Below are 57671 nucleotides of genomic sequence, written 5' to 3' on the forward strand. Positions count from 1 at the left end.
TCTCGTTCGCATGGCCCCAGCCGCGTTCGGTGTCGATGCCGCCGCCCAGCGTGTACATGCAGGTGTCCAGGTCAGGGCAGATGCGCAGGCCGTGCATCCAGACGTCGTCGCCCACGTTCACGATGGCCGTCACGTCCGCGCCGGGGACCAGTTCACGCACGCCCTGCAGGAACCGCGCGCCGCCGACTCCACCGACCAGTACCGCGATCCGCAGTCCGGTGCCGGGCGCGGTCTCCGCTTGTTCTCGAGTCACATCCGCACAGCCTATGCGTTGCGAGCGCGCAAACTTTCAACAGTCCATTTGCTGACAATTTGCTGTTTGATCTGCGGGAACCCCGCCGAAGGGGGTCCGAGATGGTAACGGAATAGCTTCGGCAGCTTGACCATCACCGCGCCCGGCGTGTCTAATCACAGGCATGTCATTCCGGGTCCGCGCGAGAGCTCAAGGCGCGGACGGCTTTTCGAACACGCGTTCGCATCATCGGAGTGGCGAACAGCTCGGGGATGGCCGCGGGACTACGCCGCGGTGTTGGGCCGTCGGTGTGATCGGTTCCGGCGGAAAAATCATTCTGCGCTAACACACAGTGAGGAGGCGGAGCGATGGCCGATGAGCTGGCCCCGTCAGGCATTCCGGGCGGTGTATCGCAATCCGAGTCCACAACTGGCGCAGCACCTGGCTTCTGCGCCGACGGATGGAACGGAAACGAGGGGGGTGAACCGATGACGATGCGGCAGGGGGGCGGCCAGTGGGCACGAGCCCAGTACCAGCCCGAGCCCCCGCGCCTGAGTCTGATCGTCACCGGGGGCAATGACGAAGTGTTCGACAGCTTTTCGCGTGGTGGTCGGATGACCGAGGCCGAGCAGTGGCAGGAACGGGCGCTGTGCGCCCAGACCGATCCGGAGGCGTTCTTCCCGGAGAAGGGCGGTTCCACCCGCGAGGCCAAGCGGATCTGCATGGGCTGCGAGGTCCGCGACGAATGCCTCGAATACGCCCTCGCCAACGACGAACGCTTCGGCATCTGGGGCGGACTGTCGGAGCGCGAGCGGCGGCGCCTCAAGCGGGGCATCATCTGACCGGTGTGCCACGCGCCTCGTAGGCACACCGAAAACCCGATGGCACCAACAGCTTTCGCCGGGTAACCGGCCGACTATTCCGGCTCGGGGTCGATCACATCGGGGTCGACCCCGAGATATGTCGCGATCTGCTGGACGAGCACCTCGCGCAGCAGGTCCACCAGATCGTCCGGATCGCCCGCCCGCAACTCGAGAGGTTTGCGGAACAGCACCACGCGGGCCCGGGTGGTGCGGCCGTAGCGATCCACTCCGGCCGGGATGAGGCGGGACAGCGGCACCGGGCCGTCGGCCACCACCTCGTCCGGCCAGGTGACCGAATCCGGGTGCAGCGGACGGATTTTCGGCACATCGTCGACGGCGATGTCGAGCTTCGTCAACTGATCGTGCCAGCGGCTCTCCAGGGGCGCGAAGGCTTCCAGCACCAGGCGGTCGAACTGCTGGCCGCGGGTGCGCCGGGCCGGCACGGTGGGCGGCAGCATGGGCCCGCGCACACCCCGCCCGCGACGGATGACCGACCGCGCGGTGGGCGGTCGCCGGCGACGTGAACGGGTCATACCACGAATCTAGCGGTATTCGGCGACGGTGTTGGATTCGCCTCCGCTTCGCTAGCGACACGATTGCGAACCGACCGGCTGTGTTTTATTTGCCCTCCGCTTCGCTCCGGGCTGTTCGCGGCCCTCGTAACCCCGATCTTCCCTCCTCCGCTCCTCCGCTTCGCTCCCCCGCTCCGTCAGTCCAGATCGGGGCGGGCCGCGAACCGGGGGTCATCCTGCTCTGACGGCGCGATCTCAGGCATCCGGAACCGCGTGAGGACCGTCGCTTTGAGCGTGTCCGTCCCCACGACGGGCGTGAGGGGGGTTACCCTGCATGACGTGATTCCCATGCGTCGTTGCTGCCGTCCAGGCTGCAAGAACCCGGCCGTCGCGACGCTGACCTATGTGTACTCCGACTCGATGGCGGTGGTCGGTCCACTGGTCACGGTCGCCGAGCCGCACTCCTGGGATCTGTGTGAGACCCACGCATCCCGGATCACCGCGCCCAAGGGCTGGGAGCTGGTCCGCCACGAAGGCGGGTTTTCCTCCTCCACCCCCGACGACGATGATCTGACCGCGCTCGCCGAGGCCGTCCGCGAAGCCGGATTACGCCGCCGCACACCGGAACCCGATCAGCGTGGCTACTCCGACTACTCCCCCGCCCCGCAGCGGCCCACCCGCACCGGGCGCACCGGCAGACGCGGGCACCTACGGGTGCTACCGGATCCGCCCAACTGAGCGACGGCAGGCGGCGTTCCCCGGACATGCGCAGGTCCTCCGAATACAGCTCCCGGACCGGAGCTACTAGTGTGTTCGACATGACCGACGCCCGTTCCGCCGAGTCCGTACATGCAGTCATCAAGGCATACGACGTCCGCGGGGTCGTCGGGGAACAAATCGACGCGAGTTTCGTCCGGGATGTGGGGGCTTCCTTCGCCCGCCTGATGCGCGGAGAAGGCGCGGCGCGGGTCGTCATCGGCCACGATATGCGCGATTCCTCACCGGAACTGAGCGAGGCCTTCGCCGAGGGCGTGCTGGCCCAGGGGCTGAATGTGGTGCACATCGGCCTGGCCTCCACCGATGAGCTGTACTTCGCCTCCGGCCATCTGGAATGCCCCGGCGCCATGTTCACCGCCTCGCACAACCCGGCCCGGTACAACGGCATCAAGCTGTGCCGCGCCAAGGCCCTGCCGGTCGGACAGGACACCGGGCTGGCGACCATCACCGAGGAGGTCATCGCGGGCGTGCCCGCCTTCGACGGGCCGCGGGGCGCCGCCACCGAGGAGGACCTGCTCGCCGCCTATGCCGCCTTCCTGCACAAGCTGGTGGACCTGAGCGGATCGCGCCCGCTGAAGATCGCCGTGGACGCCGGCAACGGCATGGGCGGGTTCACCGTGCCGGCCGTGCTGGGCACGCTGCCGCAGTTCAGCATCGAACCGCTGTACTTCGAGCTGGACGGCAACTTCCCCAATCACGAAGCCAATCCGCTGGATCCGAAGAACCTGGTCGATCTGCAGCGCTACGTCCGCGAGACCGGCTCCGATATCGGCCTGGCCTTCGACGGTGACGCGGACCGCTGCTTCGTGGTGGACGAGAAGGGCGAGCCGGTGCCGCCCTCGGCCATTACCGCCCTGGTCGCCGAGCGCGAGCTGACCAAGGAGCCGGGCGCCACCATCATCCATAATCTGATCACCTCCAAGGCGGTGCCGGAGCTGGTGACAGAACTCGGCGGCACCCCGGTGCGCACCCGCGTCGGCCACTCCTTCATCAAGCAGCAGATGGCCGCGACCGGGGCCATCTTCGGCGGCGAGCATTCCGCGCACTACTACTTCCGCGACTTCTGGGGCGCCGACTCCGGCATGCTCGCGGCCCTGCACGTGCTGGCCGCCCTGGGCGAGAAGGATCGCCCGATGTCCGAGCTCGCCTCCGCCTATGCAACATATGCCGCCTCCGGAGAGATCAACTCCACAGTGGCGGACGCGAAGGAGCGGACGATGGCCGTGGTCGAAGCCTTCGGCAAGCGCGCGAAGTCGGTCGATCGCCTCGACGGCGTGACCGTGCAACTGGCCGACGGCGCCTGGTTCAACCTGCGCGCCTCCAATACCGAGCCGCTGCTGCGGCTCAATGTCGAAGCCCGATCGCAGGAGGAAGTAGACGCACTCGTGACCGAGATCCTGAGCATCGTCCGCGCCTGACTGGAATAGTGGAATCACAGAGCTTGGATTCACCAGCGGTGGTGACCCGATGAGGGGAGGTGGCAACGCCCGATGATCGCTGGGACACCGGTACTCGACCTCGATGACGTCGCCTCGCTGGAGGCGGCCGACGCCGGGGGCACTTTGCGCTCCGCCGCCTCGGGTGGTGCGCAGGTCCGCGCCACCGCCGCGGCGCTGGCCGAGGACGCGCTGACGCGACTGGCAGACCTACGACCGCGCAGTCTGGTGCTGGTCTGCGGCAGTGGCCGGGCCGCCCGCGCGGCCGCCATGCTCATTGCCGCGCTCGGGGATTCGACGAGTATGCCCGTGGTGCCGGCCGCCGCCGTGCCGCCCTGGGTGGGGCCGCTGGACGTGGTGCTGGTGGCGGGTGACGACTCCGGGGATCCGCGCCTGGCCGAGTCCGTGGACCGGGCGCTGCGCCGGGGTGCGGAGGTGGTGGTCGCCGCACCCGACGAGGGTCCGATGCGGGCCGCGGCCGCCGGGCGCGCCACCATGCTGCCGCCGCGGGTGCGGGTGCTCGACCACAATCGGCTGCTGCGCTATCTGGCCGTGGGGATGGCGGTGGTGTCCACCGTCGACCCGAATCGCACCGGGCCGCTGGTGCCCGAATTGAACGCTCTCGCAGACCTGCTGGACGCGGAGGCGCTGCGGGACGGTCCGCAGAGCGAGGCCTTCCACAATCCGGCCAAGATGCTCGCCACCCGCATGCAGCAGCGCAAGCGGATCGTGCTGGCCGGGGATTCCCCGGCGGCGTCGGAGCTGGCGGCGCACGGGGCCGAGGTACTGCTGGCCGCGGCCGGGCAGATCGCCACGGCCGCCACCCTCGCGGAAACCGTTGCGGCGCACGCCCGCATGGTGGAGGCGGCGGGCGTCGCGGCGCCCGACTTCGATCCGCTGTTCCACGATGAGCAACTGGACGGTCCCGCGCCGGTGCAGCAGGTGCGGGTGTTCGTGCTGAGCACCGAGGCCGATCAGGTGGCGGCGCGGCGGCGGCTGGCGCTGTTCGGCGGCGACGCCGGGCTGGTGGACGCCGATCTGGTGAGTGTGGATGCGGCGGCGGCCGATTCGCCGACCGCGCCGACCGCCCTGGAGGCGGAGGGGCAGGCCGCGCCCGCCCGCCGCGGCGGCGCCCTGGAACAGCTGGCGGTGCTCGCGCTGCGGCTGGAAATGGCGGCCGCCTACTTACGACTACTCGGATCCCGCCCGGCCACCGGTCGGGGAGGTTACGACGGGGGGCACTACTAAAGTGCACGAACTCGTTGGTGCGCTGCGTTCCTATGCCTGGGGTTCGCGCACCGCGCTCGCTCAGCTGTGCGGGCGACCGGTCCCGTCCGCCCATCCCGAGGCCGAACTCTGGTTCGGGGCGCATCCGGCCGATCCCGCCCAGGTGCGGATCAATGGCCACAGCCGCTCGCTGCTGGAGGTCGTCAGCGCCGACCCGCAGCACGAGCTGGGCACGGTCGCGGGCGAATTCGGCGGCCGGCTACCGTTCCTGCTGAAGATCCTGGCCGCCGAGGAACCGCTGTCGCTGCAGGCCCATCCCAGCATCGAGCAGGCGCGGGCCGGGTTCGCCCGGGAGAATCACGCCGGGGTAGCCATCGACTCCCCCATGCGCAACTACCGCGACGAGAACCACAAGCCCGAACTCGTCGTCGCGCTGGACCGCTTCGAGGCCCTCGCCGGTTTCCGCGACCCGCACCGCACGGTGCGGCTGCTGCGCGGGCTCGACGTCCCCGAGCTGAACCAGTACGCGGAACTGCTGGCCGCCCAGCCCGATTCGGCCGGGCTGCGCACGCTGTTCACGACCTGGATCGCGCTCCCGCAGGCCAATATCAAGGCGCTGCTGCCCAAGGTGCTCGACGGCTGCGTCCGCTACCTCTCCGATCGCGAGACCGGATCCGAGAGCGCGCCCAGGGAATTCACCGCCGAGATCAAGACCGCCCTGGAACTCGCCGAGGCCTATCCCGGCGATGCCGGGGTGCTGGCGGCCCTGCTGCTCAACCGCATCACCCTCGAGCCCGGTGAGGGCCTGTTCCTGGATGCCGGCAACCTGCACGCCTACCTGCGCGGCGTCGGCGTGGAGATCATGGCCAACTCCGACAATGTGCTGCGCGGCGGCCTCACGCCCAAGCATGTGGACGTCCCGGAACTGCTGCGGGTCCTGGACTTCGAGCCCCTCGACGTCCCGACCATCGAACCCGAACCCGATAACGGCGGGTTCCGCTACGACACCCCGGCCCCCGAATTCGCCCTGCGCCGCTACGAATTGCCGCCCGGTGCGGATCCGATCCCGGTGCTGGCGAACGGCCCCGGCATCGCTTTGTGCACCCAGGGCACCGTCCGCCTCTTCCAGGGTGACGACAAGCTCCTGGTCGAATGCGGCCACGCCGCCTGGATCTCCGCCGCCGACGGCGAGATCCGGGCGCAGGCGGTCAACGGTCCGGCTCAGCTGTTCTGCGCAGCCGTCGGCGAGGACTGAGCTCCCGCCTATTTCCAGGGGTCCGGCGGCTTGCCCCGGGTTTCCCGGGAGCGGACCAGGGCCCGCCTGCTTCCGGGGGTTCGGGGGCTTGCCCCCGGGTTTTCCTCTCTCCGGGGGTGTGGGGGCGTAGCCCCCACAGTTCCCAGGACATGGATAAGCTGTCCCGTCGAGCGCAATTTGCGAAACGGACACGGAGGAGCAGCGCATTGTCTGCGGGTGGCGGTAAGAAGGCGATCCTGGCGGCGCTCGGCGCGAACGCCGGCATCGCGACGGCGAAGTTCATCGGCGCGGCGATCACCGGATCGGCGTCGATGCTGGCCGAGGCGGTGCACTCGGTGGCCGACACCTCGAATCAGGGTCTGCTGCTGCTCGGCCAGCGCCGGGCCGAGCAAGAGGCCGATGAGCTGCACCAGTTCGGGTACGGGCGCAGCCGGTACTTCTATTCGTTCGTGGTGGCGCTGGTGCTGTTCACCCTCGGCTCGATCTACGCGGTCTACGAAGGCATCCACAAGATCCAGCATCCGGAGGATCTGACCTCCCCGATCGTCGCCGTCGTCATCCTGGTCATCGCCATCGGCCTGGAGACCTTCAGCTTCCTGACCGCGGTGAAGGAGTCGCGCCCGCTCAAGGGCGATGCGAGCTGGTGGCGCTTCATCCGCAACTCGCGCAGCCCGGAGCTGCCGGTGGTGCTGCTCGAGGACACCGGCGCCCTGGTGGGCCTGATTCTCGCGCTGTTCGGCGTCGGCCTCACCATGATCACCGGCAATGCGGTCTTCGACGGCATCGGCACCCTCTGCATCGGCGTGCTGCTCGGCATCATCGCCATTGTGCTGATCATCGAGATGCACAGCCTGCTCATCGGCGAGGGCGCGACGCCGGGCGAGGATCGCGTCATTCGCGACAAGTTGGTCGACGGCGCCCGCATCGACCGCGTCATCCACCTCAAGACCCAGTACCTGGGCCCGGAAGAACTGCTGGTGGCGGCGAAGGTGTCCATCGTGCCCGGTCTGGAGATCGCCGAGATCGCGGCCGCCATCGACGACGCCGAGGCGCGGGTGCGCGCGGCGGTTCCGGCGGCCCGGGTCATGTACCTGGAGCCGGATCTGTACCGCACCGAGCCGGTCGACGCACCGGGCAGCGGCACGTCCCGCTGACGGCAGAGTCACACCGACCGCCCGGCGTGTGCCCGCACGCCGGGCGGCTTCGCGCCACTAGCGTTGGCTGCCATGGCATCCGGTGGCGGTAGGAAGGCGATTCTGGCGGCGTTCTCCGCGGACGCCGGTATCACCGTGGCGAAGTTCATCGGCGCGGTGATCACCGGTTCCGGCTCCATGCTGGCCGAGGCCATGCATTCGCTGGCCGACACCGCCAATCAGGGTCTGCTGCTGGTCGGCCGCCGGCGCGCCGAGCAGGAACCGGATCGCCTGCACCCCTTCGGGTACGGCCGCAATCGCTACTTCTACTCGTTCGTGGTGGCGCTGGTCATCTTCACCATGGGCGGGCTGTACGCCATCGACGAGGGCATCGCCAAGATCCGGAATCCGGAACATCTGAGCTCTCCGCTCGTCGGCATTGCCATCCTGCTGGTCGCGCTGCTGCTGGAGTCCTTCAGTCTCGCCACCGCCCGCCGCGAATCCGCACCCCTCAAAGGTCGTGGCAGCTGGTGGAAATTCATTCGCACCACCCGCAATCCGGAACTGCCGGTGGTGCTCCTGGAGGACAGCGGCGCCCTCATCGGCCTGGTCTTCGCCTTCGCCGGCGTCGGCCTGACCATGCTGACCGGCAATCCGCTCTGGGACGGCATCGGCACCCTGGCCATCGGAATCCTGTTGTTCTGCATCGCCATCGTCCTCATCGTGGAAATGAAGAGCCTCCTCATCGGCGAGGGCGCCACCCCCGACGAGGACCGCCGCATTCGCGAGAACCTGGTCGACGGCACCCGCATCGATCGCGTCATCTACCTCAAGACCCAGTATCTGGCCCCCGAGGACCTGCTGGTCGCCGCCAAGGTGGCCATCACCCCGGGCCTGGACATCGCCACCGTGGCGACCGCCATCGACGAGGCGGAAGCCCGTGTCCGCCAGGCGGTCCCGACGGTCGGCGACATCTACATCGAACCGGATCTGTACCGCGCGAACGCCTGACGCGCGGTCAGTGGATGGCGCGGAGCAGGTCGAGCGGGTTGGTGCGGATGCCGAATTCGTGGCGGAGGGCGTGGCGGGCGGCGTAGAGGCCGTTCATGCCGTGGACGCCGGGGCCCGGGGAGGTGGCGGAGGAGCAGAGGTAGACGCCCGGCAACGGGGTGCGGTAGGGATTCCAGCGCGGGACGGGGCGGAATACCGTCTGGCGGAAGGTCATTGCGCCCGCCGAGATATCGCCGCCGATGTAGTTGGGGTTGTGGGCGGGCATGGTGGCTGCGGTGCGCACATGGGTGGCGAGCACGAGATCGCGGAAGCCGGGGGCGAAGCGTTCCACCTGGGCGGTGATGGCCGCGGTGAGATCGCGGGTGGAGCCGTTGGGGACGTGGGCGTAGGTGTAGAGGGTGTGCTTGCCCGCGGGCGCGCGGGTGGGGTCGACCACGCCGGGCTGGATGGCCAGCACGAAGGGGCGCTCGGCGTGTGCGCCCGCGGCCACGGCTTTTTCGGCGGCCACGGCTTCGGCGCGGGTGCCGACCAGGTGCAGGGTGCCCGCGCGATCGCAGCCCAGGGCCCGCCAGGGGACCGGGCCGGAGAGGGCGAAGTCGACCTTGCAGGCCGCGCCGCCGTAGCGGAATCCGCCGAGCTGTCCGGCATAACCCGACGGCAGGCGATCGGCGGCGATGCGCTGGAATTCGGCGGGGGCCAGATCCAGCAGAACCGTTCGGACATCGTCGAATTCGTCGATGGAGTCGACGCGGTGACCGGTGATCGTCTTGCCGCCGTGGCGGCGCAGGTCGGCGGCGAGGGCGTCGATGATGGCCTGGCTGCCGCCGCGCGGGACGGGCCAGCCGCGCACGTGCGCGAGCGTGCCGAGCAGCATGGCGACGCCCGCGCCCGGAATACCGCGGGGCGGGCGGATGGCGTGGGCGGCGACGCCGGTCAGCAGGGCGCGGGCCGTCTCCTCGCGAAAACGCAGGTTCCACAAGGGAGTCGATTGCTCGACCAGGCGCCGGGCGAAACGCACGCCGGTGGGGATGTCGAGGGGCGGGTGCCGCAGATCGGACATGCCGAGACCGACCACGCCTTCCCAGTCGCGGACCAGCGGTCCGAACAGGCCGCGCCAGGCCGCGCCGTCGCGGCCCAGGCCGTCCACGGTGTGGTCGAGGTCGCGCCAGGCCAGCCCGGCATGACCGTCGTCGAGGGGATGCGCGTAGGACACCAGGGGCGCAAGCAGTTCGACGCCGTGCAGCTCCAGGTCGAAGGCCCGGAAGAACGGTGAGGCCACGGCCATGGGATGCGCGCCCGCGCACAGGTCGTGCCGGAAGCCGGGCAGGGTGACCTCGGCGGTGCGGCAGCCGCCGCCGAGGGCGTCGGCGGCCTCGTGCACCTCGACCTCGAGCCCGGCGCGCGCCAGGATCACCGCCGCCGCAAGCCCGTTGGGTCCCGACCCGACCACGACCGCATCAGCCATGATCACAGCCTAGGCCGGATCGGCGGGCGGCCGGCCGCACCGTGACGAACCACGCGCCGGCTCAGCCGCGGCGGGTCCACTCCGCGAGCAGAATATCCAGGCGCTGGGCACGAAAGTCCGGCCGCAACCGGCCACCTCGATCCAGGGTGGCGAGGCCGTGCAGGGCGCTCCACACCACTTCGGTGAAGGTTTCCACATCGTGGGGCGGAGCGAAGGGCGCGAAGGTCTGCAGCAGTTCGAAGAAGGCGTCCTTGAGCTGCTGCGGCGCCTCGGGCCCGAATTTCAGGTCGGTGCGGAGCAAGAACATGGCGTCGTAGAGCGCCGCGCTGTCGCGGGCGAACGCCAGGTATCCCTCGGACACGGCGCGTACCGCCGCCTCGGGACTGTCCGCCGCCTCCCGGAGTTCCCTTGTGGCGGCAGCCAGTTCGGCGGCCCCCTGCAGGGCGACCGCGGACACGATGGCGTCCTTGCCGGCGAAGTGGCTGTAGAGCACGGGCTGGCTGTATTCGATCCGGTCGGCGAGACGGCGGACCGTCACCGCGTCCCAGCCCTGGGTCTCGGCCAGTTCGCGCGCGGTGTCGATGATGAGCTGGTGCCGATCGGCGCGTTCACGTTCCTTACGGGCTTGGCTGGCGTTCACGAGAAAAACTCTAGCACCGCTAGACAATCTACCCACATCCAAGTTAGCGTTGCTCCATCAGTTAGCAATGCTAGATTGAATGTGCGCGAAAGCCGCACCCCCGCAGCGGCATCCGCCGCGGCCGCCGTTCCCGCGGTGATCCCTGTCACAACGCGATGAATTCCGGCGGGGTCGGCCGTCTCCACTTCCGACACGCACGGACGAAGGAGACATCCCATGGCGACCGCCAAGCCCCACGGCCCCGCTTCCTACTTCCCCTCCATCGAGGCGAAGTACGGCCGCACCGTCGACGAGTGGTTCACCGTGCTGCGGGAGAGCGGCGTGACGGGCCACAAGGACCAGGTCAACCACCTGAAGACCGAGCACGCCATGGGTCATGGTCATGCGACGGCCCTGGTGCAGTACCACCTGAACCCGGAGAAGTGGGCTTCCTGATTCGGCCCGACCACCGCAAATCGATCGAAAGCAATCGGCCGCTCGCAGTGCGAGCGGCCGATTGCTTTGTGCGGCAGGTGTTTCTACACGTCGGTGGAGAAGCGGATGCCGCCGTCCGGGATGTTCACCCCGGGCCACACCCGTGCGCCGCGTAGTAGTTCGCAACGCGCCCCCACCTCCGCTCCGTCACCGATCACGGCATCGCGCACCAGGGCGCGCGGGCCGATCTTGGCGCCGAAGCCGATGATCGAACGCTCCACGGTCGCACCGGCTTCCACCACCGCGCCGTCGAAGAGCACCGCGCCGTCGAGGCGGGCGCCCGCGCCGACCTCGGCGCCGCGGCCGACCACGGTGCCGCCGATGAGCAGCGCGCCCGGGGCGACGCCGGCGCCATTGTGCACCAGCGATTCCCCGCGCTGGCCGGGCAGCGCGGGCGAGGGGGCGATACCGCGCACCAGATCGGCGGAGCCGCGCACGAAGTCCTCGGGGGTGCCCATATCGCGCCAGTAGGAGGTGTCGACATGGCCCTGGATGTGCGCGCCCTCGGCCAGCAGCGCCGGGAAGACCTCGCGTTCCACCGAGACCGGGCGGCCCGAGGGGATCTTCTCGATGTATTCGCGGCGGAAGACATAGCAACCGGCGTTGATCTGGTCGGTCGGCGGGTCCTGGGTCTTCTCCAGGAATGCGGTGACCCGGCCGTTGGCATCGGTGGGCACGCAGCCGAAGGCGCGCGGATCGCTCACCCGGACCAGGTGCAGGGTGACATCGGCGTTCGAGGTGTGGTGGGTGTCGAGCACCGCGCCCAGATCGGTGCCGCCGAGCACATCGCCGTTGAACACCATGACGGTGTCCGCGCGCAGCTTGGGCAGCACATTGCGGATGCCGCCGCCGGTGCCCAGCGGTTCGCTCTCGAAGACGTAGTCGATCTCGAGCCCCAGCTCGGAGCCGTCGCCGAAGTGGTCCTCGAACACCTCCGCCTTGTAGGAGGTGCCGAGCACGACATGTTTGATGCCGGCGGCGGCGATGCGCGCCAGCAGATGCTGCAGGAACGGCAGTCCGGCCGTCGGCAGCATCGGTTTGGGGGCGGACAGAGTCAGCGGACGCAGCCGGGTGCCCTGGCCCCCGACCAGGATCACCGCGTCCGTGGACCCGGCATCATTGCCGTTGCTCGCCATCTTCTCCCCTGTCAGGTGGTTTAGGTATTCGTGCGCTCGCGCTCACGCAGCGCAGATCGAACCGCAAGCTTGCAGCGGATCGCAAGTCCGGCCTTGAGCGCGACCCGCAGCGGAGCCTGCCACCAGTGCGGATGCCGGTCGGCCTGGAAACGGTAGGCGCTGGCGTGGTGCGCCGGCAGCATGGTCTCCGGGTGGCGACCCGCGGCATGGCCCTTGGCGTGCGTGACCTCCGCGGACGGCACGAACACATTGTGCCAGCCGGCCTTGCCCATGCGGTCGCCGAAGTCCACATCCTCCATATACATGAAGTAACGGGAGTCGAAGCCGTCGATCGAGTCGAAGGCGGCGCGTCGCACCAGCAGGCAGGAGCCCGACAGCCAGCCGACGGTGCGCTCGGAGATCTGCTCGTTCTCCTGGCGGTAGCGGCGGGTCCACGGATTGCCCGGCCAGACGGTGCCGAGGATGGCGTGGCCCGCGCCGTCGAGCAGGCCGGGCACCGAGCGCGCGGACGGGTAGACGCTGCCGTCCGGCTCCAGCACCATCGGGCCCAGGGCGCCGGCGCGCGGCCAGCGGCGGGCGGCGGCGAGCAGCTCGTCGAGCGAATCGGTGCCCCAGCGGATGTCCGGGTTGGAGATGACGATGAACTCGATCTCCGGGTCGATCTCGGCGACCGCCCGGTTGATGGCCCCGCCGTAGCCGATATTGCCGCCGGTGCGCAGCAGCCGCACATGCGCGTTGGCATCGGCGACCAGTTCCGGCACACCGTCGGTGGAACCGTTGTCGGCCAGGATGACCTGCGGCTTCTCGCTGGTGGCGGTGGCTAGCGTGCTGATGAAGTGTTCCAGGTGCTCACCGGGCGAGTAGGTCACCGTGACGACGGCGATAGTCGGCCGTCCAGCAGAATCCGAGGGGCTCACGGACGCCCAGCCTAGTCGGAGATGGCGTGCAGTGCGTCGTTCAGTGCCGCGTGCCAGTCCCGCAGCGGGGCGAGTCCGGCGGCGGCCCAGGACCTGCCGGAGAGCACCGAATAGGCCGGGCGCGGTGCGGGTCTGGGGAAATCCTCGGTGCCGCAAGGGCGTACGCGCGCCGGGTCGGCGCCGAGGCCGGTGAAGACCGCGCGAGCAAGATCGAACCAACTGGCTTGTCCAGCGTTGGTGGCGTGCAGGATTCGGGGTATACCGGCCTGTTCGTCCGGTTCCAGCAACCGCTCCGCAAGCTCGAGCAGACCGGCCGCGAGATCCGGTGCGTACGTAGGCGATCCGAACTGATCATTCACCACGCTGACGGTCTCGCGCTCGCGTTCCAGCCGCCGCATGGTGGCGACGAAGTCGGCGCCGCGCCCGGTGTAGACCCAGGCGGTGCGGACGATGCGCGCATCGGGCGAAAGGTCCAGTACCGCCTGCTCTCCCGCCAGTTTGGAGCGGCCGTAGACAGTGGACGGACCGGTCGGATCGGTGGGCTCGTAAGGCCGGTCGGACGTGCCCGGGAACACGTAATCGGTGGACAGGTGAATGAGCCGCGCACCGGCCTCGGCGCAGGCGGAAGCCAGCACCGCCGGTCCGGTGGCATTGCCCGCGAAGGCCGCGTCCACCTCCGATTCGGCCAGGTCAACAGCGGTATAGGCGGCACAGTTGAGAACCACGTCCCCCTGCCGCAGCACCCGGCGCACCGAATCGGCGTCGACGATATCGAGGTCGCCGCGGCCATAGCCGCGGGCGCCGGGCGCGAGCCGGAGCAGGGCGCGGCCGAGCTGTCCGCTCGCGCCCGTCACCACGAGCCGCGCGGTGAGCGGTGTCACGGAGGCGGAAGTCACGGCGGTCAGTCTGGCATGTCCGGAGGCTACCGCGCACTCCCGGTCCACCTGCGGGAATGCCGCGGGCGCGGGCCCGGCCGCGCGGGCTCCGCACGACTCACGGAGCGCCGGCTACACCGACATGAACGACCGCCCGTCTAGCCTGCCCTAGGGGGCATTCCATCGGCGCCACCTCGATCGCGGGGTGCGGTCGGCCGCATACGGGAAAGGATCAGGGGTTGCCGGACAGCACAATGGCATCCGCGCCGCTACCGTCGCGGCGACCCAGGTCGCCGCGCACACGGGCATTCCGGATGACGCCGCCGCGGGTGCTGTCGGCGCTGGCCGCGGTGCTGGTACTGGCGGCCACCGGGTTCGGCTGGCACAGCGTGGATCAGCTGGTGTCGAGCATCAACCGGATCGGCGATCTGGGTCTGGGCGGGGGCAAGGACGGCGCGGTCGACATCCTCATGGTGGGCATCGACAGCCGCACCGACGCGCACGGCAATCCGCTCACCGACGCGGAGCGGGCCATGCTGCACGCGGGCGACGAGGTGGGGCTCAATACCGACACCATCGTGCTCATCCGGGTGCCCAACAACGGCGAGTCCGCGACCGCCATCTCGATCCCCCGCGATTCGTATGTCGATATTCCGGGCCTGGGCATGGGCAAGATCAACTCCGCGTACGGCGCCACCAAGCTGAACGAGCAGCAGAAACTCCTCGACAAGGGCGTGGCGGCGGCGGAGGCCGATCAGGAGTCCACCCTGGCCGGGCGGCAGGCGCTGATCAAATCGGTCGCCAACCTCACCGGCCTGACCGTCGACCACTACGCGGAGGTCGGGCTGCTCGGTTTCGTGCTGCTCACCGATGCCGTCGGCGGGGTCGAGGTCTGCCTGAACAACGCGGTGTACGAACCGATGTCGGGCGCGGACTTCCCGGCCGGACGGCAACGGCTGGACGGCGCACAGGCTTTGAGCTTCGTGCGGCAGCGGCACGAACTGCCGCGCGGCGATCTGGACCGCATCGTGCGCCAGCAGGTGTACATGGCGCAGCTGGTGCACCAGGTGCTGAGCGCCAAGACGCTCACCAACCCGGGCCGGCTGCAGGAACTCAGTGACGCGGTGGGCCGCACCGTGGTGCTCGACGACAATTGGGATGTGCTGGCCTTCCTGCAACAGCTGCAAGACCTGTCCGGCGGGCAGGTGAAGTTCGAGACCATTCCGGTCAAGGATCTCAACGGCTGGACCGATGACGGCGAATCGGTGGTGCGGGTCGATCCGGCGGCGGTGCAGAAATACGTCGCCAAGATGGTCGGCGAGGACGCGGACTCGCACGAGGAGACCGGCGGCGTCGATCCGGCCACGGTCACCGCGGACGTCTACAACGCCAGCGGCGTGGGCGGGCTGGCCGGTCAGGCGGCACAGGCGCTGGCCGCCAAGGGTTTCCGCACCGGCACCGTGGACAACTGGATCGGCGGCCCGGTGCAGAGCAGCCGGGTGCTGGCCGCCAGCGGCGGCGATCCGAAGGCGCGCGCGGTGGCGCAGGCCCTGGGCGGGCTGCCGGTGATCGCCGAGGCCGGGCTGCCGCAGGGGGCAGTCCGGGTGGTGCTGGCGAGTGACTACTCTGGTCCGGGTTCGGCGACAGAGGGCGGGAGCACGGGAATGTTCACCAGCTCCACCATGACGCCGGTACCGCCAGCTCCACCCATCGATGCCGGGCAGAACGGACCCAAATGCGTGAACTGAACGAGACCCTCACCGAAGCGGTGCTCGACCCCATCCTGGCCCGCGATCCGGCGGGCCCGCGCATCACCTATTACGACGACGCCACCGGCGCGCGCATCGAACTGTCGGCGCTGACGCTGGCCAACTGGGCGGCCAAGACCGCCAATATGATCCGCGACGAGTTCGGGCTGTCCTCGGGCAGCCGGGTGGCGGTGCTGCTGCCCGCGCACTGGCAGACCGCGGCGGTGCTGCTGGGCTGCTGGTGGGCCGGGGCGGAGGTGGTGCTGCACGCCGATCAGGACGCCGAGCTGGCGCTGGTCACCGCGGACCGCATCGACGAGGCCGGGGATATTCCGGAGATCGCGGCGCTGTCGCTGGATCCCATGGGCATGCCGGTTCGCGATCTGCCGATCGGAATCACCGATTACGCGACCTCGGTGCGCGTGCACGGCGATCAGTTCCGGCCGGGCGGGATCGGCTGCGCCCTGGACGGTATGTCGGTATCGGAAGCCCTGGAAGCGGCCCGTAAATCGGCCGCGCGGCAGGGCTTCACCGCCGGTGATCGCGTGCTGTCCAGCAGTTCGTGGGACACCCCGGCGGAATTGATCGACGGGTTCATCGCCGTATTGGCGGCGGGCGCGTCATTGGTGCAGGTCGCCAACCCGGACGCGGCCGCCCAGGAGCGCCGCGTCGGCGCGGAGCGGGTGACCGCACAGCGTAGCTGACCGACCGCACGGCGTAGCTGAGTCCTACCGCGGTAGGAGTATTCGCTCACTCCCCGGGATGTTTTCCACCCCTACGGATTTCCGTACCGTGGAGACCATCCGACGACGAGGGAGTCAGCGATGGTCAGCCCGCGATACTGGATGCGATGGATGGCGGAGCAGGGGGCGGCACGCTATGCCATGCGACTACAGGCCCGGCGCGGCGATTTGTTCGCGCGACTGCACGCCAGCACTGTGGGATTGCACAATCCGTACCCGATCATCGAAGAGCTGCGCGGCCAGGGCCGGATGGTCCGTTCCCCATTGAGCTGGGTCAGCACCGATTACGAACTGGGCCGGGCCATGCTGCGTGACAACCGGTTCGGCGTGTTCACCTTCGAGTCGGTCGGGGTGCCGGACGCGCTGCGCCGCTTCATCCAGGGCGCGCCGCTGCCGGCCAATCCGGTGGAGCCGCCGTCCATGCTGATGGTCAATCCGCCGGATCACACCAAACTGCGCAAATCGGTATCGAAGGCATTCACCCCGCGCGCCATCGGGCGACTGCGCGATCGGGTGGAATCGGTGACCACCGAACTGCTCGACGCGCTGCCCTCGAACGGCTCCGCCGATCTGGTGACATCCTTCGCCTCCCAGGTGCCCATCGCGATCATCGCCGAGATGCTCGGCTTCCCGGCCGAGAAGCGCGCGGAGTTCCTGGAATGGGGTGATGCCATGAGCCCGCTGCTCGATCTCGGCATTTCCTGGCGGAGTTGGCGGACTGCCCTGATGTCGATGCAGACCATGGACGGCTACCTCGACAGCCATATCGCCCGCCTGCGCCGGGAGCCCGGCGACGATATCCTCAGCAGCCTCGTCACCGCGGGCGAGCTCGACGATCAGGAACTGAAGGCCACCGCCAGCCTGCTCATGGGCGCGGGGTTCGAGACGACCGTCAACCTCATCGGCAACGGTGTGGTGCAACTGCTTTCGCATCCGGACCAATTGGCGAAGTTGCGCGCGGAACCGGACCTGTGGCCGAACGCCGTGGAAGAAGTCCTGCGCTTCGACTCACCGGTGCAGACCACGGGGCGAGTCGCCTTGTGCGATATGGAATTCGGCGGGCGGCAGCTGCGCCAGGGCGCCACCGTCATCCTCTCGCTGGCGGGCGCCAACCGCGATCCCAACGCCTTCGACAATCCGAACGACTTCGATATCACGCGCTCGAACGCCAAAGACCACCTGGCGTTTTCGAGTGGAATTCACATCTGCCTCGGCGCGAGCCTGGCGCGCATGGAAGCCACCTACGCCCTGCGCTCCCTATTCGACCGCTTCCCCGACCTGACGCTGGCGGGCACACCGCGACGGCGGCCGCTGTTCACCCTGCACGGGTATTCGCATATGCCGGTGCGGCTGGGTCAGCGCGCCGCGGCCACGGTCTGAGCGGGCGATCATGACACCGCGGTATTGGCTCCGATGGGGGCTCGAACACGGGTCGGTGCGAGCGGTATTGCGCTGGCAGGCCCGTCGCGGTGATCCGTTCGCGCGGCTCATGGGCAGCGCCGACGGACTTCGCGATCCGTACCCGCAGCTGGAGGCGCTGCGCGAGCGCGGGCGGCTGGCGCCGAACCCGCTCATGTGGGTCACCACCGATTACGAGCTGAGCCGGAACATTCTGCGCGACAGTCGATTCGGGGTGTACACCATGGAGCGGTGGCCGCTGCCCGCCACCGTTATCCGGCTGGCGCGCAAGGCGGTGCTGCCCGCCAGTCCGGTGGAACCGCCGGCCATGCTGCTGCTGGATCCGCCCGAGCACACCCGGCTGCGCAAATCGGTCTCGGCCGCGTTCACCCCGCGCGCCGTCGGCCGATTGCGCGATCGCGTGGTGTCGGTGACGGCGGAACTGCTGGAAGCCCTGCCCGACAATGGATCCGCCGATCTGGTCCCGGCCTTCGCCGCGCAGGTGCCGATCGCCATCATCTCGAGCATGCTCGGCTTCCCGGAGCGGGATCGCGAGACCTTCCTGGGCTGGGGCGAACGGGTGACGCCGCTGCTGGATCTCGGTCTGTCCTGGCGGGTCTGGAAGCGGGCGGCCGGGGCCATCGCGGAGACGGACGCCTATCTGGACCGGCATATCGCCCAGCTGCGGCGGGCGCCCGGGGACGACATCCTGTCCAGCCTGGTGACCGCGGGCGATCTGGAGGACCACAAGCTGAAGGCGACCGCGACGCTGCTCATGGGCGCGGGGTTCGAGACCACGGTCAACCTCATCGGCAATGGTGTGGTGCAACTGCTCTCGCATCCCGAGCAGCTCGCACGGCTGCGGGCGGAACCGGAGCTGTGGCCGCAGGCCGTGGAGGAGATCCTGCGGTTCGATCCGCCGGTGCAGACCACCGCCCGGGTGGCGCTGTGCGATGTGGAGTTGAACGGCACGACCTTGCGCGAGGGCAGTGCGGTGGCGCTCGCGCTGGCCGGGGCCAATCGGGATCCGAAGGTCTTCGAGGAGCCGAATCGGTTCGATGTCACCCGGCCGAATGCCAGAGAGCACCTGACGTTCTCGAGTGGCGTCCACTCCTGCCTCGGCGCCAGCCTGGCCCGCATGGAGGGCGGGCACGCGCTGCGGTCGTTGTTCGAACGCTTTCCCGGACTGGAACTCTCGGGCACGCCGGAACGCCGGCCGCTGCACAACCTGCACGGCTACGCGCACCTGCCGGTGCGGCTGGGGCGGCGCGCGCCCGCCGCGGTCTAGTAGAAGCCGACGGCCTCGTCGCCCCACACCGAATTGCGGTCGTGGTCGGGATCGTCCACGACGCGATCGACGGCGTCGATGACCAGCGTGGTGCGGGTGTCCGCGGTGTAGGGCGGCCAGTGCTTGGAGCCGTCCAGCGCGGCGGGCACCCCGTACCCGGCGAAGGCCGTCCAGCGGCGCATGGTGCGGCCCGAAATATCCTGGGCGGCTTTGCGACCGCCCAGCCAGAACGTCGGATCGTAGTCGAAGGAGCCGAAATTGCCGAAGACGTACGGCAATTCGGTGGCGTGACCGGCCCCGACGCGAGCCGCCTTCAGCATGGGCGTGGCATGGTCGAAGCGGTACATCCAGGTCGGCGAGTGCCGGGAGTGCGCATTGGCGACCCAGTGCGCCGGCATGCGGAACGCGGCATCGGTGGACATCGACATGGCGCCGCGCGGGGTGCTGAGATCGCCGTAGGCGGAGGCGATTTCGGCAATGCGCTCCGGCGACATGCCCGGATGCTCGGCGGCCACGCCACGCAGCATGGCGTTCACGGCGTCCGGGGTGACCGGCATGATGGGCGAGCGGAACACCCGGAACAGCGAGGCCTCGTCCTTGTTGGTGCCGATGATCAACGGCACGCGATGCGAAAGCCCTTCCTGGAAGCGCTCACTCGGATAGGACGGCAGCACGTCGCCGTCCACCACCGGCGCGGCGGCCAGCCGGCCCGGCTCCCGGGTGGGCACCTCGTCGAGCAGGATGCCCGCACCGGTGATGAGCCGCTCGATCGGCATATCCAGCAGTTCGGCGGCGTGCTCCGGCGCCAGCTCCAGGATCTCCAGATACCGTTTGGCCACGGTCGCCGCATAGCCCGGCCCGAAAACCGTGGTGGCGGGCGGGGATTGGGCAATGGCGCGATGGAACAGCCCGGCGGCGCGCGGTGAGGTGAGCAGGGCCGTCACACAGCCCGCCCCCGAGGATTCGCCGAAGACGGTCACATTGTCCGGGTCCCCGCCGAAGGCCGCGATATTGTCGCGCACCCACTCCAGGGCGGCGAGCTGATCGTGCAGCCCCAGATTCGGCACGAACTCCGGGCCGAGCGAGGACAGATCGAGAAAGCCGAGCGCGCCGAGGCGGTAGTTCACCCCCACCACCACGACCCCGCCGGTCTCCGCCATTCGCCTGCCGTCGTAGATGGCCTGCGCCGCGGTGCCCAAGCAGAACGCGCCGCCGTGAATCCACACCATGACCGGACGCGGTTCCTCGGCGGGTTCGACCGGGGCCCACACATTCACCCAGAGACAGTCCTCCCCCATACGCAGCCCGGAATCCACCGGCACGAACCCGGCGCTCTGCGGCGCCACCTCCCCGAACTCGGCGCAATCGCGCACCCCGTCCCAGGGCTGCGGCGGCCGCGGCAGCCGGAACCGGTTCGCGCCGCCCGCATCGGCGGCATAGGGAATGCCGCGCCACACCGCCACCGAACCCTGTCTACGGCCTCTCACCTCGCCGGATCCGGTTCGCGCCACCGGATCGGTGTCCTCCTGCGTCATCGTGTCGAAGAACCGAGTGCTCACAACGACCTCCTCGTACCCCGTAAATCGAGGGTACCGAGTGCATCGGCGCCGACCGCGCCAGCGTGAGCGGCGCGTCATCTAGCCTGGGAGCGTGCCGAGTTATGCGTACCGCTGCCGTAGTTGCGGCGACACCTTCGAGAAGAGCCGGCCGATGGCGGAAGCGTCGGATCCGGCGACCTGCCCGCAGGGGCATGAGGACAGTGTGAAGCTGCTGACCACCTTCGGGGTGGTCAGCGGTGGCGGTGGGGGCGGTGCGCCGATGCCGTCCGCGCCCGCGGGCGGCGGGTGCTGCGGCGGCGGGTGCTGCGGCTGATCTCGCCCACATGGCTCGGCCGGCGCCGTACGACTCAGTCGGCCGGGTCGGAGTTGGCGGCGGGCCCGGCCGGGCCGCCGGAGGACTTGTCGGCGTGGCCGAGGGAGCGGCCGGGGGCCACGCGGTCGCGGACGCGTTGTTTGAGGACGGCGATATCGGGAAAACCGCCGTCCGCCTTGCGTTCCCAGATCTGTTCGCCGTCGACGGCAATGCGGAAGACACCGCCCTCGCCGGGGATCAGCGCCACCTCCGACAGGTCGGTGGCGAAGGTGGACAGCAACTCCTGAGCCATCCAGCTCGCGCGCAGCAGCCAGCGGCACTGTGTGCAGTATTCGATCGCGACGCGGGGCATACCGGGCACCCTACCGTGGGTGCGGGGTGGGATCAGGGGGCGAGCAGGGTGAACAGACTCAGGATATTGAGCAGCAGGGCACTGCCGTTGAGAGCGATGGCGGAGCCGGTGGTCAACAGACTCAAGACGGTCCAGGGACTCATGAAAGCTCCTTCGATCTGACGATGTCCGGGCCTTGCTCAACGGTAACCCGGGCGGGCGTTTCCGGAAGATCGAATTCGCGTTTTGCGCTGGCCTTTTCACATCGCGAGGAGGCGTTTCACATTCGGGGGCTTGTCGGTGCGGTGCGATAGAAATCAGGGCAACGAAGGAAGGGGGATCGATGACCACCGCCTGGACCGCCGATCAGATCGCCGCGATCGCACCCGACGCCGCCTCGCTCACCGCGGCTCGCAAACTGCACGGCAAGTGGACCGCCACCGGCCACCACGACACCACCCTGTGGGGCCTGTGCAAGGGCAGCGGCAGCACGCCGTACCAAACCATCATCGATACTTCCGGCCCGGCCTACAAATGCTCGTGCCCGAGCCGCAAATTCCCGTGCAAGCACGCGCTGTCCCTGCTGCAGCGCTGGTCCGAGGGCGCGGTCCCCAGCACCGGCGCGCCCGCCGATTTCGCCGCGGAATGGCTGGCCGGACGCGCCTCCCGAGAGGCGAAAAAGGCCGCGGCCGAGGCGAAACCACCACGCGCCACCGGCTCCGCCGCCACCGACCAGCGCCAGGCGCGCGTCGCCGCCGGTCTGGCCGACCTCGACACCTGGCTCACCGACCAGATCCGCACGGGCCTCGCCCAAGCCGACCGCTCGCACCACGCCTTCGAATCCATGGCCGCCCGCATGGTCGACGCGCAGGCCCCCGGCATCGCCCTCACCCTCCGCCGGTTGCCCCGCCTCAGCACCCGCTCCGACTGGCCTCGGCAACTGCTGCGCGAATACGCTCGCCTGCACCTGCTCGCCACCGCGCACCGCCGCCTGGCCGACCTCTCCCCCGCCCTGCGCTCCAGCGTCCGCACCCACATCGGCTATCCCACCCCCGCGGAATCCGTCCGCGCCGAGCCTCCCGTCCGCGACCACTGGATGGTCCTCGGCCAGCACACCTCCGCCGAGGACGGGTTGCACACCCGCCGAGTCTGGTTGCGCGGCCGCGCCACCGCCCGCTGGGCCCTGCTCATCGACCACAACTACGGCAGCCCCAGCTTCCCTCCCGACACCCCGATCCCGGGCCAGCAGATCGACGCCGACCTGCACTTCTACCCCGCCGCCGCACCCCTGCGCGCCCTCTGGGGCGCCCGGCACCACCATCCGGAGCCCTGCGTATCACTCGAATTCCATACGGCCCCACCCGATCTCGACATGTCGATCCCGCGAGACAACGGGCAGAACGAAATCGCGCCCGCAGGCGCGGCCCGCCCGGGCAGCATTGCGGCCGCGCTGTTGTCGCATGCGCGGGCGCTCGGCGCCGATCCCTTTCTGCGCGGCTGGCCGGTGCTGCTGGCGGATGTCGTGCCGGTGCGCGGTGAAAAGGGTTGGCATGTGGTGGAATCCGATGGGACGTCACTGCCGGTTGCGATCGGGGATGGTGAGCCGTGGCGGCTGTTGGGGCTGTCGGGCGGGCATCCGGTGACGTTGATCGGTGAGTGGACGGCCGACGGCATGGCGCCGATTGCGGCGTTCGCCTCCGGCTCCGTGGTGGATGTGGTTGTCGGGGACGGCAATTCGCGAGGAATGCCGAGTGGGGTTCCGATCGAGTCCGGTGCCGACGGCGTGGGGGCGGAGTTGGTTTCCACCGCTCTGGTCGGGACGGCTCGCCGTGGCGGTGAGCCCGAGGGCTCGGCCGCACCGGTCGCGGCGGCCGCGGCGCGATTGAGCGGCGAGCCGGCCGATATGCTGCTGGAATCCGTTGCGTTGCAGGACTGTTTCGTGCGCGGCGGAGTGCCGGCCGGGACGGCGGAGCGGGACAGCGTTGCGGACGAGGATGCACGGCCGCTGTTGCCGCAGGGCGCGGCCGATCGGCTGGCGGCGCTGCTGCAGGACAACTCGCCGTTCCTGGAGGAGTGGTTCGCAGCGGCCGCGCGACATGATTTCCGAGCTCCGGAGGCGATGAGCAGTCTTTTGCTCGAGCGGGCCAAAGCGCTGGCACCGCACCGGGAGCCATTGCTGCGGCTGGCGGGGGCGCGGGGGCGGTGGCTGGCCGGGCAGCATCCCGGGTGGCGGACGCTGGTGCGGGCGGCGGCCGATGACGAGTCGGTGTGGTCGCACGGGCGGGCGGCGGAGCGGCGGGCGTGGCTGGCGCAGTTGCGACAGCGGGATCCGGGGGCGGCGCGGGCGGCATTGAGCAGTTCGTGGGGGACCGAGGCCGGGCCGCAGAAGATGGAATTGCTGGCGGTGCTGGCCGAGGGGCTGTCGCTGGAGGATGAGCGGCTGCTGGAGGAGGCGCTCGACGACCGGCGGGCCGAAGTGCGGCGGCTGGCGGCGGATCTGCTGGGCAGACTGCCGGATTCGGCCTTCGCGCGGCGGATGACCGCGCGGGCCGCCGCCTGGCTGAGTTTCGGGCAGCGGCTGCGGCAGCCGCAGTTGACCACCACCGGGCCGGGGGTGCTCGATGACGCCGCCCGGCGCGATGGGATCGGGGATGCCTTCGGGTACACCGCCTATCGAGCCGATGGCGCACCGGATCTGGCCGCCGAATGGCTGCATCGGGTGGTGGCGGGGACGCCGCTGCGACACTGGGAGCGGGTGCTCGGACCGCCGCAACAGGCGGTGCGGGCGCCGATGGCCGAGAGCGTGCGCGGACCCATGTTCTCCGGGTGGGCCGATGCCGCACTCGCCCAGCGGAATTCGCAGTGGGCCGCGGCACTGTTCGGCACCTTCGGAACGCCGGAGGCGGGTGAGGTGGACAGTGAGAAGCTGCGCGAGCTGTTCGCCCTGCAACCCGAGGAGGATCAGGTGCGGCATCTGCGCCGGCTGGACTCCAGCTGGCTCGCCGAGATCGAATCCCTGCTGCGCGCGATGCCGCATCCGTGGCCGAACGCCATGGCCGAGCATGTGCTGCGACTGCTGCTGGAGCGTGCGCAGCTGTCCGCCGATCGGCCGGGCGCGCCGAGCCTGGTGCCGGGTTCGTATCGCACCCTCTTCCGCGCGGCCTCGGCCCATTTCCCGGTGACCGTGGCGGACATGGTGGCCGCAGTCGCCCGCAAATGCGGAGAACCCTACTGGGAGCAGGCCTTCGACCAGCTCGCCCACGACCTTATTCACCGCAAGACGATGCTCGAGGAGTTGACGTGACCATCACTCAGGAGCGGGACGCCCTGCTGCGCCCGCATGCCGAACAAGCCTTCGCCGATGAGCTGGCCGCGCTGGCGGCGGCCGATGACCGCCCGCGCCCGCCGTCCTGGAAGCTGTCGCCGTGGGCGGTGGTCACCTATCTGCTGGGCGGCACGCTCGCCGACGGCACCGTGATCAGCCCCAAGTATGTGGGACCGCGCCGGCTCATGGAGGTCGCGGTCGCCACCCTCGCCACCGATCGGGCGCTGCTGCTCATCGGTGTGCCGGGCACCGCCAAAACCTGGGTGTCCGAACATCTCGCGGCCGCGGTGGCCGGGAGGTCCACCCTGCTGGTGCAGGGCACGTCGGGGACCGCGGAGGAAGCCATCCGCTACGGCTGGAACTATGCCCGCCTGCTGGCCGAGGGGCCGAGCGAGGCGGCGCTGGTGCCCTCGCCGATCATGACGGCCATGCGGGCCGGGTCCATCGCCCGGCTGGAGGAGCTCACCCGCATTCCGTCGGATGTGCAGGACGCGCTCATCACGGTGTTGTCGGAGAAGACGCTGCCGGTGCCGGAGCTCGGCACGGAAGTGCAGGCGGCCAAGGGATTCAATCTCATTGCCACCGCCAATGATCGCGACCGCGGCGTGAACGAGCTCTCCTCCGCGCTGCGGCGGCGCTTCAATACCGTGGTGCTGCCGCTGCCCGCCGGTGAGGACGAAGAGGTCGCCATTGTCACCCGCCGCGTCGAACAGCTCGGCGCCGCACTGGAATTGCCCGCCGTGCCCGCGGCCGCCGAGGAGGTGCGGCGCGTGGTGCGGGTCTTCCGCGAGTTGCGCTCCGGCATGACCGAGGACGGCCGCACCAAGCTGAAGTCGCCGTCCGGGACGCTGTCCACGGCCGAGGCCATCTCGGTGATCACCAATGGTCTCGCCCTGGCGGCGCATTTCGGGGACGGTGTGCTGCGCGCCTCCGATATCGCCGGTGCGGTGCTGGGCGCGGTCATCAAGGATCCGGTGGCGGATTCGGTGGTGTGGACCGAATACCTGGAAGCCGTTGTCCGCCAGCGTTCGGAGTGGGCCGATTTCTACCGGGCCTGCCGTGAGGTGAACGGATGAACGCAGCATCGCGAAGCGATTCCATGAGGGGTGGCGGCCGGGCGACGGGTGGGCGCTCTGCGCACACGACCGCGGGGGCGGAGACCCGGATCTTCGGGATTCGCCACCACGGGCCGGGCTCGGCGCGCTCGCTGCGCCTGGCGCTGGAAAAGTTCGGTCCCGATGCGATTCTCATCGAAGGTCCGGCCGATGCGGATCCGCTCATCGATTACGTCGCCGCCGATGGGATGGAGCCGCCGGTCGCGCTGCTCGGCTATCAGCCGGATCAGCCCGCGAAGGCCGCCATGTGGCCCTTCGCCATGTTCTCGCCCGAATGGCAGGCGCTGCGCTATGCGGCGGAGAACGCTGTGCCCGCACGGTTTTTCGATCTGCCGGCGGCGGTGACCCTCGCCCTGGACAGCGAGCCCGGCGACGGCTCCGATCCGCTGGCCGAGCTGGCCGCGGCCGGCGGTTACGACGATGCCGAGCGCTGGTGGGACGCCATTGTCGAATCCGCCTCCGACGCCGATATCTTCGATGCCGTCAACGAGGCCATGACCGCGCTGCGCGAGACCGCCGACATCGATGCGCACACGCTGCGGCGTGAGGCGTACATGCGGCAGGTCATGCGGAAGACGGTGAAGGACGGCGTACAACGGCTCGCCGTGGTGTGCGGCGCCTGGCACGGCCCGGCGCTGTCGGGCGCGCTCGGGCCGGCGGCGGCGGACGCCCGGATCCTGAAGGGGCTGCCCACGGGCAAGGCCACCGTGACCTGGGTGCCGTGGACGCATTCCCGGCTGTCCAGCGCCTCCGGTTACGGGGCGGGGATCACCTCACCGGGCTGGTATCACCACCTGTTCACCGTGACCGAGCAGCCCATAGCCCGCTGGCTCACCAGGGTGGCCGGGGTGCTGCGGGCGCACGATCTGCCGGTGTCGAGTGCGCACATCATCGAATCGGTCCGGCTCGCCGACACGCTCGCCACCCTGCGCGAGCGTCCGCTGGCGGGCCTGTCCGAGGTGACCGAGGCGACGCGGGCGGTGCTGTGCGACGGTGACGAGACCATGCTGCGGCTGGTCAGCACCGAACTCGTGGTGGGCGAGGCCATGGGCGCGGTGCCCGACGGCACGCCGACCGTGCCGCTGGAAGCGGATCTGCGCGCGCAGATCAAGACGCTGCGGCTCAAACAACAGGCCCTGGAGAAGCAGCTCGACCTGGATCTGCGCACCGACGGCGGTGTGGCGAGATCCCGGCTGCTGCACCGGCTCCGGCTGCTCGGCATCGACTGGGGGCGGCTCACCGACAGCCAGGTGCGCAATACCGGCACCTTCCGGGAGACCTGGACGCTGCAATGGCGTCCGGAGCTCGCGGTCGCCGTGGTGGAGGCGGCGCGCTGGGGCACCACCCTGCAGACCGCCGCCGAGGCCAAGATCCTCGATCTGGTCTCCGCGCCCGACGCCACGGTGGGTCAGGTCGCCGGAGCGCTGGAAGCGGCCCTGCTCGCCGATCTGGGCGGCGCGACCGACGGTCTCCTCACCCGCCTGGAATCCGTTGCGGCCCTGGATCACGACGTCACCCACCTGCTGGCGGCGCTCCCCGGGGTGCTGCGCACCCTCCGCTACGGCGATGTGCGCGGCACCGACACCGCGGCGCTCACCCGGGTCGCCGACAGCCTGCTGGTCCGCGGTTGCGCGGGCCTGCCGGGTGCGGTCACCGGCCTCGACGGCGATGCGGCCGCCGCGCTCCGCGCCCTGATCGACGCCGTCCACCTGGCGCTGTCGGCCCGCAACGACGAATGGGCCACCACCACTTGGCTATCCGCCCTGCAGGGCCTGGCCGATCGTGACGATGTGCACGGCGGCCTATCCGGCCGCGCCGTCCGCCTGCTCTGCGATGCCGAACGCATCGATGCGGCCGAATCCGCCCGCCGGCTCTCGGCCGCCCTCTCGGTGGGCCGCACCGCCGCCGACAAGGCCGCCTGGATCGACGGCTTCCTCGGTGGCCGCGGCCTGCTCCTGGTCCACGACCGGAACCTGCTGTCCCTCATCGACACCTGGCTGCGCGGCCTGGCCGAAGACCAGTTCGTCACCACCCTCCCGCTGCTGCGCCGCACCTTCGGAGCCTTCGACTCCGGTGAGCGCCAGGCCATCGGCCAAGCCGTACGCCATGGCGCGCCAAGGCAATCCGGCTCGACGGCAACCAGCGATTACGACGCCATCCGCGGTGAGATCGCCCTGCGCGCGGCCGCCGAGATCCTGGGCGTGGCCTGATGCTCGCGTCCGCTCATAGCAATGCACACGACACCGCCCGTGCCGGAGCGGCGTGGATTCAGCGCGGCGAGCGCGCGGGAAATTCGGGAGGAATGGCATGACCGAGATCGACGAGGCGCAGGCGCGCCGCTGGCGACTGGTCTTGGGCGGCGCCGCCGAATCCGGACTGGGTGGACTCGGAGCCGCCGATGATGTGGCCATGGACCGCGCGCTGGGCGCCCTCTACGACTCCGACGGCCAGGGTTCGTCCGGCGGCCGCCGCTCCGGCGGCCTGGGCGGCTCCGCACCCCAGGTCGCCCGCTGGCTCGGCGATATCCGCCGCTACTTTCCCTCCACCGTGGTCGAGGTGATGCAGCGCGACGCCGTCGACCGCCTCAACCTCACCGAACTGCTCCTGGAGCCGGAACTCCTGGAAGCCGTCGAACCCGACGTCCACCTGGTCGGCACCCTGCTCAGCCTCAACCGGGTGATGCCCGAAACCACCAAGGCCACCGCCCGCACGGTCGTGGAGAAAGTGGTCCGCGAAATCGAACGCCGCCTCGCCTCCCGAACCGTGGCCGCCGTCGGCGGCGCCTTGAATCGCGCGGCAAAGGTCTCCCGCCCCAAACTGCGAGACATCGACTGGAACACCACGATCCGCAAGAACCTGGCCAACTACCTCCCCGACCACAAAACCGTCGTCCCCGAACGCCTGGTCGGCTACGGCCGCAAAGCCCAGGCCGTCCGCCGCGACGTGGTCCTCGCCATTGACCAATCCGGCTCCATGGCCGCCAGCGTCGTCTACGCCTCCGTCTTCGGCGCCGTCCTGGCCACCATGCGCTCCCTGAAAACATCCCTGATCGTCTTCGACACCGCGGTGGTCGACCTCACCGACAAACTCTCCGACCCGGTGGACGTCCTCTTCGGCACCCAACTGGGCGGCGGCACCGACATCAACCGAGCCATCGCCTACTCCCAGTCGCTGATCACCCGCCCCGCGGACACCCTCTTCGTCCTCATCTCCGACCTCTACGAAGGCGGCGTCCGAGCCGAAATGCTCCGCCGCATCCGCACCCTGAAAGAATCCGGCGTCCAAGTGGTGGTCCTCCTGGCCCTCTCCGACGAAGGCGCCCCCGCCTACGACCGCGACAACGCCGCCGCCCTCAACGCCCTCGGCGTCCCCGCCTTCGCCTGCACCCCCGACCGCTTCCCCGACCTCCTGGCCGTAGCCCTCGACAAGGGCGACATCACCGCCTGGGCCCACGCCAACGCCGGTCAGGCCACCTAGCCGATGGGCTCATCGATACCGAAACCGCAGGTCGGCGCGCGGTCACCCGCAGACCTCCGCCTCGGACCGGAAAACTGCCCCGGCCGACGCTGATACGCTGCGAGCGGATCTGTCTCGTGGAAACGGGGGCTCGGCTTTGCACCCTGGTGATGTGTTCGCCGGTTACGTCATCGAACGCGAGCTCGGTCGCGGCGGTATGGGGTCGGTGTATCTGGCTCGGCATCCACGGCTGCCGCGGAAGACCGCGTTGAAGTTGCTGAATCAGGAGATGTTCTCCGATGAGGAGATTCGGGCACGGTTCGTTCGGGAGGCCGATCTCGTCGCGCAGCTCGATCACCCGAATATCGTCACGGTGTACGACCGGGGGTCGGAGGGGGAGCAGCTGTGGATCTCCATGCAGTACATCGATGGGGTGAATGCTTCGGCGGTTAGTCCGGGAACGCTGCCGCCCATGCGGGCGGCGCAGATCATCGGGGAGACGGCGAAGGCGCTGGATTACGCGCACGGGCGGGGGGTGCTGCATCGGGATGTGAAGCCGGCGAACATTCTGCTGGCGCGGTCCTCGGCGGGGGCCAGCGGGGAGCGGGTGTATCTCACCGACTTCGGGATCGCGCGGTTGCGGGACGATACGGGGCATCTCACGCAGACGGGGACGGTGACCGCGACGCTGGCGTATGCCTCGCCCGAGCAGTTGACCGGGGCGACCATTGACGGGCGGTCGGATCAGTACGCGCTGGCGTGCACCACCTTCCAATTGCTCACGGGGGTGGTGCCGTTCGAGGGGACCAGCCCGGCGGCGGTGATCCGCGGGCATCTGCAGCAGCCGCCGCCACCGGCCACCACCAAGCGGCCGAATCTGCCGCGGGCGATCGACGGGGTGCTGTCGCGGGCGCTGTCCAAGCGGCCGCAGGATCGGTTCCGGTCGTGCACGGAATTCGCGGCGGCGGTGGAACGGGTACTGTCGGCGCCGGCCGCTCCCCCGCGCCCGCCGACGCCGGTGCGGCCGCAGCCCATCGTGCAGCAGCCGCTCGCACCGCCCCGGCCGCCGACACCCGCACGACCGCAACCGGTGGTGCCGCCCGCGCAATCCGCACCGCGCCCGGTGCCGGGGACCGGGCCGGGTTATCCCAATCCGTCACCGGTGCCGTCCTATTCGACGCCGCCGCCCGGTCCCGGACCGGTGTACAAAGCGCCGCCACCGAATTCGGGTCCGGGCTACCCGACCCCGGCGTACACGAATCGGCCGACGCCGCCGCCGGCGTACCGTCCACAGCCACAACCGCAGCAGAGTTCGGCGCCCGTCGGATTGATCATCGCCGGTGTCACCGCGGTGATCATCATCCTGATCATCGCGGGCGCGGTCATCCTGGCCCGCTGACGGCGAACCTCAAACGACGGCCGGCCGGTCACCCAGGTGGTGACCGGCCGGCCGTTTCCGTGTGTGCGGCAGTCGATTACAGATCGGCCGCCACCTGGCGATCAGAGATCGGCGATGGCCGCCAGCGGGGGCGTCCGCGCGGCGCGCACCGCCGGCCAGAGCGCGGCGAGCACGCCCACGATGCCGGAGCAGACGAGCATGAGCACGATCTGGCCCCACGGCACCGTGATCTGCTCCAGCCCCAGATCCCGTAGCGTGCGCAGGAATCCGACGCCCAGCCCCAGGCCCAGCACCACGCCGATGACCGCGCCGAAGATGGCGATGAGCATGGACTCCAGGTAGATGGTGCGCCGCACCTGCGGCCGCTGCATGCCCACCGCGCGCAGCATGCCGATCTCCCGGCGGCGTTCCACCACCGACAGCGCCAGGGTATTGACGATGCCGAGAATGGCGATCACCACCGCCAGCGCCAGCAATCCGTAGAGGATGGCGAGCATGGTGTTGATCTGCTGGCCCTGCGCGCCCTTGAAGTCCTCCCGATCCTGCACCTGCACGATCGCATAGGGCTCCATGGCCTTTTCCAGATCGGTGCGCATGGCGGACAGATCCGCACCGGACTGCGCGGTGATCAGCACCAGGAAGTTGGTGCGGAAATTGACCGGCATCACCTGGTTGTACAGCGCCATGGGCGCGACCAGCGGCCCCAGCAGCTGGGTGTCCTTGTAGACGCCGTTCACGGTGACCTGGTACTTCTTATTGTCCAGGCTGGTCACCTCGACGGTTTGGCCGACCTTCCAGTTCCGCTCGCCCGCAACGGTTTCCGACACCATGATGCCGTTGTCGCCGAGCTGATCGCTGCCCTGCAGGATGTCGTAGCTGAGCACCTGATCCAGCGGCCCCTCCGGCACGGTGCCGAACACCTGATCGTCACCGACCTTCAGCGCCACCGCGTGCAGCGGCACCACATCCCGCACGCCCTCGATGCCCTCGACCGCGGGCCCCGCCGCCAGCGGCACGCCGATGAAGCTGTTGGGCGGCCCGGCCAGGATGTAGTCGGCCTTCACGCCCTTGTCCACGAGTTCCCCGACGCTGGCCTTGGCGGATGCGCCGAGCATGCCGATGGCCGACACCAGCATGAGCCCGAGCGTGAGCGCGAAAGCCGTTGCGGCGGTGCGGCGCGGATTGCGGTGGGCATTGTTGCGCGCCATCCGCCCGACCGGCCCGAACGGCCTGGTGAGCCAGCCGAGCGCGCCGAGAATCGGCCGCGACAAGGCCGGGGAGGCGAACAGCACCGCGAAAATCAGTGCCAGCGCGCCGATTCCGACGGTGAGCGCGGCATTGCCGCCGGTATTGCGCGCCCCCAGCACCACCAGCACCACGCCCGCGACGGCCAGCACCGCACCGGCAATGGTGCGCAGCCACAGCGATTCCCCGTGCGATCCGAGTTCGGAGCGCATGGCCTCCACCGGCGGAATGGTCGCCGCCCGCCGCGCGGGAGCGTAGGCGCTGATCACGGTCACCAGCACGCCGACCAGCATGCCCACCACAATGGTGCGCGGCTGCACCGACATGGATCCGGTGGGCAGCCCGAGATCGAAGGCGTTGAGCAGCGCCGAGAGCCCGAAGGCCAGGCCGACGCCGGCCACGAGTCCCAGTGCGCTGCCGATGATTCCGATCACGGTCGCCTCGGCCACCACCGATGCGCCCACCTGCCCGCGGCTCGCGCCGACGGCCCGCAGCAGCGCCAGTTCCCGCAGCCGCTGCGCGACCAGCATGGAGAAGGTGTTGTAGATGATGAAGGTGCCGACGATCAGCGCGATGGAGCCGAAGGCGAGCAGGAAATAGTTGATGAACTTGAGCGCATCACCCACCTGCTTCTTCATGTCCTCGCGCACCTGGTCGCCGTTCTGCACCTTGAATCCCGGTACCGCCTTGGCGATCTCGTCGCGCAGTGCGTCCGGCTCCACACCGGGTTTCGCGGCGATATCGACATAGGCGACATGCGACCCGTCGGTGAACAGCTGCCGCGCCTGGGTGTCGTCGAACAGCACATTGATGAATCCGCCGGTATTGCCGGGCAGTTCGTAGATGCCGGAGATGGTGACGTCGATATTGCCCTTGGACGGGATCAGCACCTTGGTGGTGTCGCCGACGTGCAGCCCGGCCCGGTCCGCGCCGCCCTGGTTGATGGCGACCTCACCGGCCTTGCCGGGCGGCACGCCCTCGATGAACTTGTCGGGTTCGGCGATCGCCTTGTCCGGCGGCAGATACGAGACGCCGAAGCTGGGCGCCCCGCCCGTCTGCACCGCCTTGCCGTCCTCGAGCAGCACAATGGGCCCGGTCACGCTGGGCGCGACCGCCCGCACGCCGTCCATGGCCGCGATCTTCTCCACATCGGAGTTCGGAACGCCCAGGGACTGGCGCTCTTTCGGCTGCACCCGCACGTCGACGCCCTGGGCCTGATTGGCGAAGATGCCGTCGAAGGTGCGCTGCAGCGTATCGGTGAAGACGAAAGATCCTGCGATGAAGGCGGTTCCGAGCACCACCGAGAGCAGGGTGAGCGCCAGTCGCACCTTGTGCGCGGCGAGATTGCGCAAGACCACCTTGCGCATCGGTTTACCGGACATCAGACGGTCTCCAGCGACTTCATCTTGTCGAGCACGGATTCGGCGGTGGGCGAACGCAACTCGTCGACAATCCGGCCGTCGGCCAGGAACACCACGCGATCGGCGTAGGAGGCCGCCCTCGGATCGTGCGTCACGATCACCACGGTCTGCCCGAACTCGTCGACGGCGGCGCGCAGGATATTGAGCACCTCGCCGGAGGAGTGCGAATCCAGATTGCCGGTCGGCTCGTCACCGAAGATGATGTCCGGCTTGCCGGCCAGCGCCCGCGCGCAGGCGACGCGCTGCTGCTGGCCGCCGGAGAGCTCACTCGGGGTGTGGGTGAGCCGGTCGCCCAGTCCGAGCCGCTTGATCACCGTGGACAGCCACTCCTCATCGGCCTTGCGGCCCGCGATATCCAGCGGCAGCGTGATGTTCTCCAGCGCGGTCAGCGTGGGCACCAGATTGAACGCCTGGAACACGAACCCGATGCGGTCGCGCCGCAGCTTGGTCATCTGCTTGTCGGAGAGCTTGGTGAGATCGGTGTCGCCGATGTGCACGGTGCCGGAGGTGGCCGCGTCCAGCCCGGCCAGGCAGTGCATGAGCGTCGACTTCCCGGAGCCCGACGGGCCCATGATGGCGGTGAACTCGCCCCTCACGAACTCGGCTGTCACCCCTGCCAAGGCCTGGACCCGGGTATCGCCCGATCCGTAGGTCTTCATCAGTTCGGTCGCCCGCGCGGCGACCTCGGCCGTGCCCTTGTCGAGGGTGACGGAGTCCGAGACGTTCGAAGTCATGATGTCCAGTGTGTCGAGGATGGGGGACCCGCGCCATCCGGGATGTCCCGGATCCATGCACCCTCATAGAGTCCACACAAAGAGTGATCGCGCGGCGGCCGGTGCCGCCGCGCGATGACCGCGGATGACAGGTAGCGCGAGATCGGGTGGGTTCAGCCGACCGGGGCGTTGTTCCACCAGTGCAGGAACTCGGCTTCGGTGGCGAGGTAGCCGGCGCTGTACATGAGAATCACGTCGCGGCCCGTACCCTCGAAGGCCGTCACCATGCGCGGCCGATCCTCCGCACTGCCGCTGATCAGGTAGTTCGTGTAGGTGTGCCCATCGATCGTGACGGTGGACGAGGTGTTCGCCGGTAGCGCGGCCAGCGCCGCCTGCGCGTCGGCGGCCGACGGGTAGAGCAGGAACCGATAGGCCGCCTTGCTGTTGGCGCCGAAGCAGCTCCACACCGTGCGCCAGTTCCCCAGCCCCGGATCGTCGTCGCCGGTCGAGGGCGGCGGCTGATCCTGGCCGTAGGTCGAGCACCCGGCGTTCTGATACCCGGACCCGGAATTGAAGCTCAGCGCCGGATCCGGATCGGGCGGCAGCATGTCCGGGAAGAGGGTGGTCAGCGTCAGCGCATCCGCGCCCTGCTGTGCGGTCGGCCCGGCCGCCGGGCTCGCATCGGTGGTGGGCGGCGGCGCGATCGAGGGCTCTGTTGTCTCCGCGGGCGGAGTCTCGGGCACGGTCACCGTCGGCGAGTTGTTCCCGGACGTCCGGTCGATCAGCGCGAGGCAGCCGGCCAGCGCGAGAATCGGCAGGAATACGACGGCCACGATCACCAGCAGGCACCCGCGCGTCCGCGACTTGCGCTTCGGCGGCACCGCCGGGCGCGGCGGGGCTTGGGTTCCATTCGGCGCGAAATGCGGTCCGTTCGGACTGGGAAAGGCTCCATTCGGCACGGATTGCGAACCGACCGTCGGCGCATACGGACTTGCCGCGACGATGGGCTGCCCGGTCGGCGGCACGGGCTGCGCGGCGATCGGATGCCCGCCGGAGCCCAGCAGCGCCTGCCGCGCCGCCGTCGCGAACTCGGTGCACGAATCGAATCGCGCCGCCGGATGCTTCGCCATGGCCCGGGCCAGGACGGCGTCCAGGGCGGGCGGCAGCCCCGCGCGCAGGGCGCTCGCCGCCGGCGGCGGGTCGTAGAGGTGCCCGCGGATGGCCGCGCCCGGATTGGTGGCGGCGAAGGGCACGGCGCCGGTCAGCAGCCGGAACAGCGTGCAGGCCAGGGAGTACTGGTCGCAGCGGTGGTCCAGCGGCAGATCCGAGAGTTGTTCCGGCGCCGCGTAGGACAGTGTCGCGGTGAAGGATCCGGTCCGGGTGAGCTTGACCGATTCCTCCAGCAGCCGGGCGATGCCGAAGTCCGCCAGGAAGACCCGATCCTCGCCGTCATCGTGTTCCAGCAGGATGTTCGCCGGTTTCACATCGCGGTGCAGCACGCCCTTGCGATGCGCGTAGTCCAGCGCCTGCGCGGTCTCGGCAATGATCCGGACGGCTTGCAGCGGCGGCAGATTCGCGGCGTCGAGCTCGGCCGCATCGGGACCGTCGATGTAGCGCATGGAGATCCATAGCTGATCGTCCTCGACGCCGCGATCGTAGATCGGCACGATGCGCGGATGCTCCAGCCGCGCGACCACGTCGGCTTCGCGTTCGAATCGGGAACGGATCTCCTTGTCCCCGAACAGCTCCCGGTTCAGCAGCTTGAGCGCGGTGCGCCGCGGCAGGCGCGGGTGCTGCGCCAGATACACCGCACCCATGCCGCCGCGGCCGAGTGCGCGCTCGATGCGGTAACCGGCGAAAACCTCACCGCTGCGCAGCAAACCGGACCCCGGTCGATACCTCGTTCAGTGTCGATACCTCGTTCGGTGGCAACTCCGGACCTCAGTTCAGCGGCGCCGACCGCCACCAGCGCAGCACCTCGTCCATGCTGCCCACCACGCCGTCGGTGTACATGAGGTACTGGGTGCGGTCGCCGTCACCGGTGAAGACGGTGACCATGCGCGGCCGGGACAGATCGGTGAACTGGTAGTTGGTGTAGGTCTTGCCGCCATTGGTGTCATTGGACTCGGTGTCGGCGGTCAGGCCGTTCACCGCCGACTGCAGATCGGCCGCCGAATCGTAGGCGTAGAAGCGGTAGAACGGATCCGCGTTGTCCCCGCCGCCGAAGCAGCGCCACTGCACGGCCCAGTTCCCGAAGTCGGGCTCGCCCTCGGACTTGTCCGGCGGGCTGCTGTAGTCGGCGGTCCAGCAGGTCGCGCTGTTGTAGCCGACATCGCCGGTGGTGGAGGCCGGCAGCATGCGCGGGAATTCGGTGATGAGGGTGTCCGCGCTGACCGGCTTGTTGGCGACCGAGGTGGTGGTCGGCGACGCCGTCGTGGTCCCGCCGCCTCCGCCGCCGCTGCCGCCGCCGGCGGCGACCACCACCACGACGGCCACGATGACCAGCACCAGCACGCCGAGAATGGCGCCGATGATCAATCCGGTATTGGATTTACCGCCCTGCGGCCCGGGGTGATAGCCCTGCCCCATCGGCGCTCCCGGCGGACCGGACGGCGGCGGACCGGACGGGGTGTTGAACGAGTACGCGCCGGGCGGCGCCGTGTACTGATTCGTGGGATTCCCGGCGTAGGTATTGGCCACCGGTTGCGGCGGCGGCGTGGCGGTGTTCACCGCGGTCTGATACGCGTTCGGCGCGGCATGCCGCGGCCCCGAGGTCTGCACGGGACCACCGGTCGGCATCTGGCCGACGGGCATACCGGACATGGACGGCCCGGGCATGGGCTGCCCCACCGTCGGATTCGGCCCGGCGGTGTGCCCCATGACCGGCATGGGCGGCGCGGTGCGCGGATTCACCAGCGGCAGCACCGGCGAGCTGGGCGAGGCCAGCGCGCGCCGGGCCGCGGCGGCGAAATCGCTGCAGCTGTCGAATCGCTCCTCCGGCCGCTTGGCCATGGCCTTGGCCAGCACGGCGTCCAGTCCGACCGGCAGGCCCGGGCGGGCGCTGCTCAGCGGCGGCGGCGGATTCTGCAGATGGCCCTGGATGACCGCGGCCGGATTGGTGGCCGAGAACGGCCCGGCCCCGGTGAACAGCCAGAACAGGGTGCAGGCCAGCGAGTACTGGTCCGAGCGCCCGTCCAGCGCGGAGCCGGTCAGCTGTTCCGGGGAGGCGTAGGCCAGGGTGGCGGTGAAGGTGCCGGTCTGGGTGAGATGGGTGCTCTCGTCGCGCAGCCGGGCAATGCCGAAGTCGGTGAGGTAGACGCGTTCGCCCTTACCGCCGGTGGAGCGGGCCAGCATGATGTTGGCCGGTTTCACGTCGCGGTGCAGCACCTGGTTGCGGTGCGCGTAGTCCAGCGCGTCGGCGGTCTCGGCGATGATCTGCACGGCGCGTTCGGGCGGCAGGCTCTGCGGGTTCACGCTGGCGGCGTCGACGCCGTCGATGTACTGCATGGAGATCCACAGCTGCCCGTCCTCGAGCCCGCGGTCGTAGACGGTGACGATATTGTGGTGGTCGAGCTGGGCGACCAGATCCGCCTCGCGTTCGAAGCGGGCGCGAATCTCCTTGTCGAAGACCATCTCCCGATTCAGCAGTTTGAGCGCCGTCATCCGGGGCAGGCGTGGATGTTTGGCCAGGTACACCGAACCCATACCACCGCGGCCCAGCTGCCGCTCGATGACATACCCGGCGAAAACGTCACCGTTGGACAGCATGACTTGCTCCCACTTCCCACATCGCGCACCGGGACCCACCGGGGCGTGACATACCGCAAACGATCGGCGTGATCGCGCTCGGGCCGATCCGGAAAACACCAGAACCATAGCAGGGGGCGTGCGCCGCCGTGGTCACGTCGCGGGGGCGGCCGGTGCCGTTGGCCAGCAAGTCGATTCACCCCCTGATCGGGCCGAGTTCGGATTCTTTACCCACCTATCTATTCGCATCGCGCTTACGCAACACTGAACGATCTCTTGTAAATGGACACCGCATGGCCTGGTGTAAACGAAGCGTGACCCATGTCTCTTGTCGGAGGGCAGCGATAGGGTGGCAGCCATGCGCATCGGAGCTCACGTACGCAACGACAGTGATCCCATCGGGGCCGGCGAGAAGCTCGGCGCCGATGTCGTCCAGATGTTCGTGGTGGATCCGCAGAGCTGGGAGAAGCCCAAGCCGCATCCGCTGGCCGCGGAGATCAAGGCCAGCCCGATCGACGTGGTGGTGCACTCCTCCTATCAGATCAATGTGGCCAGCCTGAACAACCGGCTGCGCATGCCCTCGCGCAATGCGGTGGCGCTGCAGGCGCAGGCCGCGGCCGAGCTGGGGGCGTTCGGGCTGGTGGTGCACGGCGGGCACGTGCGCTCCGACGAGGAGATCGTCGAGGGGATCCTGAACTGGCGCAAGCTGTTCCAGCGGCAGGAGGACAAGGGCGGGTTCGCGGTGCCCATTCTCATCGAGAACACCGCGGGCGGCAATCACGCCATGGCACGGCATTTCGACGATATCGCCCGGCTCTGGGAGGCGGTCGGCGATTTCGGGGCCGGGTTCTGCCTGGACACCTGCCATGCCTGGGCCGGCGGGGAGGAGCTGCTCGGGGTGGTGGAGCGGATCAAGGCCATTACCGGCCGCATCGATCTGGTGCACCTGAACTCCTCGCGCGACGAGTTCGATTCCGGCGCCGACCGGCATGCCAATCTGGCCGACGGCACCATCGATCCGCAGTTGCTGGTGGAAGTGTGCAAGGCGGTGGACGCGCCCATCGTGCTGGAGACCCCGGCCGACGGCGTGGCCGAGGATCTGGCCTTCCTGCGCGAACAGGTCGGGTAGCGGCTTTCGATCCGGCTGACGCTAAACCTGTCTCACCGGCGGGTCTGCTGGTGTGCTCGGGCTACGCAAACGCTCGAGCGAAAGGCCATGCATGTCCGTCGAATACGCCACCGCCACCGTCGTACAGCTCGGCAGCAAGATCGGGGCCCGCATCGACGGCGTCCGGCTGAGCGGGGACCTGGACTCGGAGACGGTGTCGCTCATCCGCGATGCCCTGCACAAGCACAAGGTGATCTTCTTCCGCGGGCAGGAGCATCTGACCGAGGACGGGCAGTACGAGTTCGCCCAGCTGCTCGGCACGCCGACCACCCCGCATCCGACCGTCACCTCCAAGGGCGTGAAGTCGCTGCCCATCGATTCGGAGTACGGGCGCGCCAATAGCTGGCACACCGATGTCACCTTCGTGGACCGGATCCCGAAGGCGTCCATCCTGCGCGCGGTGCATCTGCCGTCCTATGGCGGGTCCACCACCTGGGCGTCCACCGTGGCCGCCTACGACGCCCTGCCCGCACCGTTGAAAGTGCTGGTGGAGAACCTGCGCGCCCGCCACACCAATGCCTACGACTACGCCGCCGACCGCACCGACTCGGTATCGGAGAACGCCAAGGGCAAGGCGTACCGCGAGGAGTTCGAGTCCAGCTACTACGAAACCGAGCATCCGGTGGTGCGCGTGCATCCGGTGACCGGCGAACGCGCACTGCTGCTGGGGCATTTCGTGAAGAACTTCGTCGGCCTCACCACCGCCGAATCGCAGACCCTGTTCCAGCTGTTGCAGTACCGGGTGACCAAGCTGGAGAACACCACCCGCTGGAACTGGCAGCCGGGCGATGTCGCCATCTGGGACAACCGCGCCACCCAGCACTACGCCGTCGACGACTACGACGGCCAGCCGCGGCGGCTGACCCGCATCACCCTGGCCGGCGATGTGCCGGTCGGCGTGCACGGTGACGAGAGCACCGTTATCAGCGGCAATGCCGAGCATTACTCGATCATCGAGGAGGTCGCGCCGCGCGCGGCATGATGGAGGCATCCCCCGGCCCGCGGTGCTCTTGCGCGCATCGCGACCGGGGGTCCGGGGCCGGTGCGGCGGACACCCTCTCGACCGTCGCATCGGCCGCTATCGTTCAACCTTGTGAGCAACGAGATCAGACCGCTCGACGGGGTGCGGGTGCTGGAGTTGGGCAATTACGTGGCCGCGCCGACCGCGGGGCGGATTCTCGGCGACTTCGGGGCCGAAGTCATCAAGGTGGAACGCCCGAAAACCGGTGACGAGCTGCGGAATTGGCGGCTCTACGGCGGGGACACCTCGATGCTGTACCGGACCGTGAACCGGAACAAGAAGTCGATCACGCTGGATCTGCGCACCGAGGCCGGGCGCGGGATCGTGCTGAAACTGCTCGAGCAGTGCGATGTGCTGCTGGAGAACTTCCGGCCCGGCATGCTGGAGAAGTGGGGGCTCGGGCCCGAGGTGCTGAACGCGGCCAATCCGAATCTGGTCATCACCCGGATCTCCGCCTACGGGCAGACCGGTCCGCTGGCGAGCCGGCCCGGGTTCGCGGCGGTCGCCGAGGCGGTCGGCGGGCTGCGGGAACTGGTGGGCGATCCGGATCGGCCGCCGGTGCGGACCGGGGTTTCCATCGGCGACTCGATCGCGGGCATCTATGCCGCTTTCGGCACCGTGATGGCATTGTTCCAGCGCGAACGCGTCGAGCGAGTTCCCTTGGAGCAGCGCATTATCGATGTCGCGCTCAATGAGTCGATCCTGTCGGTCATGGAATCGCTGGTCCCCGACCATCTCGCCTACGGCATCAATCGGGAGCGGGTGGGCGGGCGAATGGAGGGCATCGCGCCCAGCAATGCGTACCCGACCAGTGACGGGTTCAGCATTATCATCGGCGGGAACGGCGATGCCATTTTCCAGCGCTACATGCAGGTCATCGGTCGGCCCGATCTGGCCGCCGACCCGGAGCTGCAAGACAATTGGGGCCGTTGGACCCACCGCGATCGGCTCGATGCCTCGATCGCCGAGTGGACGCGGCGGCACACCCGCGACGAGGCGCTGAAGATTCTCGAGGAGGCCGCCATCCCCTGCGGTCCCATCTACACCGCCGCCGATATCGTGGCCGATGAACAGTACAAAGCGCGCAATATGATTCAGACCTTCCGCGTGGACGTCGGGGAGCCCGAGCCCAAGGAGGTCGGCTTCACCGGCATCGTGCCGGTCATCGGCGGGCAGTCGCTGCCCATCCGCAATGTCGGGCCGGATCTGGGCGAGCACACCCGCGAGGTGCTGTCGGATCTGCTCGGCATGTCCGACAAGGAGATCGACGCGCTGGAGGAGGGCCGATGATCGGGGCATCGCGAAGCGATTCGGTGAGGGGTGGCGGCCGGGCGGCGGGTGGGCCCGCCATCCTGCGCGATGTGACGCTGCGCGACGGGCTGCAGCTCACCGGCAAGGTGCTGCCCACCGAGCGCAAGCTGGAGCTGGTGCGCGAACTGCTGGGGCTGGGCGTGCCGGAGCTGGAGATCGGGTCCATGGCGCGGCCGGATCTGGTGCCGCCCATGGCCAATACCCTGGAGCTGGTGTCGGCGCTGACCCCCGAGGAACTGCGGCGCTGCTGGGTGTGGGTGGCCACGCCCCGGCACGTGGCGAAGGCCGCGGCGGCGGGCGTGCGCAATTTCCAGTACTGCTTCTCGGTCTCCGATGCCCACAACAAGGCCAATATCGGCCGCACCACCGAGGACAGCCTGGCCGCCATGCCGGAGGCCGTGCGCATCGCGCAGGAGGCGGGCGGACGCATTCAGCTCTGTCTGGCAACGGCTTTCACCTGCCCGTTCGACGGGCCGGTGGATCCGGAGCGGGTGCTGGCCATCGCGCGCGATCCGCGCGCGGACGGCTCGGCCGATATCGTGCTCGCCGATACCCTCGGCCAGGCCCATCCCGGTCAGGTGGCCGCGCTGGTGTCCGCGGTCGCCGCCGGAGGCCATTGGGGCACACCGGAACACCGCATCGTCTTCCACGGCCACGACACCTGGGGTATGGGCGTCGCGAACTCGCTGGCAGCCATTGCGGCGGGCGCGGGCGTGGTGGACGGTGCGCTCGGCGGTCTGGGCGGCTGCCCGTTCGCACCCGGCGCGTCCGGGAACACCTCCAGCGAGGATCTGCTCTTCGCCACTCGTCCAGGGTGGTTCACACCGCAGGAATTGGCCGCGCTGGTGCGCATGTCCGAGCATTTGCTGAATGAACTCGGCGAACCCAATCGCTCACGCGCGGCCGAGGGCAGTCGCTCCGAGGCCGAGGCTTTCGAATGGGTTATTCGCACGCCGGAGTGATTTCTTGGCGGCATTGACTCCATGCCGCCAATTCACCGCAATTGTTTGCTAACCAGTTGCTCGATCCGCACGCAACTTCAGCAATACCAGCCCGGCGGTGCACGCGAGAATCAATCCCGCCACGGTGATTTCGACATGTAGGCCGGCGATCCCGAGGACGGCGCCGGTAACCCCACCTAGGAAGATGAGCCACGCGACGGTACGGGCCAGTATTGCCGACCACCGCGACGGCTGTGCGGCCGCGGGTTCCCCGGTCCGCGCGGGCGCGCGCAGCGGAGATGTCGAAAATGCACCCATCATCCACTCCTCGATGACGCTCACCGAATCCGCGCGAATCCGCGGCGCGTCCTTCGGCAAATTTCGAGCGTCTCACGTGTAACTTTGGACACACATTACGGCTCAGCAACGAAAAGTCCATACGACACGTGCGGTCAACACGCTGATTTTACTAATTCGATATCTGAATCATCGCTGTTTGAGATATTTTCGTAGCCCGTTCGTCCGGCCCCCGCTCCCGCCGAACAGACCGACCGCCCGCCTGGCCCCGAGTCACCGCCTCCGTTAGGGTGAGCCCACTCGAGACGAATCAGGAGTGCCACCAAATGCACGGCAGCAACGCCGACGCGGACGAGCGCGGCGCCCTCCCGCTGCGCCGCCTACCCGCCCCGGTCAAGGGCGCGGCCGCCGCAGTAGGCGTAGTGTCGCTCGGCCTCATCCTCATAGGTTCCTGCGGCCTCGGCGGCCAGGACACCTACGTCCCCCCGCCCCCGCTCAACGCCGATCTGCAAGCCGCGCCCAGCATCTCCCGCGCCTCCGGCACCACCACCCCGGCCGTCGTCATCCCACCCTCCCCCACCTGGCGCGTGGCCTCCGGCCCCCTCCCCCGCCGCAGCACCACGCCCCCCTCCACCACGGAATCGGACGCCCCGGAAGACCCGGACGCGAGCGGCACCACCACCGCCCGCACCACCCGCCCCCTCCCCTCCCGCACCACTACGCCGGAGACGACGGCCGAATCCCCCCGCCCCACAACGGAACCCCCGTCGACCACCGCCCCGGAGACCACCCCGCCCACCGTCGAGATCACCGAGCGCCCCATTGCCCCCGGCGGCAACGACGGCCCGGAGTAGTCCCCGGCCCGGCGGTCAGAACTCGACGAGCGTGTAGTCGGGCACTCGGTCCGAGAGGACTCGGAGGTGGTCCAGGTCGCTGCCCGCGGTGCGGGCGATGGCGGTCAGGCGGGCCACGTAGTGGCTGACCGGGTATTCGGTGGTTATGCCCCTATGCCGCCGTGCATTTGAATTGCCTCCTGGCCGATGTGGCGGGCGGAGCGGCCCACCTGGAGGCGGGCCCGGGAGGCGGCCACCGAGTCGAGGGCGCCACCCTCGAGGGCCGCGGTGGCGTAATAGCTCATACTGCGGGCCAGCTCCAGGGAGACGTACATGTTGGCGGCGCGCTGGGTGAGGGTTTGAAATTTCGACAGCGTGACGCCGAACTGTTTGCGGGTCTTCAGGTATTCGGTGGTCAAGCGAAGGGATTCCTCCATGGCGCCCAGGGATTCGGCGCACAGGGACGCCTGAGCCACGGCGGTGGCGGCCGCCAGGGCGGAGTCGGCATCGCCGCCGGAGAGGAGTTCCGCGGGGGCGTCGGTGAACTCGACCTGCGCGCCGCGACGTTCGTCGAAGGTGCGGTAGGGCTTACGGGTGACGCCCGCGGCGTCGGCGGCGATCACGAAGAGACCGGTGCTGCCGTCGGGGAGCTCGGCGCTGACCACGAGATCGTCGGCGCAGTCGCCGTGCGGAACCGGGTTCTTGAGACCGGTCAGGGTGTAGCCGTCGCCGTTCGGAGCGGCGGAAGTGGTGAGTTCGGTTGCGGGCCAGGGGGTTCCGGGCTCTTCATGGGCGAAGGCCAGGAGTTTGGCTCCGGAGAGGACATCGGGGAGGATGCGCCGGCGTTGAGCGGGGGCGCCGGCCTCGGCGATCAAGGTGCCGGGGACGTAGACGGCGTCGAGAATCGGTTCGGGGGCCAGACGGCGGCCTGCCTCTTCGAGGACGACCATCGTCTCCACGGGGCCCGCGCCCACGCCGCCGTCTTCTTCGGCGAAGGGCAGCGCCAGGACGCCCAGGTCGGCCAGCCGGCCCCAGACGTCGCGGCTCCAGCCCAGCTCGCTGTCGAGGATTTTCAGGCGGTTCTCCGGATCGTAGGTCCGCGCCAGCAGGTCCCGGACCGTGTCGCGGAGCATGAGCTGTTCATCGGTGAGATCGAAATCCATGGCGGCGGCTCACAATCCGAGGATGGTGGAGGCGATGATGGTGCGCTGCACCTCGCTGGAGCCTCCGTAGATGGTGGTCTTGCGGTAGTTGAGATAGCCGGGGCCGGTGCGTTGCGCCCAAGCGGGAGAGGCGATGTCGTCGGCGTGAACGGGGAGGGCGTCGGGGCCGGCGATGTCCAGGAGCAGTTCGGTGGCGGCCTGCTGTAGCTCGGAGCCGCGCAGCTTCAGGACCGAGGAGGCCGGATTCGGTTTGCCGTCGGCGGAATTGGAGACCACGCGCATGAGGGTGAGCTCCAGCGCGAGCAGCTCGTTCTCCAGCTCGGCGACGCGGGCGGCGAAGAGCGGATCCTCCAGCAGCGTGCCCGATCCCGAACGGGTCTGGGCCGCATACTCTTTCGCCACGCCCAGCTTGACCTTGGTGCGGCCGACGCCGGTAATGCCGGTGCGCTCGTTGCCGAGCAGGAACTTGGCGTAGGTCCAGCCCATGTTCTCCTCGCCGACCAGCTGATCGGCGGGCACCCGGACATTCTCGAAGAAGACCTCGTTGACCTCGTGATGGCCGTCGATGAGCTTGATCGGGCGGACCGTCACGCCGGGCGACTTCACATCGAAGAGCAGCATCGAGATGCCCGCCTGCTTCTTGGCATTCGGGTCGGTCCGCACCAGGCAGAAGATCCAATCGGCGTACTGCGCCAGGGTGGTCCAGATCTTCTGGCCGTTGACGATGTAGGAGTCGCCGTCGCGCACCGCGGTGGTGCGCAGCGAGGCCAGATCGGATCCGGCGTCGGGCTCGGAAAAGCCCTGGCACCACCAGATGTCGAGGGCCGCGGTCGGCGGCAGGAAGCGCTGCTTGAGCTCCTCGGACCCGAACTGCGCGATGACCGGTCCGATCATCTGCGCGTTGAAGGTGAGCGGTTCGGGCACCGACGCCAGCTGCATCTCGTCTTCCCAGAGGTGCCGCTGCATGGGAGTCCAGTCCTTGCCGCCCCACCGCACCGGCCACTTGGGCGTCGCGAGCCCGTGCTCGTGCAGGATCTTGTGCGTGGTGACGATGTCGTCGCGGGAGAGCTCACGACCGTACTTGACGCGTTCCCGGATCTCGGCGGGGATCGCGGTCCGGTAGAACTCCCGGAGTTCGTCCCGGAATTTCACCTCATCGGCTGACAGGGCAAGCTTCATCGCATCTCCCAACTCGCTGTCGTGTCAACGACAAACTTACTACCCGGTAAGAGGAGCCCTGTCGGCTGGATCACAGTTCCGGACGGGCTCGGCTGACGCCCGCTCCAGCAAACTGGTACGTTGCCGGGAGATCCGGCGCGCTCCTGCGAATTCCGCAGTGTGTCGCACAGCCGGTCGTCGAAATCCGGTATCCGAGTTCGCAGGAGCAGCACGAGTGAACGGCAGGACCCTCTCCCGGCGCGTCGCATCGGTCGCCGCCGTCGCAGCCAGCGCGGCATTGCTCGGCGCGACCACCGCCGCGGCCGAACCGGCCGAACCGGCCAAGTCCCCGCTCGAGATCGCCACCGAGCAGCTCACCGCCGCCGCGGGTGAGAACGCCGAGGCCAAGGCCGCCGTCGAGACCACGGTCAAGGGCGCCCAGCTGATCTCGGCCGCCAAGCTGAGCAATATCGCCTGGACACCGTTCGGCTACCAGGCGCCGACCATTGGCTGCGGCAGCAATATGCCCTTCACCATGACCGTCGCCTCCGCCACCGTGAGCCCGGATCCGGCGATCACCGTGCCGCCCGGCATGCTGCGCTTCCAGGCCACCCCCGCGCACTCCGGCATGCCGCTGGCCTCCGGGCTCAGCGTGGTGTGGCTCAATGTGGCCAATGGCCGCAGTGGGATCAACGGTCTCGACGAATTGACCGAGTACGGCCTGCCCGCCTTGGCCAAGACCGTCGACTCCGGTCCCGGCACCGTGATCGCCACCCTGTGGGGCAGCATCGACTATCCGGCGGCCCGCTGCGCGGTGCTGCCCACGGTCGGCCTGTTCACCGTCCCCGAACCGCCCAAGGACCCCGCGGTCGCGCCGCCGGTCGATTCCGGATCGGGCACGGGTTCCGGCACGCCCGCCAACTGATTTCAGGCAGACGAAAGCCGCGCACCCCGAACCGGGTTGCGCGGCTTTTCGTTCGGAGCCCGAGCGTCAGGCGCGCGGCTTGCGGCGGGTGTCCTGCCGCTTGTGACCACCCTCCCGGCGCGGGGCCCGGCTCATCGAACGCTGTCCGGGCGGGCCCTGATCCAGCTGCAGCTGAATGAGCTGACCGCTGATCCGGGTGCGGCTCAAGGCATTCAGCGTCTCGTTCGACAGATCCGCCGGCAGCTCCACCAGACTGTGGTCCGGGCGGATGCTGATATGCCCGAAGTCGCTCCGGCGTAGGCCGCCCTCATTGGCGATCGCACCCACGATGGCGCCGGGCGCCACCTTGTGCCGCTTGCCCACCGAAATGCGGTAGGTGGCGAGCTCGGCGCCGGTCGCGCGATGCCGCGACGGCTCCCGGCGCTCCCGCGGCCCGCGATCCCGGTCGTCGAACGCGCGCGGCGCCCGCTCCCGGCGTTCCCGGTGCGTCGGCTCCGGATCCGGCTCCATGAAGAAGTTGTCGCCGTCGTGCGATCCGACCGCCAGCGCCGCGGCAATGTCCACCAGCGGAATATTGTGCTCGCGCTCGTAATCCTCGATGAGCTTGCGGAACAGCGGCAGGTTCGCGTTCGCCAGATTCTCGGTGATGGCATCGCCGAACTTGGTCACGCGCTGCGCGTTCACGTCCTCCACACTGGGCAGCTGCATCTCGGTGACCTGCTGGCGGGTGGCGCGCTCGATGGCGTCGAGCAGCCGGCGCTCGCGCGGGGCGACGAACAGCAGCGCGTCACCGCTGCGGCCCGCGCGGCCGGTGCGGCCGATGCGGTGCACATAGGACTCGGTGTCGTGCGGAATGTCGTAGTTCACGACGTGCGAGATGCGTTCCACGTCCAGGCCGCGCGCGGCCACATCGGTGGCGACCAGGATGTCGAGCACGCCCGACTTCAGCTGCCCGATGGTGCGCTCACGCTGCGCCTGCGCGATATCGCCATTGATGGCGGCCGCGGAATACCCACGCGCGCGCAGCTTCTCGGCCAGCTCCTCGGTGGCCTGCTTGGTGCGCACGAAGATGATCATCGCCTCGAAGGACTCGACCTCGAGGATGCGGGTCAGCGCGTCCAGCTTGCGCTGGTAGGACACCTGCACCCAGCGCTGGGTGATATTGGTGTTGGTCGAGGTCTTCGACTTGACCGTGATCTCGACCGGATCCTTCAGATACTGCTTGGAGATCTTGCGGATGGCCGTCGGCATGGTGGCCGAGAACAGCGCCACCTGCTTCGATTCGGGCGTGTCCCGCAGGATGCGCTCCACATCGTCCTGGAAGCCCATCTTCAGCATCTCGTCGGCCTCGTCCAGGACCAGATACTGCAGCTGCGTCAGATCCAGCGTGCCGCGCTCCAGATGGTCGATGACGCGGCCCGGCGTGCCGACCACGACCTGCGCGCCGCGCCGCAGCCCGGACAGCTGCACCGCGTAGTTCTGGCCGCCGTAGATGGGCAGCACGTGCAGGCCCGGAATATGCGCGGAGTAGCGCTGGAACGCCTCGGCCACCTGGATGGCGAGCTCGCGCGTCGGGGCCAGCACCAGCGCCCGCGGCGATTTGCCGGACACTTGCAGCCCCATGAGGATCGGGATGGCGAACGCGGCGGTCTTGCCCGTACCGGTCTGCGCGAGACCCACCACATCCGCGCCGTCGAGCAGCGGCGGAATCGTCGCCGCCTGAATCGGCGACGGCGATTCGTAGCCGACATCGGCGATGGCCCGCAGAATGCGGTCATCGATGCCGAGATCGGCGAAGGACGGGCCGTTCGCGTCCCTCTCGTCGTCGCTGGGAACGCTGTCGGCCGGTGAGGTACTCATTGACCAGGAGTTTACTGCCTGAGCCTGGTCGGTCCGACCATCGGGTGAATACGCTGGACGTCGTGCAATCGGACAACTCGCCCGCCGGACTCGGTCGCACCGAATCCGCCCCGGTCCGCAACTACGTGACCGGCCACCTCCCCACCACCGAATCGGGCAGCTCGGGCGGGATGACGGCAGCCGTCGCCGAACCGGCCGCCGCACCGAGCACACCCGCGGCGACCGCCCCCGGCGGTGTGGTGGATATCGCGGTGGTGCAATTCGGACCGGGCACCGATACCGTGGCCAATCTCACCGCCCTGCGCGAGGAAGTTCGCGCCGCCGCCGAACTCGGCGCCAAGGTGGTCATCGCCCCCGAGTACGCCATGTTCGCCGTGCGCCGCCTGGACGAGCGCGCGGTGGCCGCCGCCGAACCGCTGACCGGACCGTTCGTGACCGGATTGCGGGGCATCGCAGCCGAATTCGGCGTGCACCTGGTGGCGGGCGTGGTCGAGGCGCCCGGCGGTGAGCAGCCCGCCGACCGCGCCTACAACACCCTCGTCGCCGCCTCCCCCGAGGCCGAATTCGCCGCGATCTACCGCAAGGTGCATCTCTACGACGCCTTCGGCGCGCGCGAATCCGATGTCCTGCTGCCCGGCCCCCTGGATCCGCCGCAGACCTTCACCGTCGACGGCGTCGTATTCGGCATGCAGACCTGCTTCGACCTCCGCTTCCCGGAGGGCTGCCGCCGCGTCGCCGCCGCCGGCGCCCAGGTGCTGCTGCTGCCCGCGCAGTGGATTCCGGGCCCCGCCAAGGTCGATCAGTGGACGACGCTGCTGCGCGCCCGCGCCATCGAGAACACCGTCTTCGTGGCCGCCGCCGACCAGTGCGCCCCGCTGGGCGCGGGCGCGTCCATGATCGTCGGCCCTAATGGCGCGATCCTCGCCGAACTCGGCGATCAGGCCGGCATCGCCACCGCCCGCGTCGACATCGCGCACCTGGACGAGGTCCGCACCGCGAACCCCAGCCTGTCCCTGCGCCGCTTCACCATCCACGCCGGCTGACAAGATCACCGGGAACTGGTGGCGGCGTTTCCCGAGTAGCGTCCGCCACCAGTTCCCGGTCGATGGCGTTTCACTCTCGCGCTCTCGGTGAGACCCGGCGTGCAGCGGGGACAACTACACTGAACAGCAATGATCTACCAGGATCGGGGGGCCGCGGGGCGCGCGCTGGGTGAGGTGCTCGAGCACCTGCGCGCGGCGGATCCCCTGGTGCTCGGGCTGCCGCGGGGCGGGGTTCCGGTGGCGGCGGCGGTGCGGGCGGCGATCGGCGGGGATCTGGATGTGCTGCTGGTCCGCAAACTCGGCGTGCCCTGGCAGCCGGAGCTGGCCATGGGGGCGATCGGCGAGGACGGGGTGCGGGTGCTCAATGACGATGTGGTGCGCCATACCGGGGTGACGCCGGAGCAGATCGCCGCGGTCGAGGGGCTGGAGCGCACCGAACTCGAACGCCGCCGCCAGTTTCTGCGAGCGGCGGCGCCCGCCATACCGTTGAAGGACCGCGTCGCGGTGATCGTCGACGACGGCATGGCCACCGGCGCGACGGTCGCGGTGGCCTGCGAGATCGCCCGGCTGCACGAACCGCGCCGGGTGGTGGTGGCGGTGCCGGTGTCCTCCGCCGAAGCGCTGCACCGCATTCGGGCGGTCGCCGACGAGGTGATCTGCCCGCTGGTGCCGCGCTTCCTCGGCGGGGTGGGCGGAGCCTACAACGACTTCCACCAGCTCAGCGATGACGAGGTCGTGGACCTGCTCACCGAATCTCGGTGATGCCCTTCAGATGTCGCTGCGCCAGCTCGGCGTAGTAACTCGGGTTGATCTTCACCCACATCTCGGCCGGGGTGCCCGCGATCTCCCTCTTCACCCGGGCGGGCGAACCGGCGGCCAGCACATTGTCGGGGATCTCCGCGCCCGGCGGGACCAGGGAGTGCGCGGCGATCATGGTGCCGCTGCCGATCTTGGCCATGTCCAGGACCGTGCTGCCGTTGCCCACAATGGATTCCGCGCCGAGGGTGGCGCCGTGGAAGACCACCGAGTGCGCGATGGTGGATCCCCGGCCGATCTCCACCGGGACGTCCTCCGGCACGTGGATCACGGCATTGTCCTGCACATTCGAGCGCTCGCGCAGGATGATCGGGGCCAGGTCCGCGCGCAGCACCGCGCCGTACCAGACCGAGGCGCCGGCCTCGACCCGGACATCGCCGATGAGCGTGGCGGTGGGTGCGATGAAGGCGGTGGGATCGACGGCGGGCCGTTTGCCTTCGAATTCGTAGAGTGGCACGCCTGCCACGGTAAACCCTTGCCGCTCCTAACGGTTCGGATTCCCGGCCAGGGTCAGCGCGGTGCGACGCGGGCCAGCACCCAGTCCGAGATATCGGCGGTGACCTGGGCGTGCACCGGTTCGTGCAGCAGATCGTGCCCCGCGTCGGGGTACTCGCGGAAGTCGCCGGACACCCGGCGCGACCATTCGCGCACCGGGGCGATCGGAGCGCGGCGGTCATCGGCCCCGTGCACGATCAGAATCGGAATCGATTCCAGTGGTGTGGATTCGGGCCGGTCGCCAGCCGGAGTCGATGCGGTCCGCGAGCGTGGCTCGTCCCGATCGGGCGGGCGGCGGGCAACAGCCGCGCCCTGCGCTACCGCCGCGTCCCGCGCGACAGCCGCATCCCGAGCGACAGCCGCGCCCCGCCCTACAGCCGCACCCCGCGCAGAAACCGCGCCGCGGGCGGACCGCGGTGATTCCCCGAGCGGGACCGCCTTGGGAGTGCCGCAGAGGATCAGGCCGGACAGCGGCGGCACCGCGCCTGCCGCAGCGGCCACCTCGGGTGTGAGCGCCGCCACCGCGGTCGCGGCGCCCAGGGAATGCCCCATGAGGAACAGCGGGGCGCCGGCGGGGATCAGGTCCAGGAATGCGCGTGCGTCAGCGGACAATTCGGGCAAAGTGCCCGGACGTTCGGCATCGCCCTCACTGAGTCCGTGGCCCGAGGTGTCCAGGGTCCACAGCTCGATCCGCTCGGCGCCCAGGGCCCGGGCGAAGCGGTGATAGTGGCCGCTGTGCTGGCCGATTCCCGGCAGCAGGGCGATGACCGCGGCCGGATTCCCGACCGGCCAGCGGCGGTGGTGCAGCCGCCCGCGGGGGCCATCGAAGTACGGCATCCGGCGATTCTCGCAAACCCTCCGGCCGCCGTCCGCACCGCGCCCGGGCCGTGCGACACGCCGAAATGGTCGATGGGGTTTCACCGGTCCGGCCGGTCGGGCGGCACCGGCTCGGCAATAATGTGACCACGAGTCGTGTTGTCTCCCAACATCGCCCGCAAAACCAGGGCTGACGTGCGGATGCGCGAGCGTGAGCCGGGCCACCCCGCGGCCCACCTGGCGGCACACCATTGCCGCACCAGTCATTACGCTGTTGCGCGACTCGGTCGTCGCGCGCCGCGCGGCGCGGCCGTCGCGGAGGGTGCGGCGCAGCACGCAAGAACGCGTGTCCGGGTGCGGGGTGTCAGCGGAGAGGCACAGGAGGGCCGCGATTGATTCTGTTCGGTGATCGTGTCGTGTGCAGCACCGGAGACCTGGTGTCGGCGGCGCGTTGTGAGTTCGCGCTGCTGCGCGCGCTCGACGCCGAACTGGGACTGGTGGCACCGGTCGCACCGGCGGCCGGTGCGTTTCCGCGCGCCTGCGATCCGGCGGCGGAGCACAAGCTGGCGGATCTGCGCGACCGGTACGGCAGCGGCGTGGTGCGGGTGCGCGTGCCCGAGGAGCTCGATCCGGCGGAAACCGCTGCGGCCCTGGCCGCCGCGCACGAGCGCACCCGCGCCGCCCTGGACGCCCGCGCCGACGCGGTCGCCGGCGCGGTGCTCTTCGACGGCCGGTTCGCCGCGCGCTGCGATTTCCTGCTGCTGGACAGCACACCCGAAACCCACGACTACCTGCCCGCCGCGGTGGCCACCCGCCGCACCGCCGTGACCGCCCTGCTGACCCTGGCTGCCGCCGCGGACGCGCTGCGGCACAACGACTTCCGCACCGCACCGCACGCCCGCCTGTGGCTGGACGGCGTGCCCGCCACGCATCCCCTCGCCGATATCGCCGTCATCTACCAGGCGCGCCGGCGCAGACTCGAGCACATCCTGGACGCCAAACTCGGTGAGCTACTGCCCGTGCAGTGGGGCGACCGCCGCTTCCTCGCCTGCGGCAGCTGCCCCGCCTGCACCGCCGAACTGGAGGCCCGCCGCGATCTGCTCCTCATCGCCGGCATGCGCCCCGCCACCCGCGCCCAACTCCGCGACGCCCGCATCACCACCGTGGACCGCCTCGCCGAGGCCGACGCCACCGTCACCGGCATCCCCGCACCCACCTTCGCCACCCTGCGCCGCCAGGCCGAACTCCAATTGCACCGCGAACGCACCGGCCACCCCACCCACACCCTCATCGACGCCGCCGCCCTCGCCGCCCTGGCCGCCCCCACCCCCGGCGACCTCTTCGTCAGCGTCCGCACCCCCGACGCCACCGACCACCGGAACACCACCGCCGCAGGCGATCTCATCGTCAGCATCCGATCCCACAGCGCCGTCTTCGACAGCGCCGCCACCGCACCCCGCCTCGACGCCGCCACCGGATCGAGCATCGCCACCGCTGAATCGTCGGCAGCAGCGACCGAAGCAATCGAAGCCACCGCGGTCGAACCCGAGCCGACAACGGGCGGATCCCCCGTGCAGGCCGATGGCCGATCCGAGCCCGACACCGGTCACCACGACTCGGCCGCCGCCCGCGACGCCGCCGGGGCAGAACCCCGCATGACCGAGTCCGACGGGGCCGTACTGGACGCGGCTGCGTCCGAAATGGACGCGCGCGAGGCCGAGCTCGACGCGATCGGGGCCGCGCTGGACACCGTCGCGGCCGAATTCCGCGCGGCCGGGGCCGAATTCCGCGCGGCCGGGGCCGAATTCCACGCCGCCGGGGCCGAATTCCACGCCGCCGGGGCCGAACTCGATGCGGCCGAGACTGCGCCTCAGCGGGTCGATATTCCGCTGGATCCGGCTGATCCGGCGGATGCGCCGGTCGTCTTCATGATTCGGGTGGATGAGACCGGCGTGCAGGCGAATTCCGGCGCGGCTCGGGGTGGCGCGGCGGCGGGCGATGACGGGTGGGCGCTGCTGGAGTTCCTGGCGCAGCGGCAGCGGGCGTTTCCGGGGATGCGGATTCACCACTATCGCGGAGGATTACGGCCGCTGCTGAGCGGGCTGGGTGAGCGGCATGCCGACGGTGAGGACATGGTCGCCGAGGTGCTGCCGGCGCTGGTGGATCTGTATCCGGTGGTGCGGGCGGCCCTGATGGTCGGGGAGCGGTCCTACGATCTGCATCAGCTGCCGCCGAATCGGAGCGAGGCCGGGAGCGGGCCGGAAGCCGTGGTGCGGCTGCGGGATTGGCTGTTGCGGCTGGCCGGGGAGCACGGCGTGCGGCCGGCGCGGCGGATGTCCTACGACTATTGGGAGACCGGGCCCGATGAGGTGGAGGCGGCCTTGCGGGCCTTCGCCGAAACCGGGCAGCGGGATCACTGGTGCCAGGCGCAGGTGGCGGCGGCGTACATGGCGGCGGCGCTGGGGTATCACCGGCGCGAGGGGCGGCCGCTGCGGTGGGCGCACGACGATCGGCTGGATCATCCGGTCGAGGAGTGGGCGGACACCCCGGGCGTGCTGGTCGCCGACTGGGGTGCGGTGGACACCAAGTGGCACAGCACCGGTCATCGGCCCATGCGGCGGTACCTGACCCTCACCGGACGGCTCGGCACCGGCAACGCGCCGCCGCCGGGCACCCGGGTGCTCACGCTGTACGACCGTCCGGTGCAGGGCATGACGGCCGCGCCCGGACAGCGCGCCGTCGCACGCGCCACCGTCCTCGGCTGTTCGCTCGACGCCAATTTCGAGGACGTGGTCCGGGTGGTGGAACTGCTGCCCGACGGCTGCGAACCCTATGACGACCTGCCCGCCGCCATCGCGCCCTGCCCGCCGGGACGCCCGGAACTGCTCGCGGACGCCCTGGACGACACCGCACACCAGCTGCTGGTGACGCTGCCGCAGGTGCCCGAGACCGCCGTCTTCGACCTGCTCTGCCGCCGCCCGCCCCGCCTGCGCTCCGCGGACGCGCTGCCGGAGGTGTTCGGCGATCACGCCGCCGCCGTCACCGCCGCCATCCTCGATCTCGAGAACTCCTATGTCGCGGTGCAGGGCCCGCCCGGCACCGGCAAGACCGACACCACCGCCCGCGTGGTGGAAAGGCTTGTCACCCGGTACAAGTGGCGCGTCGGCGTGGTCGCCCGCTCACACGCGGTGGTGGAGCACGTCCTCGACGCCGTGGTGCAGGTGGGCGTACTGCCCGAACTCGTCGCCAAGGCCGACGCCCAGGCCGTCGCCCCGGAATGGCTGCCCATCGAGGCGTCGAGGTATCCGCGCTTCCTCGACAATGCGGTCAACGGCTGTGTGGTGGGCGGACTTTCGAACGATTTCGCCGATGCCGAGCGCATCGCGCGCGCCGGCCTGGATCTGCTGGTCATCGCCGACGCCGGCAAGTTCCCGCTGGCCGAGGCGGTCGCGGTCGCGGTGTGCGCCCGGAATCTGCTGCTGGTGGGCGATCCCGCCCCGGCCACCGGTCGGGGCGTGCATCCGGAACCGGTGGGCGAGTCGGCGCTGGGCCGCCTGGTCGGCCCGCATCGCACCCTGCCCGCCGCCTACGGCTATTTCCTGGATCGCACCTGGCGCATGCATCCGCGCATGAGCGGCCCGGTGTCCCGGCTGCGCTACGACAATCGCCTGCGCTCCAATGAAACAGTCACCCTGGCACGGGAACTCGACGGCGTCCCGCCGGGCGTGCGCACCGTGACCGTCGAACATCACGGCAACAGCACCGAATCCGCGGAGGAGGCCCGCGAGATCGTGCGCCAGGTCCGCACCCTGCTCGGCCTGCCCTGGCAGACCGGCGCCGTCACCCGCCGCCTGCACCCGCACGACATCCTGGTCGTCGCCCCCTATCACGCCCAGGTGGCGCGCATCCGAACCCTGTTGTCCCGGGCCAGGATCGAAGACGTGCTCGTCGGCACCGCCGACCATTTCCAGGGCCGCGAGGCCGCCGTGGTGCTGGTCTCCATGACCACCTCCGCCCCCGAGGACGCCCCGCACGGCATCGGCACGCTGCTGTCGCGGCACTGGCTGACCAGCGCGATCTCGCGCGCCATGTGGGCGGCCGTCATCGTCCGCTCACCGCTGCTCACCGAATACCTGCCCGCGACCATGGCGGAGGTCTCCGACCTGGCGGCGGTGCTCCAGCTGGACCGGGTCTAGAAACGAAGCGGCGGAACCACTTTCTGTAGAAGCACTGTCAGCCGAAGCACTGTCCTTCGCCGCGGTAGGTCGGCGCCGGCGTGCGCTTGCCGTCGGCATCCACCAGCTGCACCTGCGTGAAGCGCTCGCACAGCTCCCCCGCCTTGGCATGCCGGAACCACACGCGGTCGCCGATGTGCAGACCGTTGGAACCGGTCAGCGGCGTCTGCACCTCACCCGCGCCCTCGGTGCCGATGAGCCCCAATCCCAAGGGCCACACCGGTTTCGGCACCCGCGAGGCGCCCGCCGGCCCCGAGGCGATGTAGCCGCCGGAGAACACCGTGGCGATCCCCTCCGCCGGACGCCGCAGCACCGGCAGGGCGAAGTACATGGACGGCCGCGGCGCGAGATTGCGGTAACCGTCGAAAAGCGTTGGCAGATACAGTCCGGACCCCGCGGTCACCTCGGTGACGTCCGGATCGGAGATGCTCACCTCGATGGACCCGGTGCCGCCGCTATTGACGATCTCGAGCTCCCCGACCTCGTTGCGCACCGCGTCCAGCACCCGCCGGCGGCGGCGCAGAATCTCCGTCGCCGAGGCCTTCTTCACCAGGCGCACAGCGGGATTCGTATCGGGCAGCCCCGCGATCTGCGCCTCGTAGGTCATGACGCCGACCACATTGAAGCCCCGCCGCTTGGCCGCCCCGGCCAAGCGCGCGGCCTGCTCGGGCGAGCGGATGGGCGAGCGCCGCACCCCGAGGTGCAGCGGCCCGATGCGCAGCGAGGCATCCACATCGATGCACACCCGCACCGCGGCCTTGTCCCCCACTGCGGCCCGGATCAGATCCAGCTGATCGGTGTCGTCGATCATGAGGGTGATGGAGTCCAGCAGCACCGGATCGGCGGCCAGTTCGGCCAGCGCGGCCCGGTCGGCGGTCGGATAGCCGAGCAGCACATCGCGTGCGCCGTGGCGGACCAGCCAAATGGCTTCGGGCAGTGCGTAACCCATAATGCCCGCGAACCCGCCGGAGGCGGTGAGGTCGCTGCCGAGCACCTCTTCGAGCACCGCGCGGCAGCGCACGGACTTGCTGGCCACCCGGATCGGCACCCCGCGCGCGCGGCGCACCAGATCGGCGGCATTCGCACGCAGGGCGGCGAGATCGACGACGGCCAGTGGCGCGTCGAGTTCGGCGGTGGCCGCGTGCAGCCCGGCAATCGGCGACGGATCGGTCACTCGATCATTCGACCATGAAACTGGTCAAACGTCCAGCAATTGCCGGGGATCAGTTCAGAGGTCCACGACCAGAAGCTCAGAGATCCACGGCCTTGGTCGACAGGTACTGCACCAGATCGTCCAGGACCACCAGCGACGTCTCGTCGTCGCAGTCGGCCAGCCAGCGCAGCACCATGCCCTGGATCACCGCGACCAGGTAGGCGGCAATGGCATCGCAGGGTTCCAGCCACTGGGTGCCGGAGCGCTGCGCGCACAGCTGCAGGAACTCGGTGACCGCGGCGTCCAGCCCGCGGAAGGTCGCCGACGCCTCCGGGTCCGGTATGCACATGGTCTGGTTCTCCCACCGCCGGCGCAGCGCGACCAGGGTGGCTTCATAGGCTTGGATCTGCCGATCCGGCGCCGACTTCAAGATCGGCCAGAGCGTGCTCACTCCCGCATGCAGCAGGATTCGCAGCGCACGATTGCCGGTGAAATCGAGAGATGCGGCCGCTTTCTCGATGGCCTCGATCATGGCCGGACGCAGCCCGACCTGGACGATTTCTCCACTTGCGTTCAACGACGACTCCCTAGGCGAAAGAACTCGCGCACATGCCCGCGCGGCTCGCTCAACGGGCTGTGATCAGCACTGATCCCCAAGTGAGACCTGGGCGCACCCGTTCAA

47 protein-coding genes and 1 pseudogene (1 of these 48 running past the window's edge) are annotated in these 57671 nt (G+C 69.5%); 27 read left to right on the forward strand and 21 right to left on the reverse strand.

The window, feature by feature from the left end; genetic code table 11:
- On the reverse strand, nt 1-214 hold the start of the coding sequence (gene cofD / locus ACYQ5L_RS31585) for a 2-phospho-L-lactate transferase (RefSeq protein ID WP_459963603.1). The gene continues 746 nt to the left of window position 1, outside the view; 214 of the gene's 960 nt are visible here — the first part of the coding sequence; it begins with the start codon at nt 212-214; the stop codon falls past the left edge of the window.
- A 632-nt stretch (nt 215-846) separates the two neighbouring features.
- Between cofD and ACYQ5L_RS31590 the strand changes: the two genes are divergently transcribed.
- A complete protein-coding gene (locus ACYQ5L_RS31590; RefSeq protein WP_040861059.1) occupies nt 847-1074 on the forward strand; it encodes a WhiB family transcriptional regulator in 228 nt (75 codons plus the stop codon).
- A gap of 74 nt (nt 1075-1148) precedes the next feature.
- Here ACYQ5L_RS31590 and ACYQ5L_RS31595 read toward each other — a convergent pair whose 3' ends face one another.
- Entirely contained in the window at nt 1149-1628 is a 480-nt protein-coding gene (locus ACYQ5L_RS31595) for a metallopeptidase family protein (RefSeq protein ID WP_459961852.1), read from the reverse strand.
- A 327-nt stretch (nt 1629-1955) separates the two neighbouring features.
- On the opposite strand from ACYQ5L_RS31595, the gene ACYQ5L_RS31600 reads away from it, so the two are divergent.
- The 6 genes from ACYQ5L_RS31600 to ACYQ5L_RS31625 all read left to right on the forward strand — a co-directional run bounded on the left by ACYQ5L_RS31600 (nt 1956) and on the right by ACYQ5L_RS31625 (nt 8446).
- A complete protein-coding gene (locus ACYQ5L_RS31600) occupies nt 1956-2345 on the forward strand; it encodes a DUF3499 domain-containing protein (protein ID WP_379200810.1) in 390 nt (129 codons plus the stop codon).
- Between the two features lie 80 nt (nt 2346-2425).
- A complete protein-coding gene (locus tag ACYQ5L_RS31605; RefSeq protein WP_459961853.1) occupies nt 2426-3802 on the forward strand; it encodes a phosphomannomutase/phosphoglucomutase in 1377 nt (458 codons plus the stop codon).
- 72 nt (nt 3803-3874) lie between these two features.
- The gene (locus ACYQ5L_RS31610) at nt 3875-5068 is read left to right on the forward strand and encodes a tobH protein (protein ID WP_459961854.1); all 1194 of its coding nucleotides are present in this window, start codon (nt 3875-3877) and stop codon (nt 5066-5068) included.
- A gap of 1 nt (nt 5069) precedes the next feature.
- The gene (manA, locus tag ACYQ5L_RS31615; RefSeq protein WP_459961855.1) at nt 5070-6302 is read left to right on the forward strand and encodes a mannose-6-phosphate isomerase, class I; all 1233 of its coding nucleotides are present in this window, start codon (nt 5070-5072) and stop codon (nt 6300-6302) included.
- 206 nt (nt 6303-6508) lie between these two features.
- Entirely contained in the window at nt 6509-7456 is a 948-nt protein-coding gene (locus ACYQ5L_RS31620) for a cation diffusion facilitator family transporter (RefSeq protein WP_459961856.1), read from the forward strand.
- 72 nt (nt 7457-7528) lie between these two features.
- Nucleotides 7529-8446: a cation diffusion facilitator family transporter gene (locus tag ACYQ5L_RS31625; RefSeq protein ID WP_459961857.1), complete on the forward strand. Its 918-nt coding sequence runs from the start codon at nt 7529-7531 to the stop codon at nt 8444-8446.
- Nucleotides 8447-8453: 7 nt separating this feature from the next.
- Here the strand turns inward: ACYQ5L_RS31625 and ACYQ5L_RS31630 are convergent, their stop codons facing one another.
- Nucleotides 8454-9911, reverse strand: a complete 1458-nt coding sequence (locus ACYQ5L_RS31630) for a phytoene desaturase family protein (protein ID WP_459961858.1) — start codon at nt 9909-9911, stop codon at nt 8454-8456.
- 61 nt (nt 9912-9972) lie between these two features.
- A complete protein-coding gene (locus ACYQ5L_RS31635; protein WP_459961859.1) occupies nt 9973-10551 on the reverse strand; it encodes a TetR/AcrR family transcriptional regulator in 579 nt (192 codons plus the stop codon).
- A 216-nt stretch (nt 10552-10767) separates the two neighbouring features.
- Here ACYQ5L_RS31635 and ACYQ5L_RS31640 point away from each other — a divergent pair, with 216 nt between their 5' ends.
- Nucleotides 10768-10986 carry a DUF4287 domain-containing protein gene (locus tag ACYQ5L_RS31640; RefSeq protein WP_459961860.1) on the forward strand — a complete coding sequence of 73 codons (219 nt, stop codon included), beginning with the start codon at nt 10768-10770 and terminating at the stop codon, nt 10984-10986.
- Nucleotides 10987-11069: 83 nt separating this feature from the next.
- Here the strand turns inward: ACYQ5L_RS31640 and manB are convergent, their stop codons facing one another.
- Genes manB through rfbD form a run of 3 tightly spaced genes read right to left on the reverse strand, consistent with a single transcriptional unit; the run spans nt 11070 to nt 13983 of the window.
- Entirely contained in the window at nt 11070-12161 is a 1092-nt protein-coding gene (gene manB / locus ACYQ5L_RS31645; RefSeq protein ID WP_459961861.1) for a mannose-1-phosphate guanylyltransferase, read from the reverse strand.
- 20 nt (nt 12162-12181) lie between these two features.
- Nucleotides 12182-13078: a glycosyltransferase family 2 protein gene (locus ACYQ5L_RS31650; RefSeq protein WP_459961862.1), complete on the reverse strand. Its 897-nt coding sequence runs from the start codon at nt 13076-13078 to the stop codon at nt 12182-12184.
- Between the two features lie 11 nt (nt 13079-13089).
- Complete coding sequence (gene rfbD, locus ACYQ5L_RS31655) at nt 13090-13983, reverse strand: dTDP-4-dehydrorhamnose reductase (RefSeq protein ID WP_459963604.1); 894 nt, start codon at nt 13981-13983, stop codon at nt 13090-13092.
- Between the two features lie 284 nt (nt 13984-14267).
- Here rfbD and ACYQ5L_RS31660 point away from each other — a divergent pair, with 284 nt between their 5' ends.
- The 4 genes from ACYQ5L_RS31660 to ACYQ5L_RS31675 all read left to right on the forward strand — a co-directional run bounded on the left by ACYQ5L_RS31660 (nt 14268) and on the right by ACYQ5L_RS31675 (nt 19130).
- Entirely contained in the window at nt 14268-15701 is a 1434-nt protein-coding gene (locus tag ACYQ5L_RS31660; protein WP_459961863.1) for an LCP family protein, read from the forward strand.
- On the forward strand, nt 15689-16405 hold the full coding sequence (locus ACYQ5L_RS31665; protein ID WP_459961864.1) for a TIGR03089 family protein: 717 nt from the start codon (nt 15689-15691) through the stop codon (nt 16403-16405). Before ACYQ5L_RS31660 ends, ACYQ5L_RS31665 begins: the two co-directional genes overlap by 13 nt.
- 120 nt (nt 16406-16525) lie before the next feature.
- Nucleotides 16526-17824, forward strand: coding sequence for a cytochrome P450 (locus ACYQ5L_RS31670; protein WP_459961865.1), 1299 nt, complete (start codon nt 16526-16528; stop codon nt 17822-17824).
- A 10-nt stretch (nt 17825-17834) separates the two neighbouring features.
- Nucleotides 17835-19130 carry a cytochrome P450 gene (locus tag ACYQ5L_RS31675; RefSeq protein WP_459961866.1) on the forward strand — a complete coding sequence of 432 codons (1296 nt, stop codon included), beginning with the start codon at nt 17835-17837 and terminating at the stop codon, nt 19128-19130.
- Here ACYQ5L_RS31675 and ACYQ5L_RS31680 read toward each other — a convergent pair.
- On the reverse strand, nt 19127-20665 hold the full coding sequence (locus ACYQ5L_RS31680; protein ID WP_459963605.1) for a carboxylesterase/lipase family protein: 1539 nt from the start codon (nt 20663-20665) through the stop codon (nt 19127-19129). The two genes, ACYQ5L_RS31675 and ACYQ5L_RS31680, sit on opposite strands and share 4 nt — an antisense overlap.
- Before the next feature lie 115 nt (nt 20666-20780).
- Between ACYQ5L_RS31680 and ACYQ5L_RS31685 the strand changes: the two genes are divergently transcribed.
- Nucleotides 20781-21002: an FmdB family zinc ribbon protein gene (locus ACYQ5L_RS31685; RefSeq protein ID WP_459961867.1), complete on the forward strand. Its 222-nt coding sequence runs from the start codon at nt 20781-20783 to the stop codon at nt 21000-21002.
- Nucleotides 21003-21036: 34 nt separating this feature from the next.
- Here the strand turns inward: ACYQ5L_RS31685 and ACYQ5L_RS31690 are convergent, their stop codons facing one another.
- Nucleotides 21037-21354 (reverse strand): Rdx family protein, encoded by a 318-nt coding sequence (locus tag ACYQ5L_RS31690; RefSeq protein ID WP_459961868.1) that lies wholly within the window; start codon nt 21352-21354, stop codon nt 21037-21039.
- Between the two features lie 322 nt (nt 21355-21676).
- Between ACYQ5L_RS31690 and ACYQ5L_RS31695 the strand changes: the two genes are divergently transcribed.
- The 5 genes from ACYQ5L_RS31695 (at nt 21677) to ACYQ5L_RS31715 (ending at nt 30628) form a co-directional block, all read left to right on the forward strand.
- Nucleotides 21677-24637, forward strand: coding sequence for a DUF5691 domain-containing protein (locus ACYQ5L_RS31695; RefSeq protein WP_459961869.1), 2961 nt, complete (start codon nt 21677-21679; stop codon nt 24635-24637).
- Nucleotides 24634-25734 (forward strand): ATP-binding protein, encoded by a 1101-nt coding sequence (locus ACYQ5L_RS31700; RefSeq protein ID WP_459961870.1) that lies wholly within the window; start codon nt 24634-24636, stop codon nt 25732-25734. Before ACYQ5L_RS31695 ends, ACYQ5L_RS31700 begins: the two co-directional genes overlap by 4 nt.
- 23 nt (nt 25735-25757) lie before the next feature.
- Nucleotides 25758-27983: a DUF5682 family protein gene (locus ACYQ5L_RS31705; RefSeq protein WP_459963606.1), complete on the forward strand. Its 2226-nt coding sequence runs from the start codon at nt 25758-25760 to the stop codon at nt 27981-27983.
- Between the two features lie 97 nt (nt 27984-28080).
- A complete protein-coding gene (locus tag ACYQ5L_RS31710) occupies nt 28081-29250 on the forward strand; it encodes a VWA domain-containing protein (protein WP_459961871.1) in 1170 nt (389 codons plus the stop codon).
- 151 nt (nt 29251-29401) lie between these two features.
- Complete coding sequence (locus tag ACYQ5L_RS31715; protein WP_459961872.1) at nt 29402-30628, forward strand: serine/threonine-protein kinase; 1227 nt, start codon at nt 29402-29404, stop codon at nt 30626-30628.
- Nucleotides 30629-30729: 101 nt separating this feature from the next.
- Here ACYQ5L_RS31715 and ACYQ5L_RS31720 read toward each other — a convergent pair whose 3' ends face one another.
- The 4 genes from ACYQ5L_RS31720 to ACYQ5L_RS31735 form a co-directional block, all read right to left on the reverse strand.
- Complete coding sequence (locus ACYQ5L_RS31720; protein WP_459961873.1) at nt 30730-33255, reverse strand: ABC transporter permease; 2526 nt, start codon at nt 33253-33255, stop codon at nt 30730-30732.
- On the reverse strand, nt 33255-34028 hold the full coding sequence (locus ACYQ5L_RS31725; RefSeq protein WP_459961874.1) for an ABC transporter ATP-binding protein: 774 nt from the start codon (nt 34026-34028) through the stop codon (nt 33255-33257). The genes ACYQ5L_RS31720 and ACYQ5L_RS31725 overlap by 1 nt, the downstream gene beginning before the upstream one ends.
- A gap of 152 nt (nt 34029-34180) precedes the next feature.
- Nucleotides 34181-35887, reverse strand: a complete 1707-nt coding sequence (locus tag ACYQ5L_RS31730; protein WP_459961875.1) for a serine/threonine-protein kinase — start codon at nt 35885-35887, stop codon at nt 34181-34183.
- A gap of 61 nt (nt 35888-35948) precedes the next feature.
- Nucleotides 35949-37775 (reverse strand): serine/threonine-protein kinase, encoded by a 1827-nt coding sequence (locus ACYQ5L_RS31735; RefSeq protein WP_459961876.1) that lies wholly within the window; start codon nt 37773-37775, stop codon nt 35949-35951.
- Between the two features lie 337 nt (nt 37776-38112).
- Between ACYQ5L_RS31735 and ACYQ5L_RS31740 the strand changes: the two genes are divergently transcribed.
- The 4 genes from ACYQ5L_RS31740 (at nt 38113) to ACYQ5L_RS31755 (ending at nt 42216) form a co-directional block, all read left to right on the forward strand.
- On the forward strand, nt 38113-38883 hold the full coding sequence (locus ACYQ5L_RS31740) for a deoxyribonuclease IV (RefSeq protein ID WP_459961877.1): 771 nt from the start codon (nt 38113-38115) through the stop codon (nt 38881-38883).
- 91 nt (nt 38884-38974) lie between these two features.
- Nucleotides 38975-39904, forward strand: a complete 930-nt coding sequence (locus ACYQ5L_RS31745) for a TauD/TfdA dioxygenase family protein (protein ID WP_459961878.1) — start codon at nt 38975-38977, stop codon at nt 39902-39904.
- A 111-nt stretch (nt 39905-40015) separates the two neighbouring features.
- Nucleotides 40016-41233 carry a CaiB/BaiF CoA transferase family protein gene (locus ACYQ5L_RS31750; RefSeq protein ID WP_459961879.1) on the forward strand — a complete coding sequence of 406 codons (1218 nt, stop codon included), beginning with the start codon at nt 40016-40018 and terminating at the stop codon, nt 41231-41233.
- A complete protein-coding gene (locus ACYQ5L_RS31755; RefSeq protein ID WP_459961880.1) occupies nt 41230-42216 on the forward strand; it encodes a beta/alpha barrel domain-containing protein in 987 nt (328 codons plus the stop codon). The genes ACYQ5L_RS31750 and ACYQ5L_RS31755 overlap by 4 nt, the downstream gene beginning before the upstream one ends.
- 48 nt (nt 42217-42264) lie before the next feature.
- Here the strand turns inward: ACYQ5L_RS31755 and ACYQ5L_RS31760 are convergent, their stop codons facing one another.
- Nucleotides 42265-42537 carry a hypothetical protein gene (locus ACYQ5L_RS31760; RefSeq protein WP_379204729.1) on the reverse strand — a complete coding sequence of 91 codons (273 nt, stop codon included), beginning with the start codon at nt 42535-42537 and terminating at the stop codon, nt 42265-42267.
- A gap of 281 nt (nt 42538-42818) precedes the next feature.
- On the opposite strand from ACYQ5L_RS31760, the gene ACYQ5L_RS31765 reads away from it, so the two are divergent.
- On the forward strand, nt 42819-43346 hold the full coding sequence (locus ACYQ5L_RS31765; protein ID WP_459961881.1) for a hypothetical protein: 528 nt from the start codon (nt 42819-42821) through the stop codon (nt 43344-43346).
- 15 nt (nt 43347-43361) lie between these two features.
- Here the strand turns inward: ACYQ5L_RS31765 and ACYQ5L_RS31770 are convergent.
- Nucleotides 43362-44488 (reverse strand): annotated as a pseudogene (locus ACYQ5L_RS31770) (acyl-CoA dehydrogenase family protein).
- 9 nt (nt 44489-44497) lie between these two features.
- Nucleotides 44498-45667 (reverse strand): acyl-CoA dehydrogenase family protein, encoded by a 1170-nt coding sequence (locus ACYQ5L_RS31775; RefSeq protein WP_459961882.1) that lies wholly within the window; start codon nt 45665-45667, stop codon nt 44498-44500.
- Nucleotides 45668-45881: 214 nt separating this feature from the next.
- On the opposite strand from ACYQ5L_RS31775, the gene ACYQ5L_RS31780 reads away from it, so the two are divergent.
- Entirely contained in the window at nt 45882-46571 is a 690-nt protein-coding gene (locus ACYQ5L_RS31780; protein WP_459961883.1) for a hypothetical protein, read from the forward strand.
- A 66-nt stretch (nt 46572-46637) separates the two neighbouring features.
- Here the strand turns inward: ACYQ5L_RS31780 and ACYQ5L_RS31785 are convergent, their stop codons facing one another.
- Nucleotides 46638-48431: a DEAD/DEAH box helicase gene (locus ACYQ5L_RS31785; protein WP_459961884.1), complete on the reverse strand. Its 1794-nt coding sequence runs from the start codon at nt 48429-48431 to the stop codon at nt 46638-46640.
- A gap of 236 nt (nt 48432-48667) precedes the next feature.
- Between ACYQ5L_RS31785 and ACYQ5L_RS31790 the strand changes: the two genes are divergently transcribed.
- Complete coding sequence (locus ACYQ5L_RS31790) at nt 48668-49474, forward strand: carbon-nitrogen hydrolase family protein (protein ID WP_459963607.1); 807 nt, start codon at nt 48668-48670, stop codon at nt 49472-49474.
- A gap of 129 nt (nt 49475-49603) precedes the next feature.
- Nucleotides 49604-50236 carry a phosphoribosyltransferase gene (locus ACYQ5L_RS31795; RefSeq protein ID WP_459961885.1) on the forward strand — a complete coding sequence of 211 codons (633 nt, stop codon included), beginning with the start codon at nt 49604-49606 and terminating at the stop codon, nt 50234-50236.
- Here the strand turns inward: ACYQ5L_RS31795 and ACYQ5L_RS31800 are convergent.
- A complete protein-coding gene (locus ACYQ5L_RS31800; protein ID WP_459961886.1) occupies nt 50220-50747 on the reverse strand; it encodes a gamma carbonic anhydrase family protein in 528 nt (175 codons plus the stop codon). The two genes, ACYQ5L_RS31795 and ACYQ5L_RS31800, sit on opposite strands and share 17 nt — an antisense overlap.
- A 53-nt stretch (nt 50748-50800) precedes the next feature.
- A complete protein-coding gene (locus ACYQ5L_RS31805) occupies nt 50801-51622 on the reverse strand; it encodes an alpha/beta hydrolase (RefSeq protein WP_459961887.1) in 822 nt (273 codons plus the stop codon).
- A gap of 371 nt (nt 51623-51993) precedes the next feature.
- Here ACYQ5L_RS31805 and ACYQ5L_RS31810 point away from each other — a divergent pair, with 371 nt between their 5' ends.
- Nucleotides 51994-55797, forward strand: a complete 3804-nt coding sequence (locus ACYQ5L_RS31810; protein WP_459961888.1) for a bifunctional RecB family nuclease/DEAD/DEAH box helicase — start codon at nt 51994-51996, stop codon at nt 55795-55797.
- Between the two features lie 37 nt (nt 55798-55834).
- Here the strand turns inward: ACYQ5L_RS31810 and ACYQ5L_RS31815 are convergent, their stop codons facing one another.
- Nucleotides 55835-57010, reverse strand: coding sequence for an amino acid deaminase/aldolase (locus tag ACYQ5L_RS31815; protein WP_459961889.1), 1176 nt, complete (start codon nt 57008-57010; stop codon nt 55835-55837).
- 76 nt (nt 57011-57086) lie between these two features.
- On the reverse strand, nt 57087-57566 hold the full coding sequence (locus ACYQ5L_RS31820; RefSeq protein WP_245721567.1) for a TetR family transcriptional regulator: 480 nt from the start codon (nt 57564-57566) through the stop codon (nt 57087-57089).
- Between the last annotated feature and the right edge of the window lie 105 nt (nt 57567-57671).

The sequence above is a fragment of the Nocardia sp. IFM 10818 genome (genome assembly GCF_054655275.1).

Bases quoted from the DNA above. Each gene is read 5' to 3' on its own strand.
- ACYQ5L_RS31590 (WP_040861059.1), top strand. From the start codon at position 847: ATGACCGAGGCCGAGCAGTGGCAGGAACGGGCGCTGTGCGCCCAGACC.
- ACYQ5L_RS31595 (WP_459961852.1), bottom strand. From the start codon at position 1,628: ATGACCCGTTCACGTCGCCGGCGACCGCCCACCGCGCGGTCGGTCATC.
- ACYQ5L_RS31600 (WP_379200810.1), top strand. From the start codon at position 1,956: ATGCGTCGTTGCTGCCGTCCAGGCTGCAAGAACCCGGCCGTCGCGACG.
- ACYQ5L_RS31605 (WP_459961853.1), top strand. From the start codon at position 2,426: ATGACCGACGCCCGTTCCGCCGAGTCCGTACATGCAGTCATCAAGGCA.
- ACYQ5L_RS31610 (WP_459961854.1), top strand. From the start codon at position 3,875: ATGATCGCTGGGACACCGGTACTCGACCTCGATGACGTCGCCTCGCTG.
- ACYQ5L_RS31625 (WP_459961857.1), top strand. From the start codon at position 7,529: ATGGCATCCGGTGGCGGTAGGAAGGCGATTCTGGCGGCGTTCTCCGCG.
- ACYQ5L_RS31630 (WP_459961858.1), bottom strand. From the start codon at position 9,911: ATGGCTGATGCGGTCGTGGTCGGGTCGGGACCCAACGGGCTTGCGGCG.
- ACYQ5L_RS31640 (WP_459961860.1), top strand. From the start codon at position 10,768: ATGGCGACCGCCAAGCCCCACGGCCCCGCTTCCTACTTCCCCTCCATC.
- manB (WP_459961861.1), bottom strand. From the start codon at position 12,161: ATGGCGAGCAACGGCAATGATGCCGGGTCCACGGACGCGGTGATCCTG.
- ACYQ5L_RS31660 (WP_459961863.1), top strand. From the start codon at position 14,268: ATGACGCCGCCGCGGGTGCTGTCGGCGCTGGCCGCGGTGCTGGTACTG.
- ACYQ5L_RS31665 (WP_459961864.1), top strand. From the start codon at position 15,689: ATGCGTGAACTGAACGAGACCCTCACCGAAGCGGTGCTCGACCCCATC.
- ACYQ5L_RS31670 (WP_459961865.1), top strand. From the start codon at position 16,526: ATGGTCAGCCCGCGATACTGGATGCGATGGATGGCGGAGCAGGGGGCG.
- ACYQ5L_RS31675 (WP_459961866.1), top strand. From the start codon at position 17,835: ATGACACCGCGGTATTGGCTCCGATGGGGGCTCGAACACGGGTCGGTG.
- ACYQ5L_RS31680 (WP_459963605.1), bottom strand. From the start codon at position 20,665: ATGACGCAGGAGGACACCGATCCGGTGGCGCGAACCGGATCCGGCGAG.
- ACYQ5L_RS31690 (WP_459961868.1), bottom strand. From the start codon at position 21,354: ATGCCCCGCGTCGCGATCGAATACTGCACACAGTGCCGCTGGCTGCTG.
- ACYQ5L_RS31695 (WP_459961869.1), top strand. From the start codon at position 21,677: ATGACCACCGCCTGGACCGCCGATCAGATCGCCGCGATCGCACCCGAC.
- ACYQ5L_RS31705 (WP_459963606.1), top strand. From the start codon at position 25,758: ATGAGGGGTGGCGGCCGGGCGACGGGTGGGCGCTCTGCGCACACGACC.
- ACYQ5L_RS31710 (WP_459961871.1), top strand. From the start codon at position 28,081: ATGACCGAGATCGACGAGGCGCAGGCGCGCCGCTGGCGACTGGTCTTG.
- ACYQ5L_RS31720 (WP_459961873.1), bottom strand. From the start codon at position 33,255: ATGTCCGGTAAACCGATGCGCAAGGTGGTCTTGCGCAATCTCGCCGCG.
- ACYQ5L_RS31725 (WP_459961874.1), bottom strand. From the start codon at position 34,028: ATGACTTCGAACGTCTCGGACTCCGTCACCCTCGACAAGGGCACGGCC.
- ACYQ5L_RS31735 (WP_459961876.1), bottom strand. From the start codon at position 37,775: ATGCTGTCCAACGGTGACGTTTTCGCCGGGTATGTCATCGAGCGGCAG.
- ACYQ5L_RS31740 (WP_459961877.1), top strand. From the start codon at position 38,113: ATGCGCATCGGAGCTCACGTACGCAACGACAGTGATCCCATCGGGGCC.
- ACYQ5L_RS31745 (WP_459961878.1), top strand. From the start codon at position 38,975: ATGTCCGTCGAATACGCCACCGCCACCGTCGTACAGCTCGGCAGCAAG.
- ACYQ5L_RS31755 (WP_459961880.1), top strand. From the start codon at position 41,230: ATGATCGGGGCATCGCGAAGCGATTCGGTGAGGGGTGGCGGCCGGGCG.
- ACYQ5L_RS31765 (WP_459961881.1), top strand. From the start codon at position 42,819: ATGCACGGCAGCAACGCCGACGCGGACGAGCGCGGCGCCCTCCCGCTG.
- ACYQ5L_RS31775 (WP_459961882.1), bottom strand. From the start codon at position 45,667: ATGAAGCTTGCCCTGTCAGCCGATGAGGTGAAATTCCGGGACGAACTC.
- ACYQ5L_RS31785 (WP_459961884.1), bottom strand. From the start codon at position 48,431: ATGAGTACCTCACCGGCCGACAGCGTTCCCAGCGACGACGAGAGGGAC.
- ACYQ5L_RS31795 (WP_459961885.1), top strand. From the start codon at position 49,604: ATGATCTACCAGGATCGGGGGGCCGCGGGGCGCGCGCTGGGTGAGGTG.
- ACYQ5L_RS31805 (WP_459961887.1), bottom strand. From the start codon at position 51,622: ATGCCGTACTTCGATGGCCCCCGCGGGCGGCTGCACCACCGCCGCTGG.